The 57671-nt window shown below is 69.3% G+C and carries 50 protein-coding genes (2 of these 50 cut by a window edge); 25 read left to right on the forward strand and 25 right to left on the reverse strand.

What is annotated here, in order from left to right:
- The 8 genes from wecB to CAP_RS07110 form a co-directional block, all read left to right on the forward strand.
- Window positions 1-150: the 3' end of a non-hydrolyzing UDP-N-acetylglucosamine 2-epimerase gene (gene wecB / locus CAP_RS07075; protein WP_044237920.1), read on the forward strand. Its footprint begins 969 nt before the window's first position; the window shows 150 of its 1119 coding nt (coding positions 970-1119); its start codon lies beyond the left edge, outside the window; it ends in the stop codon at window positions 148-150.
- 235 nt (window positions 151-385) lie between these two features.
- Window positions 386-1993 (forward strand): AAA family ATPase, encoded by a 1608-nt coding sequence (locus tag CAP_RS43910; RefSeq protein WP_052374385.1) that lies wholly within the window; start codon window positions 386-388, stop codon window positions 1991-1993.
- A 282-nt stretch (window positions 1994-2275) separates the two neighbouring features.
- Entirely contained in the window at window positions 2276-3088 is an 813-nt protein-coding gene (locus CAP_RS07085; RefSeq protein WP_044237654.1) for an OmpA family protein, read from the forward strand.
- 111 nt (window positions 3089-3199) lie between these two features.
- Window positions 3200-4216, forward strand: a complete 1017-nt coding sequence (locus CAP_RS07090; RefSeq protein WP_231511188.1) for a LysR family transcriptional regulator — start codon at window positions 3200-3202, stop codon at window positions 4214-4216.
- Between the two features lie 199 nt (window positions 4217-4415).
- Window positions 4416-5072, forward strand: coding sequence for a hydrolase (locus CAP_RS07095; RefSeq protein ID WP_044237928.1), 657 nt, complete (start codon window positions 4416-4418; stop codon window positions 5070-5072).
- Window positions 5073-5265: 193 nt separating this feature from the next.
- Window positions 5266-7059: an amidohydrolase gene (locus tag CAP_RS07100; protein WP_044237657.1), complete on the forward strand. Its 1794-nt coding sequence runs from the start codon at window positions 5266-5268 to the stop codon at window positions 7057-7059.
- A 150-nt stretch (window positions 7060-7209) separates the two neighbouring features.
- Entirely contained in the window at window positions 7210-8901 is a 1692-nt protein-coding gene (locus CAP_RS07105; protein ID WP_044237930.1) for an MFS transporter, read from the forward strand.
- Window positions 8902-9060: 159 nt separating this feature from the next.
- The gene (locus tag CAP_RS07110) at window positions 9061-9885 is read left to right on the forward strand and encodes a hypothetical protein (RefSeq protein ID WP_156040564.1); all 825 of its coding nucleotides are present in this window, start codon (window positions 9061-9063) and stop codon (window positions 9883-9885) included.
- On the opposite strand, the gene CAP_RS07115 is transcribed toward CAP_RS07110, so the two are convergent.
- From CAP_RS07115 to CAP_RS07150, 8 genes are all read right to left on the reverse strand, one after another.
- Window positions 9866-10438, reverse strand: coding sequence for a hypothetical protein (locus CAP_RS07115; RefSeq protein ID WP_156040565.1), 573 nt, complete (start codon window positions 10436-10438; stop codon window positions 9866-9868). The two genes, CAP_RS07110 and CAP_RS07115, sit on opposite strands and share 20 nt — an antisense overlap.
- Window positions 10435-11277 carry an MbnB/TglH/ChrH family RiPP precursor modification enzyme gene (locus tag CAP_RS07120; protein ID WP_044237668.1) on the reverse strand — a complete coding sequence of 281 codons (843 nt, stop codon included), beginning with the start codon at window positions 11275-11277 and terminating at the stop codon, window positions 10435-10437. The genes CAP_RS07115 and CAP_RS07120 overlap by 4 nt, the downstream gene beginning before the upstream one ends.
- A complete protein-coding gene (locus tag CAP_RS43915) occupies window positions 11274-12095 on the reverse strand; it encodes a class I SAM-dependent methyltransferase (RefSeq protein ID WP_052374389.1) in 822 nt (273 codons plus the stop codon). The genes CAP_RS07120 and CAP_RS43915 overlap by 4 nt, the downstream gene beginning before the upstream one ends.
- A gap of 56 nt (window positions 12096-12151) precedes the next feature.
- Entirely contained in the window at window positions 12152-14257 is a 2106-nt protein-coding gene (locus CAP_RS07130; protein WP_044237672.1) for a carbohydrate binding family 9 domain-containing protein, read from the reverse strand.
- Complete coding sequence (locus tag CAP_RS07135; RefSeq protein ID WP_044237675.1) at window positions 14254-15603, reverse strand: MFS transporter; 1350 nt, start codon at window positions 15601-15603, stop codon at window positions 14254-14256. The genes CAP_RS07130 and CAP_RS07135 overlap by 4 nt, the downstream gene beginning before the upstream one ends.
- Complete coding sequence (locus tag CAP_RS07140) at window positions 15600-16208, reverse strand: hypothetical protein (RefSeq protein ID WP_044237678.1); 609 nt, start codon at window positions 16206-16208, stop codon at window positions 15600-15602. Before CAP_RS07140 ends, CAP_RS07135 begins: the two co-directional genes overlap by 4 nt.
- A 320-nt stretch (window positions 16209-16528) precedes the next feature.
- Complete coding sequence (locus tag CAP_RS07145) at window positions 16529-16807, reverse strand: PqqD family protein (RefSeq protein WP_044237681.1); 279 nt, start codon at window positions 16805-16807, stop codon at window positions 16529-16531.
- Between the two features lie 125 nt (window positions 16808-16932).
- Complete coding sequence (locus CAP_RS07150) at window positions 16933-18003, reverse strand: sigma 54-interacting transcriptional regulator (RefSeq protein ID WP_081864642.1); 1071 nt, start codon at window positions 18001-18003, stop codon at window positions 16933-16935.
- Window positions 18004-18168: 165 nt separating this feature from the next.
- Between CAP_RS07150 and CAP_RS56075 the strand changes: the two genes are divergently transcribed.
- Both CAP_RS56075 and CAP_RS07155 read left to right on the forward strand, forming a co-directional pair.
- Window positions 18169-18363, forward strand: a complete 195-nt coding sequence (locus CAP_RS56075) for an MGMT family protein (protein WP_231511203.1) — start codon at window positions 18169-18171, stop codon at window positions 18361-18363.
- The gene (locus tag CAP_RS07155; RefSeq protein ID WP_044237683.1) at window positions 18360-19085 is read left to right on the forward strand and encodes a 2OG-Fe(II) oxygenase; all 726 of its coding nucleotides are present in this window, start codon (window positions 18360-18362) and stop codon (window positions 19083-19085) included. The genes CAP_RS56075 and CAP_RS07155 overlap by 4 nt, the downstream gene beginning before the upstream one ends.
- A gap of 31 nt (window positions 19086-19116) precedes the next feature.
- Here CAP_RS07155 and CAP_RS07160 read toward each other — a convergent pair whose 3' ends face one another.
- Complete coding sequence (locus tag CAP_RS07160; protein ID WP_197041052.1) at window positions 19117-19704, reverse strand: hypothetical protein; 588 nt, start codon at window positions 19702-19704, stop codon at window positions 19117-19119.
- A 47-nt stretch (window positions 19705-19751) separates the two neighbouring features.
- The gene (locus CAP_RS07165) at window positions 19752-20054 is read right to left on the reverse strand and encodes a hypothetical protein (protein ID WP_044237688.1); all 303 of its coding nucleotides are present in this window, start codon (window positions 20052-20054) and stop codon (window positions 19752-19754) included.
- 718 nt (window positions 20055-20772) lie between these two features.
- Here CAP_RS07165 and CAP_RS07170 point away from each other — a divergent pair.
- On the forward strand, window positions 20773-21210 hold the full coding sequence (locus CAP_RS07170) for a hypothetical protein (protein WP_044237690.1): 438 nt from the start codon (window positions 20773-20775) through the stop codon (window positions 21208-21210).
- A gap of 105 nt (window positions 21211-21315) precedes the next feature.
- Window positions 21316-21906 carry a hypothetical protein gene (locus CAP_RS07175; RefSeq protein ID WP_044237692.1) on the forward strand — a complete coding sequence of 197 codons (591 nt, stop codon included), beginning with the start codon at window positions 21316-21318 and terminating at the stop codon, window positions 21904-21906.
- 9 nt (window positions 21907-21915) lie between these two features.
- Here the strand turns inward: CAP_RS07175 and CAP_RS07180 are convergent, their stop codons facing one another.
- Complete coding sequence (locus tag CAP_RS07180; RefSeq protein WP_044237695.1) at window positions 21916-22458, reverse strand: inorganic diphosphatase; 543 nt, start codon at window positions 22456-22458, stop codon at window positions 21916-21918.
- A 166-nt stretch (window positions 22459-22624) separates the two neighbouring features.
- On the opposite strand from CAP_RS07180, the gene kamD reads away from it, so the two are divergent.
- Window positions 22625-24184 (forward strand): lysine 5,6-aminomutase subunit alpha, encoded by a 1560-nt coding sequence (kamD, locus tag CAP_RS07185; RefSeq protein WP_044237697.1) that lies wholly within the window; start codon window positions 22625-22627, stop codon window positions 24182-24184.
- Window positions 24181-24978, forward strand: a complete 798-nt coding sequence (gene kamE / locus CAP_RS07190) for a lysine 5,6-aminomutase subunit beta (RefSeq protein WP_081864643.1) — start codon at window positions 24181-24183, stop codon at window positions 24976-24978. Before kamD ends, kamE begins: the two co-directional genes overlap by 4 nt.
- Before the next feature lie 15 nt (window positions 24979-24993).
- Here the strand turns inward: kamE and CAP_RS52025 are convergent, their stop codons facing one another.
- Complete coding sequence (locus CAP_RS52025) at window positions 24994-25230, reverse strand: RCC1 domain-containing protein (protein ID WP_044237699.1); 237 nt, start codon at window positions 25228-25230, stop codon at window positions 24994-24996.
- Window positions 25231-25312: 82 nt separating this feature from the next.
- Window positions 25313-26296 (reverse strand): DnaJ domain-containing protein, encoded by a 984-nt coding sequence (locus CAP_RS53375; protein WP_052374393.1) that lies wholly within the window; start codon window positions 26294-26296, stop codon window positions 25313-25315.
- Between the two features lie 131 nt (window positions 26297-26427).
- Between CAP_RS53375 and CAP_RS07205 the strand changes: the two genes are divergently transcribed.
- The 6 genes from CAP_RS07205 to CAP_RS07230 all read left to right on the forward strand — a co-directional run bounded on the left by CAP_RS07205 (window position 26428) and on the right by CAP_RS07230 (window position 34237).
- Window positions 26428-27993, forward strand: a complete 1566-nt coding sequence (locus CAP_RS07205; protein WP_044237702.1) for a hypothetical protein — start codon at window positions 26428-26430, stop codon at window positions 27991-27993.
- 79 nt (window positions 27994-28072) lie between these two features.
- The gene (locus CAP_RS07210) at window positions 28073-28918 is read left to right on the forward strand and encodes an SDR family NAD(P)-dependent oxidoreductase (RefSeq protein ID WP_044237706.1); all 846 of its coding nucleotides are present in this window, start codon (window positions 28073-28075) and stop codon (window positions 28916-28918) included.
- 205 nt (window positions 28919-29123) lie between these two features.
- Window positions 29124-30989, forward strand: a complete 1866-nt coding sequence (locus CAP_RS49980) for a hypothetical protein (protein WP_044237708.1) — start codon at window positions 29124-29126, stop codon at window positions 30987-30989.
- A 10-nt stretch (window positions 30990-30999) separates the two neighbouring features.
- Window positions 31000-32232, forward strand: coding sequence for a hypothetical protein (locus tag CAP_RS07220; RefSeq protein ID WP_156040567.1), 1233 nt, complete (start codon window positions 31000-31002; stop codon window positions 32230-32232).
- A 341-nt stretch (window positions 32233-32573) separates the two neighbouring features.
- Window positions 32574-33500, forward strand: a complete 927-nt coding sequence (gene cyoE, locus CAP_RS07225; RefSeq protein WP_081864647.1) for a heme o synthase — start codon at window positions 32574-32576, stop codon at window positions 33498-33500.
- Window positions 33501-33520: 20 nt separating this feature from the next.
- A complete protein-coding gene (locus CAP_RS07230) occupies window positions 33521-34237 on the forward strand; it encodes an SCO family protein (protein WP_044237710.1) in 717 nt (238 codons plus the stop codon).
- A 16-nt stretch (window positions 34238-34253) separates the two neighbouring features.
- Here CAP_RS07230 and CAP_RS07235 read toward each other — a convergent pair whose 3' ends face one another.
- The gene (locus tag CAP_RS07235; RefSeq protein ID WP_044237712.1) at window positions 34254-38552 is read right to left on the reverse strand and encodes a sigma-54-dependent Fis family transcriptional regulator; all 4299 of its coding nucleotides are present in this window, start codon (window positions 38550-38552) and stop codon (window positions 34254-34256) included.
- Window positions 38553-38679: 127 nt separating this feature from the next.
- On the opposite strand from CAP_RS07235, the gene CAP_RS07240 reads away from it, so the two are divergent.
- A complete protein-coding gene (locus CAP_RS07240; protein WP_052374461.1) occupies window positions 38680-39621 on the forward strand; it encodes a GGDEF domain-containing protein in 942 nt (313 codons plus the stop codon).
- A gap of 16 nt (window positions 39622-39637) precedes the next feature.
- On the opposite strand, the gene CAP_RS07245 is transcribed toward CAP_RS07240, so the two are convergent.
- The 9 genes from CAP_RS07245 to CAP_RS07285 form a co-directional block, all read right to left on the reverse strand.
- Window positions 39638-40690: a hypothetical protein gene (locus CAP_RS07245; protein ID WP_044237713.1), complete on the reverse strand. Its 1053-nt coding sequence runs from the start codon at window positions 40688-40690 to the stop codon at window positions 39638-39640.
- Window positions 40691-40845: 155 nt separating this feature from the next.
- A complete protein-coding gene (locus tag CAP_RS07250; RefSeq protein WP_044237949.1) occupies window positions 40846-41100 on the reverse strand; it encodes a hypothetical protein in 255 nt (84 codons plus the stop codon).
- A 108-nt stretch (window positions 41101-41208) separates the two neighbouring features.
- On the reverse strand, window positions 41209-42618 hold the full coding sequence (locus CAP_RS07255) for a cytochrome c3 family protein (RefSeq protein ID WP_044237715.1): 1410 nt from the start codon (window positions 42616-42618) through the stop codon (window positions 41209-41211).
- Window positions 42619-42632: 14 nt separating this feature from the next.
- Entirely contained in the window at window positions 42633-44255 is a 1623-nt protein-coding gene (locus CAP_RS07260) for a hypothetical protein (RefSeq protein ID WP_231511191.1), read from the reverse strand.
- A gap of 145 nt (window positions 44256-44400) precedes the next feature.
- On the reverse strand, window positions 44401-45162 hold the full coding sequence (locus CAP_RS07265; RefSeq protein WP_044237717.1) for a HEAT repeat domain-containing protein: 762 nt from the start codon (window positions 45160-45162) through the stop codon (window positions 44401-44403).
- 161 nt (window positions 45163-45323) lie between these two features.
- Complete coding sequence (locus CAP_RS07270; RefSeq protein ID WP_231511192.1) at window positions 45324-46205, reverse strand: porin family protein; 882 nt, start codon at window positions 46203-46205, stop codon at window positions 45324-45326.
- A 52-nt stretch (window positions 46206-46257) separates the two neighbouring features.
- Window positions 46258-47190, reverse strand: coding sequence for an outer membrane beta-barrel domain-containing protein (locus CAP_RS07275; RefSeq protein WP_081864672.1), 933 nt, complete (start codon window positions 47188-47190; stop codon window positions 46258-46260).
- A gap of 242 nt (window positions 47191-47432) precedes the next feature.
- Window positions 47433-48845 (reverse strand): signal recognition particle-docking protein FtsY, encoded by a 1413-nt coding sequence (ftsY, locus tag CAP_RS07280; RefSeq protein WP_052374397.1) that lies wholly within the window; start codon window positions 48843-48845, stop codon window positions 47433-47435.
- A gap of 620 nt (window positions 48846-49465) precedes the next feature.
- The gene (locus tag CAP_RS07285; RefSeq protein ID WP_156040568.1) at window positions 49466-51145 is read right to left on the reverse strand and encodes a carboxypeptidase-like regulatory domain-containing protein; all 1680 of its coding nucleotides are present in this window, start codon (window positions 51143-51145) and stop codon (window positions 49466-49468) included.
- A 562-nt stretch (window positions 51146-51707) separates the two neighbouring features.
- Between CAP_RS07285 and CAP_RS07290 the strand changes: the two genes are divergently transcribed.
- Together CAP_RS07290 and CAP_RS07295 are read left to right on the forward strand one after the other, a co-directional pair.
- Window positions 51708-52526 carry a HEAT repeat domain-containing protein gene (locus tag CAP_RS07290; RefSeq protein WP_044237723.1) on the forward strand — a complete coding sequence of 273 codons (819 nt, stop codon included), beginning with the start codon at window positions 51708-51710 and terminating at the stop codon, window positions 52524-52526.
- 101 nt (window positions 52527-52627) lie between these two features.
- On the forward strand, window positions 52628-53458 hold the full coding sequence (locus tag CAP_RS07295) for a methyl-accepting chemotaxis protein (RefSeq protein WP_044237725.1): 831 nt from the start codon (window positions 52628-52630) through the stop codon (window positions 53456-53458).
- Window positions 53459-53595: 137 nt separating this feature from the next.
- On the opposite strand, the gene CAP_RS07300 is transcribed toward CAP_RS07295, so the two are convergent.
- Window positions 53596-54000, reverse strand: coding sequence for a YraN family protein (locus tag CAP_RS07300; protein ID WP_081864651.1), 405 nt, complete (start codon window positions 53998-54000; stop codon window positions 53596-53598).
- A 22-nt stretch (window positions 54001-54022) separates the two neighbouring features.
- Window positions 54023-54910 carry a hypothetical protein gene (locus CAP_RS07305; RefSeq protein WP_044237727.1) on the reverse strand — a complete coding sequence of 296 codons (888 nt, stop codon included), beginning with the start codon at window positions 54908-54910 and terminating at the stop codon, window positions 54023-54025.
- A gap of 569 nt (window positions 54911-55479) precedes the next feature.
- Between CAP_RS07305 and CAP_RS07310 the strand changes: the two genes are divergently transcribed.
- Complete coding sequence (locus tag CAP_RS07310) at window positions 55480-57213, forward strand: hypothetical protein (RefSeq protein WP_044237728.1); 1734 nt, start codon at window positions 55480-55482, stop codon at window positions 57211-57213.
- Between the two features lie 92 nt (window positions 57214-57305).
- On the forward strand, window positions 57306-57671 hold the 5' portion of the coding sequence (locus CAP_RS07315; protein WP_044237730.1) for a tetratricopeptide repeat protein. Its footprint extends 3444 nt past the window's final position; only the first 366 of its 3810 coding nucleotides appear in the window; its start codon is at window positions 57306-57308; the stop codon falls past the right edge of the window.

The raw sequence follows: 57671 nt of genomic DNA on the forward strand, positions 1-57671 counted from the left end.
CGCGAGGTCGACCAGATCCTCGCCGGCCGCGCCAAGGAGGGCCGCATCCCCGAGGGCTGGGACGGCAAGACCGCCGACCGCATCGCCGACGCCCTCCAGGCCTTCCTCGCCGGCAGCCCGCCTCCCCGCACATCTGGACCCCGCGCCTGAGACGCCAGCCCTTCGCGCCACCCCTCTCGGCGCACCTCCAACCATCTCCGGACCCCTCCAGCACCCCGCTGCCCCCCGCTCGGACGCCTCCGGACCCAGGAAATCGACCCTCCTGACGTGGGGCAGCCCCCATTCGCGGATCAATCTGCCTACGGAATCTCCCCTCAGGGATTGACGGCGGGCCACGACGACAGGCAAGTGTGCTCACTTATCTCCGGACACCGGGGGAGGAAACATGCAGCCCGACGTTCTCCAGCGTGTCGCGTGTGGCGCTCACCTCGCGTCGCCTCGCGCCCTGTTCATTCTCGCCAAGCTCACCCTCGCCACGGTGCTCCTCGCGCTCAACGCAGGGTGTGGCGCCATCTCCGCGCTCACCAACCCTTCGGCCGCGTGGGCCATCAGCGAATCGACCCCGATGAGCGTCGTCGTCCGACGCGCCGAGGTCGCGAACAGCACTGCCGAAGCCGTCAAGCGTCTCCTCGGCGAGACCGGCATCGACGAGAAGTCGGCCTGGGCTCCGAAGACCGCCATCAAGCAAGCCGACGCCGAGGCCTTCCTCAAGCAGATCGGCGCCTCCCCCGTGTACGCCTCCGCCGGCGGCGTCCCCCTCCGCGTCGTCCCTGCCGAGATCTGGGCCGATGTCCTGCCCTCCCTCTGTTCCGAGGAGGGCGAGTACAACAGCGTCATCGAGGCCATCAGCGCCGACGCGGGCGCCGACTACGAGAAGCTCATCGAGCAGCAGGAGCAGCTCGCCGACCTCAAGGCGCAGATCGAGGCCAACGACAAGGAAGCCGACGCCGAGGGCAAGAGCGACAGCGACAAGGCCGCGCTCGAAAAGAAGAACGAGGAGCTCGAAGCGCAGATCACCAAGATCGAGGAGGGCTACGAGACGGCGCGCGAGGCCTTCCTCGCCAAGATCTCCGGTGAAGCCGCCAAGGCCTCCCCCAAGACCAAGGCCCGCATCGGCGGCCTCCTCGTCAACCTCAAGCGCGCCGTCGCCGACGCCAAGCTCGCCAACGCGGTCGCCCTGATGCGCTACCCCCTGGCCTTGCCGGGCATGAAGGACGACATCCAGACCGCCACGAAGCGCATCGTCGCCGACATCCTCGAAGAGCAGACCGGCAGCCGCCCCGACCTCTCCAGCTTCAAGCCCGACGTCACCCTCGAAGGCTTCACCCCCAAGATCACCCTGAGCGGCATCCCCGCCGAGAAGCTCGGCGACATCAGCATCGAGGACCTGCTCAAGCAGACCGTCAGCCGCGTGACCGACTACGCCGGCCGCGTCCTCGACCTGACCGTCTACGTGAGCCGCAGCCAGTCCCTGCTCATCTTCGAGGAGGATCTGCTCGACAAGATCCTCGAAGGCATGAGCATCACGCCTGCCTCCGGCGAGGGCGTCGGCGACGACCTGGCCAAGGTCAACATCACCAGCGGCCCCGCCCCGAAGGACGCAAAAGCCGCGAGCGCCACCGCCCGCAAGGGGACCCGCAGCCCTGGTGGCCTCATCGCCACCCAGTGCGAGACGCACAAGCCCGAGAAGGAAGTCGTCGCCAGCGCCCCCGTCGAGGAGGAAGAGGCGCCCGCCAAGGACGCGAAGGCGAGCAAGCCCGCGAAGGAGACCAAGCCTGCCGTCGCCGCCAGCAAGCCCGCGAAGGAGACCAAGCCTGCCGTCGCTGCCGGCAAGCCTGCGAAGGAGACCAAGCCTGCCGTCGCCGCCGGCAAGCCCGCAGCTTCCGGCGGAGGCGAGACCAAGCCCGCCACCTTCCAGGCCAGCCCTCCCGCCGCCGACAAGCCCCCCTGCGAGCTGTGGGTCACGAGCGGCGATCAGAAGATCTGCCTCTAGGTCTCCAGATCTGCCTCTAGGTCTCCACGAGGGGACGCGCGTCCCCTCGCCCCGCCGGGAGTGAATCCCGTCGGGGCCCCCGCTCCCTCCCTCCTTCACGCCATCCAGTTCTCCCCGCGAGTCACGTAGGCGATCCCCGCATCGTCACGTGGAGCGATCCCCGCACGGATTCCGTCCGTCCTCGGACCGCTACAGTCTCCGTTCAACCGCTGGAAGTCCGTCCCGCGTTCGCTAACCTCTGTCCGCGCGAGGCCTGGAAGCCTCGTACAAAGGAAATAACCCATGCTTCAGCGATCCACTTTTGCCGCCGTGCTGCTGATGGCTGCTGCCGCTCCCCTGGCGACCGGTTGTGGCTACTCCGAGGACGAATGGAAGGCCCAGCTCGCGAAGTACGACCAGCTCCAGAACGACAGCGCGAAGAAGCAAGCCGATCTCGAGAAGGAACTGCAGGCTGCCCGTGACCGCGTCGCGGCCCTGGAGAAGGAGCTCTCCGACAAGGGCGTCCAGCTCAACAAGGTCAGCGGCGAGCTCGAAGACAAGGACAAGGCCCTCGCCGAGTACCAGGCCCGCGCCAAGCAGCTCGAAGCCATCAAGGCCCGCTTCGACCTGCTCCGGCAGAAGCTCCAGACCCTGGTGAACCTCGGCCTCGAGGTGAGCATCCGCAGGAACCGGATGATCATCTCCCTCCCCGGCGACGTCCTCTTCGACTCCGGCAAGGACAAGCTCCGCAAGGAGGGCGAGGACATCCTCAAGCAGGTCGCCGCCGCCATCAAGAGCGACAAGGCCCTGATGAACCGCGACTACCAGGTCGCCGGCCACACCGACAGCTCCCCGCTGAACAGCCCCCCCTTCAACGACAACTGGGGCCTCTCCCTCGCCCGCTCCCGCTCCGTGCTCCTTCACCTCATCGGCAAGGACGGCGGCCTCCCCCGCCAGCACTGGAGCGCCGCCGGCTTCGCCGACACCGACCCGCTCGGCGCCAACACCACCCCCCAGGGCAAGCAGAAGAACCGCCGCTGCGAGCTGATCGTCGTCCCCGACGTCGACGAGATGCTCGACCTCACCAAGATCGCCGGCGCCAAGCCCGGCTCCTGAGGCGAGCGCAGGGGAGAGCAGGGAAGAGCAGCGGAGGGCAGGGCAGGGCGCGCGCCTCTGTGGGGCCGCCTTCCCACCTCGCTGCCCCGCCTTGCTGCCACGCATCGCCCCGTGGGATCGTGCGCTGTGCTCGATCCCATCACCCTCGACCAGCTCCGCGCCTTCATCACCGTCGTCGAGGAGGGCAGCTTCTCCGCTGCGGCCCGCAAGCTCCAGCGCGTCCAGTCCGCCGTGAGCACCGCCATGGCGAACCTCGAATCCCAGCTCGGCGTCTCTCTGTGGGACCGCTCCACCAAGGTCGCCACCCTCACCGAGCAGGGGCACGCCGTCCTCGCCGCGGCCCGGCGCGTCTGCGGCGAGGTCGACTCCCTCCGCAAGCTCACGGGCGACATGTCCCGCGGCCTCGAAGCCACCGTCTCCCTCTGCGTCGAGGTCCTCTACCCCCTCACTGCCCTCGTCGACCTCTGCGAGGCGTTCTCGAAGACCTTCCCCTCCGTCGACCTCCGCATCGACACCCAGACCCTCTCCGCCGTCTCCGCGCGCGTCCTCGATGGCTCCGCCACCCTCGGCGTCGCCAGCCCCGTCGGCGTCGTCGCTGGCCTGGAGAGCCACGTCCTCGCCCCCATCCGCATGATCCCCGTCGTCGCGCCCACCCACCCCCTCGCCGCGCACGACGCTCCCATCCCCACCTCGGTCCTCGCCGGCCACATCCAGATCGTCCTCTCCGAGCGCCACGACAGCGGCGTCCCCGACCAGGGCGTCCTCTCGCCCCGCACCTGGCGCATCGCCGATCTCCACGCCAAGCACGCCATGCTCCGTGCGGGCCTCGGCTGGGGCAACCTCCCCGAGCACATCGCCCGCGACGACCTCCGCGAGGGCCGCCTCGTCCCCCTCCGCCTGCGCGCCTGGGGCGAAGACGAGCACCTCCTCTCCCTCTCCGCGATCTACCGCACCGACCGCGCCATCGGCCCTGCGCACCGCTGGGTCATCGAGAACCTCGAAGTGCTCTGCAAGCGTGACGTCGTCTCCCCCGAAGCGCAGCCCGCGGGCCAGCCCGAGAGCCCTCCGGAGTTTCCGCCCGAGCCCGCGTCGAAACGTCCCCGCGCCCGCGCCGCGCGTCGGGCCTGAGCCATCTCCTCCGGCGATACCGTTCATCGCGTGCGCGCATGGAGCCTTCGCGTGTCCATCGCTCTGCACGATGGACGTCATCTCCTCAATGCCCGTTCCGGAAACGCGCATCACCGACCATACTCCTTCGTACGTCGTGACCACGAGGCCGCGGTGGCCTCCCAGGCACGACGCATTCAGCTACGAGGAGTCCATCCCCATGAGCAAGTCGTCCTCCGTCCACTCGCTTCTCACCCCCGATGCCTTCACGCTGGTGCTCGTCGATTTCCAGCCCCAGATGGCCTTCGCGGTGAAGAACATCGATGGGCAGACCCTCATCAACAACGCCGTCGGCGTGGCGAAGGCCGCCAAGATCTTCAACATCCCCACCATCCTCACCACCGTGGCCGAGAAGTCCTTCTCCGGCCCCACCTTCCGCCAGCTCAAGGCCGTCCTCCCCGACGCCAAGGACTTCGACCGGACCAGCATGAACTGCTGGGAAGACAAGGCCGTGCGCGCGGAGATCGAGCGCATCGGCCGCAAGAAGATCGTGCTCGCCGGGCTGTGGACGACGGCGTGCATCAACTTCCCGACCATCCAGCTCCTGGAGGAGGGCTACGAGGTGTACGTCATCGCCGACGCCTGCGGCGACGTCTCCCAGGTGGCGCACGACATGTCGATCGCCCGCATGGTGCAGGCGGGCGCGGTGCCGATGACCTGGCTGCAGTTCGTGCTGGAGCTGCAGCGCGACTGGGCGCGCCAGGAGACCTACGAGGCCGTCAACCAGCTGGCCATGGAGCACGCGGGTGCATACGGCGTCGGCATCCAGTATGCCAGGGCGGTCCTCGGCGCCCATGCCAGCGAGGGCGGCCACTGAAGAGCTGGCCGGTAAAGCTGCTGCGCGCCCCGCGTCGTCGGTCGGCCTCCCTCGAAATCCGAGAGGATTCCTCGGTCGGCCTCCCTCGCCGCGGGTCGCTCGCGACGCTTTACCGGCCAGCTCTTGAGCCCCCGGCGCATCCCGTACCCTTCACCCCACACCCACCACGGAACCCCCCGGAAAGAGCACCCTCATGTCAGCGACACTCGAGGCAGACCTCATCCTCACGAACGGCCGCATCACCACCCTCAGCGAGGCGACCCCGGCCGCGTCGGGCGCCGCCATGCGCGAGGGCAAGTTCCTCGCCGTCGGCACCGACGCCGACGTCCTCCAGCACAAAGGCGTGCACACCACCGTCATCGACCTCGGCGGCCGCCGCGTCATTCCTGGCCTCACCGACTCGCACCTCCACGTCATCCGGGGGGGCCTCAACTACAACATGGAGCTGCGCTGGGACGGCGTCCCCTCGCTCGCCGACGCCCTCCGCATGCTCACCGAGCAGGCCCGCCGCACCCCCGCTCCCCAGTGGGTCCGCGTCGTCGGCGGCTGGACCGAGTTCCAGTTCGTCGAGCGCCGCATGCCCACCCTCGACGAGATCAACGCCGCCGCCCCCGAGACGCCGGTCTTCATCCTCCACCTCTACGACCGCGCCCTCCTCAACGGCGCCGCCCTCCGCGCCGTCGGCTACACCAAGGACACCCCCGATCCGCCCGGCGGCCGCATCGAGCGCGACCGCGCCGGCAACCCCACCGGCATGCTCATCGCCAAGCCCAACGCGATGATCCTCTACGCCACCCTCGCCAAGGGCCCCAAGCTCCCCTTCGAGGACCAGGTGAACTCCTCGCGCCACTTCATGCGCGAGCTGAACCGCCTCGGCGTGACCAGCGTCGTCGACGCCGGCGGCGGCTTCCAGAACTACCCCGACGACTACGCCGTCATCGAGCACCTCGCCCGCGAAGGCCAGATGACCCTCCGCATCGCCTACAACCTCTTCACCCAGCGCCCTGGCAACGAGCTCGACGACTTCAAGGCCTGGTCCAAGCTGGTCAGCCCCGGCGACGGCAACGACATGTACCGCTGCAACGGCGCCGGCGAGATGCTCGTCTTCTCCGCGGCCGACTTCGAGGACTTCCTCGAACCCCGCCCCGATCTCTCCCCCTCCCTCGAAGGCGATCTGGAGCCCGTCATCGCGTTTCTCTCCGCGAACCGATGGCCCTTCCGCCTCCACGCCACCTACGAGGAGTCCATCTCCCGCTTCCTCGACGTCTTCGAGAAGGTCGACCGCGACGTCCCCTTCAACGGCCTCCGCTGGTTCTTCGACCACGCCGAGACCGTCTCCCGCCGGAACCTCGACCGCATCGCGGCCCTCGGCGGCGGCATCGCCATCCAGCACCGCATGGCCTACCAGGGCGAGTACTTCATCGACCGCTACGGCGCCGAAGCCGCCCGCCACGCCCCCCCCATCCGCCAGATGCTCGCCACCGGCATCCCGGTCGGCGGAGGCACCGACGCCACCCGCGTCGCCAGCTACAACCCCTGGATGGGCCTCTACTGGCTCGTCGCCGGCAAGACCGTGGGCGGCACCCCCCTCTACGGCCCGGGCGAGACTCTCTCCCGCGAGGAGGCCCTGCGCCTCTACACCACCGGGAACGCCTGGTTCTCCGGCGAGACCGGCAAGAAGGGAAGCATCACCCCCGGCCAGCTCGCCGACCTCGTCGTCCTCTCCGACGACTTCTTCACCGTCCCCGAGGAGCGCATCAAGTCCCTCGAATCCGTGCTCACGGTGCTCGGCGGCAAGGTCGTCCACGCCTCCGGCTCCTTCTCGGGCCACAACCCCCCGCCGCTCCCCTTCAGCCCCTCCTGGTCCCCGCCCGCAAGCTTCGGCGGCTACCACAACGCCGCCGCGAGGAGCGCCCTCGCGCGCCCCGCCACCGCCAGGTCACGAAACCGCGGCTTCGACGCCGGCTGCGACTGCTTCGTGATCTAAGTCTCCACGAGGGGACTCGCGTCCCCTCGCCCCGCCGGGAGTGAATCCCGTCGGGGCCCCACTCCCCGCGAACCGCTCTCGCCAGCCACCACGCTGTGCCCCTGGGCAGAACGTCTCGCCACACCGCACGCTGCACACCCTGTGATCCCCATGGCCGAGCGAACTGCCCCTCCCGCCCCCGAGACCCCCTCCACCCCCGGCGCCGAGGCCAGCGCACCTGCTGCGCCCTCGGCCTGGTCCCCCCTGCGCCAGCCCGTCTTCCGCGCTCTCTGGCTCGGCGCCCTCGCCTCGAACCTCGGCCTCTGGATCCAGAACGCTGCCGGGAGCTGGGACATGACCTCCCTCTCCTCGGCCCCGCTCCACGTCGCCCTCCTCCAGACCGCGTCGAGCTTTCCCGTCTTCCTCGTCGGCCTCCCTGCCGCGGCCTTCGGCGACATCTTCGACCGCCGCCGGCTCCTCATCGGCTTCGCCACCTGGATGGCCTTCATCTCCGCCATCCTCGCCGCGCTCTCCTTCACGAACAGCCTCACCCCCGAGAGCCTCCTCGCCCTCACCTTCGCCCTCGGCCTCGGCGCAGCCCTCTCCGCGCCCCTCTGGCAGGCCCTCCTGCCCACCCTCGTCGACCGCGCCGAGGTGGCCCCGGCCATCACCCTCGGCGGCGTCGCCATCAACATCGCCCGCGGCCTCGGCCCGGCCATCGGCGGCATCGGCATCGCCCTCGCCGGCAGCGCCCCCGTCTACGCCTTCAACGCCCTTGCCTTCGGCGCCGTCATCTTCCAGGTCGTGCGCTGGAAGCAGGAGCGCCCCCGCCCGAGCCTGCCCCCCGAGCGCGTCGTCGGCGCCATCATCGCTGGCCTCCGCTTTGCCCGCCGCGCTCCCGCCCTGCAGTCCGTCCTCCTCCGCGCCGCCGCCTTCATCCTCGCCGGCAGCGCCCTCTGGGCCCTCCTGCCCGTCGTCGCCCGCCGCGAACTCCAGCTCTCCCCGCTGCGCTTCGGCCTCCTCCTCGGCTGCATCGGCGTCGGGGCCCTCGCGGGCGCCGCCTTCCTCCCGCGCTTCCGCGCCCGCCTCGGCGTCGACCGCCTCGTCCTCACCGCCAGCATCCTCTACGCCGGCACCATGCTCGTCCTCGCCCACGTGCGCAGCGAGCCCCCTCTCTACCTCGCCATGTTCGCCACCGGCGTCGCCTGGATCGCCGTCCTGTCGAGCCTCAACGTCGCCGCCGCTTCCGCCGCTCCTGGCTGGGTGCAATCCCGCGCCCTCGGCCTCTACCTCCTCGTCTTCCAGGGCGGCCAGGCCGCGGGCAGCCTCGCCTGGGGCACCCTCGCCGGCCGCGCTGGCACCGACGTCACCCTCACCCTCGCCGCCGCCATCCTCCTCGTCGGCCTCCTCGTCGGCGTCCGTCACCGCCTCGCTGCCGTGAACAAGGAACACGTGCAGCCCGTCGCCGCGTGGACCGAACCCGTGCTCGCCCACCCCGTCGCCATCGAGGCCGGCCCGGTCCTCGTCCAGCGCCGCTACCTGGTCCGTGACGAGAACCGCGCCGCCTTCCTGCGCCTCGCCCGCGACCTCGAATCGCACCGCCGCCGCGACGGCGCCATCACCTGGGGCCTCTTCGAGGACCTCGCCCTGCCCGGCACCTTCCTGGAGACCTTCCTCGTCGCCACCTGGGCCGAGCACCTCCGCCAGCACCAGCGCGTCACCGCCGCCGACGGCAAGATCATCGACGCCATCGCCGAGATCTCCCGCCCCGAGGAGGTCAGCCACCTCCTCGACGCCTACGCCCCGGCCGACGCGGAGATGGGTGAGGAGCACGCCCACGCCGACGAGAGCCACCCGCACTGACGGATCCCCTCCCGCCGCCTGCAGAATCCCGTCCCGCGTCTTCACCGGCGCTTCCCCCATCGTCACCCAGGGCCGCACCACGCCCGCCCAGCTCGTGCAGATGGGCCTCCTCGACAACCTCGACCTTCCCCGCCCGGAGGTGGAGCGATGAGCACCGCCATGAGCACCAGGATCCGCAGCATCGCCACCATGGCCATCGTCACGGCTGGCACGCTGCTCAGCGGCGTCGCGCAGGCCGGCTTCACCGTCTGCGCCACCGGCAGGGCCACCACCATCGACTCGGGCCACGACATCCCGAACGGCCCCAACGCCGGCTTCACGGTGGTCGTCAGGTCCATCGCCTCCGACGGCGGCGCGGGCGCCAACGTCGTTCGCCTCCACGACGATCCCTACACCTTCACCTCGTCACCAGGTGGCTTCTGGGCCTACGTCTTCAACAACCAGACCCTGTCCCAGAACACGACGAGCACCTACACCAACATCGGCAGCGGCGTCGCCAAGTGGACAGCCTTCTTCGCCGCCAACCAGGCCATGCGCACGTACGACGACCATCTCGACAACGTCGAGCTCAACGTGGGCATCGATGAGTCGTGCACCGCCGGTGGATCGGAGAATCTCGCCAGCGCCCATTACGGCTCCTCGGGCTCCAGCCGATCGAATGGCCAGATCACCTCCGGCATCCACCACCTCGGCATCGCGAACTGCGCCTCCACCAACTTCACCGATTACGACAACGACAACGACAACGACCCGACGCGCGCGCCGACTCACCAGCGGGAACTACGACACCAAGGCCCGCCAGGCGATGGAGGAGCTCTACACGGACACCTGCCTCCGCAACTACTTCACCGACTACGCCGCCTGGAACGGCATCGATCACGGCACCTGAGCCCGACCTCGCCCTGCCCTCCTTCACGGGCACCCTCCTTCCCGAGCGCCTCCTCACCCACCCCGCCGCCATCGCTCAGCGAGGCTCGCGGGTGATCACCGCGGGTATGCTGGGTACCTTCTTGATCTCGATCCGGGTCTCGCGCGGTGCCGCCTCGGGCCAGCCAGGGAGGTGCATCTGTGCCAGCAGATCGAGCACCGGGTAAGCGAACGCCTCCACCCGCGACGCCGTTCCCCCGAGCCCCCAGGCGATCTCGATGCGCAGCCGCTCGTAGCGCGCGAGATCGCGCAGGTAGGGCGGGTCCGTCGCGGTGGCCTCCACGTGGAGGCAGAACTGGATGGCCTCGTCCCGGTTGAGCCACTGCGGGGGGACGTCGGCCAGGTAGCGCGCGAGCACGCGCCCGAGGTCGGGTCGCCGCGCCAGATCGAACCAGCCGAGGTGCTCGCTCACCCGCGCGCGCCGGTGATGATCGACGATCCGGAACACGTACGACAGGCTCGTGCGATCGACGCGCGCGAGCGCCCTCGCCGTCTCCTCGGGCAACCCGAGGGCGCGCAGCGTCCCCTCCGCGTCGGCCAGGAACGCCTCCCGGAACCGCACGTCCGCGTGGAGGCGCGCCAGCGCGTCGAGGATCCGCGGGTAGCTCATGCGCACCTCACCCCGCGCGCCCCACACCGCTCGAGCGCCGCCCGCGCCCGCCCCAGCTCCTCGATCAGCCGCGGCGCCGGCAGGAAATGCGCGTCCATCTCGAGATTGACCCCGCGCACCGGGCAGCGCGGCGCCACGTGATCGAGCAGGGACCAGACCTCCTCGGGCGAGCCCGCCGCGTGGGTGTCCAGGCGCACGCCCTCGAAGGTTTCCCCACCGGCGAGGTGGATCTGGAGCACCCGTTCGAGCGGCAGCCGATCGAGGAACCTGTATGGATCGAAGCGCTGGTTGACGGCGTTGGTGAAGACGTTGTGCAGATCGAGGAGCAGCCCGCAGTCGGCCTCCAGCACCACGCGCCGCAGGAACGAGGCCTCGTCCATCTCGCTCAGCGGATTGTCCAGGTAGTAGACGATGTTCTCCACCACGAGCGGCACGCCCAGCGCCCCGCGCACCTCGCGGATGCCCCGCACCGTCGCCTCCACCGCCGCCTCGCAGAAGGGCAGCGGCGTCAGCGCATGGATCGCGCGCTCGCCGGCCTCGGTGAAGCACACGTGGTCGCCGTGCCAGAGGGCGGAGGCGCCGCCGAGGATCGCTCCGAGCTGCTCCCGGTATCTCGCGCTGGTCGTCCCCCCGGAGCCCAGCGACAGCTCCAGGCTGTGGCCCGCGACCGGGAACCTCCGCGCCAGCCCCTCCAGGCGGCGCAGACCATCCGGGCCGAGCGGCATGAAGTGCTCGGGCGTGATCTCGATCCAGTCGACGTGCCCTGCGGCCTGCAAGAGGCTCGCGTGCAGCTCCCAGCGGTAGCTCAGGCCCACGCCGAGGAAGGGGAGTGAGGTCATGGCGTGCCCCGCTTCTTGCGCGCGACCACCTGGAGGTGACCGCCGCAGACCGCGAACCCCTCGTGAGAGAGCCGCTCCTGCAGCGCCAGGATCTCGTCCCGCGCCGCCCACGGCTCGAAGCTCGTCCCGTGCGCGGCCATCATCGCCTGGAGCATCTCCAGGAACAGCACAGGCTTGCCGGAGATCTCCACGAGATCTGCGCCTGCCGCGCTGACCGCTGCGTGGAGCTCCGGCAGCGTGAAGGCGTGCACCGGCAGCCCGTAGGGACAGAGGCTCCGCCCGTCCTGGAGGATCACGAGCGCCTTCGCCTTGTCCCCGAAGCGCAGCGCCCCGATGAAGTGCTCGTACCTGCTGTCGACGCCGAGCAGGACTGGCGCACCCCCCGCTGCCACGCGCACCAGCTCCCGGATCGCCTGCGGGTATCGCTCCAGACAGTACGAGACCGGATCGCCTTCGCACAGCACCAAGTCGAAGGTGCCGTCGGCGAAGGGCAGGGCCAGGATGTCACCCTCGACGAAGGTCCCCCCGATCCCTTGCGCCTCGAAGCGTCGCCGCGCCTCGTCGAGCATGCCCGGAGACAGATCGAGCACCGTGACCTCGTGGCCCTGCTCCGCGATGCGCGCGCCGTACTTCCCGCCGCCGCCCCCCGCATCGAGCACCCGGGCGCGCCTCCCAGCGGGCAGGTTCTCCTCGATGGCGCGCCAGGTCAGGTGCTCGTAGGCGAGCCAGTACAGGCGCCGGGTGACGTCGTCGGGCGAGCGCCCGTACCCGGAGGACACCTGATCGTAACGGCTGCTGATCTCTTGCGACTGAGACATGACCGATCCTCCTCGGCGCCGCCCCTCCGCGGCGCCAGACGATTGCGTAGCGCAGGTCAGTAGTAGGTGTAGGAGACCTTCGCGAGCGCCCGGTGCTCCTGCGCGTTGCCCACCGGCTGCTGCGTGTAGACCACGAATACATCGCTCCCGAGCCGGTAATGCCAGCCGAACACCCCGTCGATCACCTGCCCGCGCACGGCATTGAGATCGGCAATGCCCAACGCGTCGCCGCGCTGGAGCGTGAGGCGGGCGTAGAGGTTCGGCGTGAACTGGTAGCGGAGCTGCCCGTAGAGCACCCACTGGTATCCCTCGCTCGCCGTGCCCCACAGCGGGCTGCCCTCCGGCACCTCCCAGTTCCGGGTGTACGAGCCGCTCATCTTGATCGCGAACCGCGGCCCGAGCTTCAGGTTAAGCGCGCCGTTCAGGCCGAGCAGGTTGCCGCCCAGGAACGAGCCGGAGAGCGTGTTGAGCGTCAGGCTCTGCCAGTCGTTCGGGAAGACCACGAAGCCGAACGTGCCGATGTTGTTCTGGTAGATCCCGTTCCTGTCGATCTGCGCGTCGAGAAGGAAGGCAAGATCGTCGCTCACGTACGGCTGGAGCCGCAGCTTGCGCAGGTGTCGGGTCTGCTCCCCCGCGTGGTTCAGGCGCCATAGATCGTCGTATGTCATGTCGATCCGGGGCAGCGCCTTCTGCCTGGTGAACCAGTTGTAATAGGCATGGGCGTAGACGCTCTGCTTGTCCCGGATCGGGATGTACCCGAGCGGCGAGCTGAAGCTCTCGCCGATGTCCTCGTACTGAAGCCAGAACTCCGAGGTGGTGTTGAACCGGTGCACGCCCACGTGGAAGGCCTCCGCCCCTTTGTCGGGCGTCGGGCCGAAGCTCTTCGCCGCCTGCGCCTGGATGAAGATCTCCTCGTAGATGTGGAGGTTACTGTCGGCGCCGGCCACGCCCGCGGTCACGTCCCCCACGCGGCTGATCCCGAGCGCGCTTACGTTGGATCGCTTCCCGAGATCCTGCTGCACCCGGGTGACCGCGGCGTTCACGTTCTCCACGGTGCCGTCGGGCCGCTCCTCCCGGCTCTGCACGTCGAGCACGCTGAACGCGGTCCGGTCGAGCTTGCCCACCGCGAGCACCCCGCCCACCACCCGGTCGTGCGGCTTGGGCGCGATGCGCCGCGAGAAAAAGATCTGCATGGGCGCGATGAACAGATCGTTTCCCTCGCGGAAGAACGGCCTGCGCTCGGGGATGGTGTGCTCCTCCGTGTCGAGCCAGAGCACGTCCTGATCGATGTCGACCTGCGCGAAGTCAGGGTTCACCGTGAGCTTCAGCGACATCCACGGCGTCGGCGAGAGGACCGCGTCGAGCCCCGCGTTTGGCACGAGTTCTGGCCCGCTCCCCGCCGAGCCCCAGATCTGCGTCGACGCATACGCCGTGAGGATGGCCGGAGACCGCCCGCGGATCTCGCGCAGCCCGGTCAGGTTGGGATACCGCGACACCTTCGCCGAGTTCACCCCGTCCGGCGTCCAGTTGCTCCACTCCTGCGTCCGCGCCTGCTCCCGATCGAGCAGCAACCCGAAGGTGTGCTCCTCGGCGTCGGGGAACTGGAAGTTGCTGAAGGGGATGCGCATCTCGACCACCCACCCGTCGCTGACGATGCTCCCCTGCGCCTCCCACTCTCCTTGCCAGTCCGTGGAGAATGCCTCGCCATCGTCGACGATGCGCCCATCCGTCCTCACCCCGAGGGGGTTCGTCCAGAAGTAGTATGCGTTCCGGTGGTCGTGGAAGGTGTCGATGATGACGGTGACGTTGTCTTCTTGGTGGAGGAACCCCTCGTTCTGCACCGTGTACGCGGTGATCTTCTCAGGGTGCGCGTCGAGGCAGTGGAACCCGAAGTAGAGGTTGTCGCGGTCGTAGAGGATCCTGACCTCGGTCTGATCGGTCGCGATCTTCCCCACCTCGATGCGGTTCCGGTGCCACCCGGTCAGCACTGGGGCCGCGCGCCAGGCCGGATCGTCGAGCTTGCCGTCGATGGTGATCGGCTCGTCCGTGCGGGTGGCCCGCGCGGAGTAACTGGAGTCGGCCCGCGCCTCACGCCCGCCTCCGCCGAGCACCGAAAGGATGACGAGCGTCGAGACGAGCCCTGCGAACCATTGCGGCGTCATGAGTCCCTCGTCAGGCTGGTGAGTGACGGATCGGCCGTGCGGGCTCTCGCGCGCACCCTGTCCATCGCCAGGAGCGCCGCGCACAGCGCGACGGCGGACAGCAAGAACGTGGCGTGAGGCCCCGCGCGTCGGGCCAGTGCCCCGTAGCTCACGGGCGCCAGCACGTTGGCCAGCGCCGCGGCGGCGCCGAGCACCCCGAGGAAGCGCCCCCGCTCCGCCGGAGGCGCCTGGTCGACGACGCGCGCCTCGACCGCCGGTCGTGAAAGCCCATCGGGGATGGCCATCGCGATCCAGGCGACGGCGAGGAGCGGCAGCGCGTACGGCGCGGCGATCCAGCCAGCGACCCCGAGCAGCGCCGCGCAGACCGCCATGCCCGTGAGCCCGCCCAGGATCCACGGTGTGCGGTCCCGCCCCCGATCCGCGAGCCTCCCGCCCACCGGCTGCACGAGCGCGAAGACCAGCCAGGACGAGGCGATCAGCGGCCCCACCCACGCCTGCGGGACCCCGAGATGCACCGCGAAGAGGGGCAGGTAGATGGGGAACGCATCGAGCGCGAAGACGAAGCAGAACTGGTAGACCACGAGCGCTGCCAGCACCGGATCACGGCGCGCGTCCCGGAGCGGCGCCGCGAGCGACGCGGCGATCTGCGCGAGCCCCCGCTTTCCACGCCGCTCACGTTGCTCCCGCCCCTCGCGCTCTCCGCGTGCCGCTCCCGGCGCCACGGCTCCCGGCTCCCGCGCCAGCGCTGCCGGTCCTCCACCCCGCAGCCCGAGCCATGCCAGGCTGCTCGCGAAGAAGAAGGCCCCTGCCACCGCGAGCGTCCCCCTGGTGCCCACCCAGGCCACGGTCAGCGACGACCCGACCATGGCCCCCACGAGCACCAGGTTGGTGAAGCTCGCGAGCCACCCGAACACCATCGCTCGCCGCGCGGGAGGCGCCGAGTCGGCCACCGCGGCAGCGCGCAGCGGCGCCACGCTGCGGTCGAGCATGAGCCGGGCGCACAGCGCGGCCGCGAGCGGCAGCGGGTCGGTGAGGAGCGCGAGCGCCGGGACCAAAAGCGAGGTCGAGAGGTAGACCCCGAGCAGGATCCCCCGGCGGCCCATCCGGTCCGAGAGCGCTCCGAGCGCTGGCTGGAGCACCACGGGCAGGAGCGACCCCAGCGTGAACATTAGCCCGATCCGCCCCACGTCCAGCCCGCGCGAGGCGAGGTGGAGAGACAGCACCGGGTTGAGCAGCCCCGCGCCGACCGCGCCGAGCATCCCCGCGCCCGCGATTACCCGCAGATCGGGCAGCTCCCGCGTGAGGCCCCCCAGCTCGCGCGCCGCCTGGATCCCGGCGCGGATCACGAGCGCATCTCTCCCGTGGCCGCGATCCCGAGGATCTCCGCGACCCCCTCCACGAGGGTCGCCACCTCGCGCACCTCGATCGCCGTGAGCCTGGACCGATCGACATCCGACCCCGCGGGTACCCACATCCGCGGCCGCCCGGCGTCCCCGCGCTTCCGCGCCAGCGCGTCCGCGACCTCCACCTTCCCCTGCGCGTACCCGCGGGGTGCCGCGGCGAGCGCCGTCGACCCCGCGAGCGCCACGCCTGCCGCGAAGAACGGCTCCGGCAGCGCGCGGTCCCCGAGCAGCGCGACCCAGGCGACGAACAGCGGCAGCGACGCGCTGGCCCCGGAGAGGGTCACGCCCTCACCGCGGACCGAGATCCTCAGATCGGTCTCCGCCCACGGCAGCGCGTAATGGGCACGCCCCACGGCCTCCAGGTGGTGGAGCTGCCTCTGCCACGACGCCTCCGCGACGGAGCGCCGCGACGCATCGAACCACACCCGCCCCTCGCCGCCCGTGAGCGCGAGATCGAGGCGCACCGTGCGGAAGATGTGCCGCCCCGTCACCTCGGCGCGGGTGAACAGGAGGACCGACGTCGCTCGGAGCGGGCCATTCGACGGCATGGGGTGACCCTGGGCGCGCGGGAGCGCAGGTGAATGGAACCTTCAATGGTCGATGCTGCAGAAGTGAGGGGCGGGGCAGCGCGAGCCACCCCGCCCCCCGGACGGCATCAGACGAGGATCGTCGTCTGCTGACCCATCCCGCTGCTGCACGTGCAGGTGTCGCTGACCGGCTTGATGCTCTTGAGGTGCGCCTTGATGTACATGGCAATCTCCACACGTTCGGATCGAAGCTCACGGCGCCCGGCACCATGCCGTGCGTCGCGCGTCGTGCAGGCGAACCTGCACCAACGTCCTGTTCTCGCGGCGAGGCCTGCGTTCCCTCAGCCCCCGGCCTCGCACAGCCCGAGCTGCTGGAAGAGCCGCACCGTGTCCTCCACGTCGGCGAGGATCTCCACCCCTTGTCCGGCCTCGCTCAGGCCCTCCGACAGCGCGCTCACCGCGTCGCCGTACGACTGCGCCTGCTCGCAGCACGCGAAGATCGCGGCTGCCGTGGCGTTGACCTCGAACACCTCGCCCCCGTCGGTGTCGACGAGGAAGAGATCGGCCTGGTCCTGCTGGAGGATGACGCCTGGACGCGCCCGGGGAAGTCGTCTGGACATGGCGATGGTCGGCTCGCGCCGCGGGGAAAACCGCAGCGTCGACGGTCCTCTTCGCACTGCCCGTGCCAGTGCCGATCGCCGCGAAAATCCACGGACGGCGTGTCCGGACCGCGTCAAGTTTCCAGTCAACCCTTCAAGATGCTTTGAAGCCACGCCGTGGCCGGGGCGAGCGCCTGCCGCGTCTCCTGGAACGCGCGCTGCAGCGGCTCGCTCCCCCCGAGCTCCCTAGGCTTGATGCCGAGGCGCTGCAGCCGGTGGTAGATGGCCTGCTGCGACAGGCGCAGGCGCTGTGACAGCTCCCGCACGTCCCCCGCATCCCGTGCCAGGGCGAGGAAGACCAGCGCATCCAGCCGTTCGAGCAGCGGCCCCACATCCCCTGGCGACGCCGTCCTCGTGCCCTGCCGGTGCTGCTGCTGCAGCGCCACCCGGCAGTTCTCCGCTGCCCCCCGTTCCCCGTCTCGCAGCAGCAGGTAACGCTCAATGGTCCCCCGCAGCTCCCGGGCACCTCCCCGCCACGCACACGCTGCCAGCCGCTCCGACAGCTCCTCGATCTCCGTCGCGTGTAACTGGTAACCCTCCCGCGTCACGATCTCCGTGGCCTGCGTCCGCGCGATCATCCGCACGTCCTCCGGCTCCAGCGGCGGGATGAAGATGGTGATCACACTCAGCCGGAAGAACAGATCCTCGCGAAACCCCCCATCCAGCATCCGCGATAGATCCCGGTTCGTCGCCGCCAGGATCCGCACGTTCGCGGACTTCTCTGCCGTCGCGCCCACCGGCCAGAACGTCCCCCGCGAGAGAAACCGCAAGAGCTTCGCCTGCGCCTCCAGCGGCAGCTCCCCGATCTCGTCGAGGAACAGCGTCCCCCCGTCCGCCAGCTCCACCAGCCCCGCCTTGGTGCTGACCGCGCTGGTGTAGGCCCCCTTCTGGTGCCCGAACAGCTCACTCTCCAGCAGCGAGGGCGACAGCGCCGCGCAGTTGACGGCCACGAACGCCCGATCCGCGCGCTTGCTATGATCGTGGAGGTCCTCCGCGAGCACGTCCTTGCCCACACCTGTCGAACCGATGATCAACACCGGGCATGACGCCGCCGCCACGCGCTGCGCCAGCCATAGCGCCTGCCGCCTCCCTTCCGATTGAACTTGAAATGCCCACGGGCGTTCTAGAACGCGCTCCCGAGATGTCCCACCGGCCATTGCATCTCCATTGATCCCGGGTGAGTCAGGATCCTAACGTTGTTCCATTCATGGAGCATCGCCACGGTCTCCCCTCCTGACAGGGAATGTCCATCGGCACGGCCGCGCGTCGACCTTCGACATTCAAGAGCAAGAAGCGGAGTGCAGCCTCCTCCGCGCGGCGGCATGGTGTGCTCAGGAACGCGGCATGATTCACCGCCAGAGCGTTCCCGGGAGATCCCCCTGCGAACCCGACCGCAGCAAGCCCTCGCCGTCGCCAGCCCCTGCCATCGCGTCGTGCGTACGGGCGGCGCCCTCTCCGGCTACCGCTGGGGCGTCGCCCGCAAGCGCACCCTCCTCGACCGCGAGGCTTCCCGGTGAGCACCGCCCTGCTGCCTGATCTCCGCGCCCGCATCGCCGCCCTGGACTGGGAAGCCCTCGGCGCCTCCCTCGACGCCCACGGCTGCGCCGTGGTGAGCGGCCTGCTCCCGGCGGACGCCTGCGCTGCGCTCGCCGCCACCTACCCCGACAACGCCCTCTTCCGCAGCCACATCCACATGCAGCGCCACGGCTTCGGCCGCGGCGAGTACAAGTACTTCGCCCACCCCTTGCCTCCGCTCGTCGCCACCCTCCGCGACGCCCTCTACCCGCCCCTCGCCGCCGTGGCCAACCGCTGGAGCGCCGCGCTGCGCCTTGACGTGCAGTACCCGCCCGACCACGCCGCCTTCCTGGCCCGCTGTCACGAAGCCGGCCAGGTGAGGCCCACCCCGCTCCTGCTCACCTACGGCCCTGACGATTACAACTGCCTCCACCAGGACCTCTACGGCGAGCACGTCTTCCCCCTGCAGGTCGCCATTCTCCTCTCCGACCCGGGCCGCGACTTCACCGGCGGAGAATTCGTGCTGACCGAGCAGCGCCCCCGCATGCAATCGCGCGTCGAGGTGGTGCCGCTGGGCCAAGGCGACGGCGTGATCTTCCCGGTGCACCACCGCCCGATGCAGGGAACCCGCGGCATTTACCGGGTGACCATGCGCCACGGCGTGAGCCGCCTCCGCTCCGGCAAGCGCCACACGCTCGGGGTGATCTTCCACGACGCCACGTGAGGCTCACGGAGACCTCCAGCCACCCCTGACCCTAGCGATCGACAGGCGCGCCCGGACCTTCCTCGTCGAAGACCGGCTCGGCCTCGCGTGACAGCTCGGCCCCCGTCCTGGCGTCGAGCACTATCCCCACCCAGCCCCCCGGCGGATCCATCTCTGCCAGCATGTGCAACTCCTGGTCACGCGCCTCGCGCAGGAGGATCCCGTCCACCGCCACGTCACGCGCGACCCAGCAGGGGGCGAGCTGGCCATCGATCGCGTGCACGTCGGTCCAGCCGAGCACCAGCAGGACCTCCGCATTCCCTCCGCCCACGGCAGGCACGGAGACGAGCGCCAGGTGCCCGAAGAGCGACGGCACGGCGATCCTCGCGCGCGCAGCTCCCGTCCCCAGGTCGAGCACGTACACCGCGTCTCCACCCCCGAGCGCGACCACGCCAGCGCTCTCCCACACCAGCTCCTCCCGGAACGGGACGTGCGAGGCCTCGCCGAAGTCGATGCCCACGCGCCACAGCACCTCGTCTCCGCGTCTGAGCACGTAGATCGCGCCTTGCTCGCCTCCAGCGCCCAGCCAGGGCACGGGGTGCGGCCACTCGGAGAATTCCAGACGCTCGACAGAGTGCACTGCGCTCCCTCTTTCGAGGCGATGGGACCGCGCGTCCAACCGCGCGTCTAGCGGAGTGCCTCGGAGGTGCTGTTGGCCACGATGGATTGCTTGAGCCACCGCTGCAGGGTGCGCAGGTCGGTGCAGGTGTCGATCTGCGCGCTTTCGTCGGCGCTCGGCGGCAACTGGCGGCCGGCGAGCACGTTGTGGAGCGCCGAGCGAGCCTCTTCGAGCCGAGCCCCTTGGATAAGCTCCTGCTTCACCTTCTCCAGCCGGATCTCGGGAGGATCGACCCAGACCACAGCGCCATGGGTGACGCGCTCGGTCTCCTCGGCGAACGTCTGCTTGGCGAAGCGGTCGGCCTGTCCCATTGCGGTGGGGAGGGATTCGCAATGCGTCGTTGAATGCGCCAGACGCGAATGTCGACTGTAAAAGAACGTTGTTGAATTCGTCATTCGTAATGAGCGCATGACCTCGCGCGCATTGCGCGCTGGCCGCCTCCCATCACGAGCCACCCTTTGCCCACATGGCCGCACGTAGAGCGACCAGGTCGGAGAGTGCTCCTCCTCCAGCGCACCTACGCTCCCCAGCCTACATGAGTCTACGCTCATCTACATGAGTCTGAGCCCATGGCCAGCGCTCCGGCCCTCGGTGTGGCGTCTTCTGGGACTCGACCTCGTGTCGTGTGGGACTCGACCTCGTGTCCTGCGGGACTCGACCTCGTGTCGTGTGGGACTCGACCTCGTGTCGTGTGGGACTCGACCTCGTGTCGTGTGGGACTCGACCTCGTGTCCTGTGGGACTCGACCTTTACGTTTGCTGCCTTGCCCTTGGACGGAGCCGCTTCGCCTCGGGGCCCCACCACTCCGCGCGCTACCCGAGCTTTTCAGGGGCCATGCCGCTTCTGGCCCGACGCACGTCGCCTCCGGAAGTGGGCAAAGGTGGCGGCGATGACGATGGCCTGATCGCCTGAACCAGGCCCGGGTTCCGGTGAGGGCGTCGCCAGTGCGTGACGCTCCTCCCGGGCCGGGTGGCCCGAGGAACGGGACGGGTGCGGTAGCATGGCCGTCTTGGCGGAGACGGCGCATCCATGAAGCAGGGGGGGGCCCACGTTACGGTCGTGCTCGTCGCGGCGATGGCGCTGGGGTGCCGCGGTCGCCCTCCCGCAGCGGCCAATGTCCTTCTCGATCGGCCCGCGGAGGCAGCGGCGCCTGCGCAGGTGCTTCCTCCGGCGGAGGCGGCGCCAGCGTCGGCGCTTCCTGCTGTCGCGGCGCGCTGTGACGGAGCCCTGGGCCGCCCGGAGCTGACGGGGCCCGCGCTCTCGCAGGCGGAGCGTGGGGTCTCCCTCGACAACGTGCGCGCGTGGATTGCCTGGCTGACGCAGCCGGCGCTGCGCGGGCGTGGGGCGGGCACGGTGGAGGGCGGCCAGGTCGCTCAGGTGCTGGCCGGGTACTTCGCGTCAATGCCTCGGGCGTGGCGGCGCTCCTGGAGATTGCGCGCATCGCACGGCCTTCCGGGGTGCGGGTGATGTTCGTCGCGTTCGGCGCGGGCCGATCTCGCGATGGCGCCGCGTCCCCGTGCGGGGGCCTCGGTGTGGTTGCCGTGAAGGGGCTGCCGTGGGAGAACCCGGCCCATGATGCGCTTTTTCTCGGCGGGATTCGGTGGGCTGGGTGGCGTGGGGCGGTGCGGGCTCTCGCTCGCGTGCGCGATCGGCGCGGCGTGCGCGATCGGCGGGCTCGGGGCCTGCGCCCAGTCGTCGGGGGGACCGGCGGACGGGCAGTCCACGGTGGAGCTGCCGGTGCAGACGCCGCCGCCGGGGAACGGATCGGGGGCGCAGAACCCGACGGGAGGGGCGACTCCGCCGGGGCAGGTGACGCCGAACACCCAGCCGCCGGGGCAGCAGGGGGATCCGGCGCTGGTCGGGACGTGGAAGTCGGCGTCGTGCGGGGATCGCACCTACGAGCGGACCCTCACCTTCGGGGCGGACGGGACGTTTCAGGCCTCGGATCGGATCTCGCCTTGCCCGCCGCGAGCGCAGTGCGTGTGGTCGGGGATCGTGGACCGGAACGGGAGCTACGTGCGCTCGGGGAACACCATCACCCTGCGCGTGGAGGGGACGCCGGGGAAGCAGGGCAAGCCGCTGCCGGAGACGCTGACCGTCGATCCGACCACCTCGGCGCCCACGGAGCAGGGGAGCAGCGGGCCCTGCGTGTACACGCGCTGAGGCCCCGAATCAGCCCTTGGACCAGCCGCTCATGGAGCGGTAGGTGGCGATGGACTCTTCGATGACTTCGAGGGCGCGGGTGCGGTCGTAGATGCGGTCGACCTCGGAGAGCTTGTTTTCGAGCATCTTGTAGTCGGCGAAGAAGCGCATCAGCTCCTTGGCGATGTGGGGGGGGAGCTCGGTGTGGTCGCGGTAGTGGGACACGGCGGGGTCGTCGATGGCGACGGCGATGATCTTGTCGTCGACGCCCTTGTCGTCGACCATCGAGAAGCCGCCGATGGCGCGGGCGCGCACGATGGTCAGCGGGATGACGGGCTCCTGCATCAGCACCAGCACGTCGAGCGGGTCGCCGTCGCCGGCGTGGGTCTGGGGGATGAAGCCGTAGTTCGCGGGGTAGTGGACCGAGCTGTAGAGGACCCGGTCGAGCATCAGCAGGCCGGTCTTCTTGTCGAGCTCGTACTTGCTCTTCGAGCCCTTCGAGATCTCGATGACGGCGGGGAAGAACTCGTCGCGGCGGGGGGGGAGCTGGATGTCATGCAAAGGGTGCGTCATTGCACCCCTCACCATAGGGGACGCAGGCGCGAGCGGCTAGAGCGGCCAGAGCGGCTTCGACACAGTGCGGCAAATGACGGACGGACGTAGCGGAGGTGCTTGCGGGTCAAGGGGTTCCGTGGCGGGGGAGGGTGGAGTAGAACCCTGGTTTCTTCGGAGAAACACGATGGCCAGGGTTCCGGTCGATCAAGCCAAGGTGGATGCCTGCCGCGCGTATGCGGCGGATGTCGCCAACGACGTGCAGCACTTCATCGATCGCCACACCACGGTGGGGGTGGAGCGGACGGTGGCGCGCGCGTACGGGGTGGATGGCGCGGACGGCGAGGGGACGCCGCTCGCGAACGTGCTGGTGGACCGGATCCACCGGGCAGGGCATGCGGGGTGGGGGGTCTCGTACTTCCTCGGCAGGGCGCTCGCGGAGGGGGCGGGGTCGATCCAGGAGGCGGCGGAGTCGCTCGCGTACAGCGAGGCGGCGGACGTGGAGCCGGGCCGGGTGAGCGGCGCGGAGGCGCGGGCGGCGCTCAAGGAGGCGACGGCGGCGGCGATCGCGCGGATCGACGAGGCGCGGGACCAGCGGGAGGCGTTCAAGGCGCGGTTCACGCCGGCGCCGCTGCCGCTCAAGTACGTCATCGTGGCGACGGGGAACATCTACGACGATGCCCTCCAGGCGAAGGCGGCGCGGTATGCGGGGGCGGACATCGTGGCGGTGATCCGGGCGACGGCGCAGTCGCTGCTGGATTACGTGCCGGAGGGGCCGACCACGGAGGGGTTCGGGGGGACGTACGCGACGCAGGAGAACTTCCGGATCATCCGGCGGGCGGCGGACGAGATCTCGGCGGAGACGGGGAATTACCTGGCGCAGACCAACTACTCGTCGGGGCTGTGCATGAGCGAGATCGCGTGGATGGCGGCGGTCGAGCGGCTCGACATGCTCCTCAACGACGCGATGTACGGGATCCTGTTCCGCGACATCAACATGCAGCGGACGTTCGTGGATCAGTACTTCTCGCGGCGGATCGTGGCGCGGAGCGGGATCGTCATCAACACCGGGGAGGACAATTACCTGACCACGGCGGACGCGGTGGAGAAGGCGCACACGGTGCTGGCCTCGCAGTTCATCAACGAGGCGTTCGCGAAGCGGGCGGGGCTCCGGGAGGAGCAGATGGGGCTCGGGCACGCCTTCGAGATCAACCCCTGGCTGGAGGACAGCTTCCTCTTCGAGGTGTCGCAGGCGCAGCTCGTGCGGCAGATCTTCGACAGGCACCCGGTGAAGTGGATGCCGCCGACGAAGTTCAAGACGGGGGACATCTTCCACAGCCACGTGCACGACGCGATGTTCAACCTGGCGGGGATCATGACGGGGCAGTCCATCGAGCTCTTGGGGATGTTCAGCGAGGCGGTGCACACGCCGCTGCTCATGGACCGGTATCTGTCGCTGAAGAGCGCGAAGTACATCTTCGGGGCGGCGCGGCACCTCGGGGACGAGATCGGCCAGTGGAAGCCGGGGGGGATCGTGGAGTCGCGGGCGGTGGAGGTGCTCGACCGCGCGCACGAGCTGCTCGAAGAGGTGCAGCGGGAGACGATCTGGGACGCGATCGGACGGGGGGCGTTCGGCGACGTGAAGCGGACGCGGACCGGGGGGAAGGGCTACCGCGGGGTGGTGGCGCGGCACGAGGCGTACGTGAACCCGATCCTCGACGCGCTGGAGGGCACGGAGGCGCCATGACGGAGCAGAGATACCTGAGGGCGTACGGGGACCGTGACGGCGACGGCATGGTGCAGATGTCGTTCACGCTGGGGATCCTCCCGGGAGACCGGGCGCGGGAGGCGGCGAAGCGGTTCGCGGAGGCGCACGGGCTGCGGGATCCGCTGGTGACGGCGATGGAGCAGGTGAGCCGGGAGTACACCTACTTCGTGGTGTACGGGCACTCGCCGCACATCGTCGACATGTCGGACATCCACGTGGAGGAGCTGGCGGCGCAGCCGCTGACGCGCGAGGACGTGGAGGCGCAGGGCAAGAAGCTCGGGCGGAAGATCGTGGTGGTGGGGGCGTGCACCGGGAGCGACGCGCACACGGTCGGGATCGACGCGATCCTGAACTACAAGGGGTTCGCGGGGGAGAAGGGGCTGGAGAGCTACAAGTGCTTCGACACCCACAACCTCGGGGCGCAGGTGGAGAACGAGGAGCTGTGCGAGAAGGCGAAGGCGCTCGGGGCTGACGCGATCCTGGTGTCGCAGGTGATCACCCAGAGGAACTGCCACAAGGAGAACTCGGCGGCGCTCGTGGAGATGGTGAAGGCGCAGGGCTTCCGGGAGCGGGTGATGCTGCTGCTCGGGGGCCCGCGGATCACCCACGGCCTCGCGGTGGAGCTGGGGTTCGACGCGGGGTTCGGGCCAGGGACGAAGCCGAACACGGTGGCGTCGTACCTGATGGAGCACTACGTGGGGCGGAGCTATCCGGCCGGTAGCGCGGGCGGCGCGGGCGGCGCGGGCGGCGCGGTGGCGAAGGGCGAGCCGTAGAAGCGCGCGGCGGGATCACCAGGAAGCTGAGTAGAGCTTCACGGTGGGGAGGGCGTCGCCCATCTCTCCGTCGTCGTCGCCCTGGTCCGGGGTGTTCCCGAGGCCGAGCTGGCCGTCGTGGTTGTAGCCCCAGCACTTGACGGTGCCGTCGTGGAGGAGGGCACAGGTGTGAAGCTCGCCGGCGAGGGCGTCGACAGGGCGCCGTCCGCGCGGCTGGTCGCGAACATCGCTCCAGGGATCCGAGCAGGTCAAGCAGGGCGCAGGAGGGCGATGCGGCGCGGGGGCCGTGGTGAGGGCGTCTCCGGGGGCGCGCGCTCGTCGAACGCTGGACCGATCAGGCGACGAGCAGGTGGTAGGCGGCGGAGAGTTCGGCGAAGCGGGCGGTGGTGTCGGGGGCGGTGGCGCGATCGGGATGGAGACGCGCGGCCATGCGGCGAAAGGCGCGGCGGACGTCGGTCTCGGAGGCGCCTTCGGGGAGGCCGAGGAGGTGCAAGGCGTGACGCTTGCGATCGTCGGCGAGGGAGGTGAGGGAGCTGGGGGAGGTGCGGCCGCCGCGGGGCGGGGCGCTGGAGCCGGAGGAGGAAGAGGCGCGGGCGCCGTGAGGGGCTTGCGAGGAGGGGCCACGCGAGGAGGGGCCGTGGGAAGAGAAGCCTGGCGAGGAAGGGCCACGCGACGACGCGTTCTGCGAGGCGAAGCCTGGCGAGGAAGGGCTCTGCGCGGAGGGGCCGCGCGACGAGGTACCGGTGGAGGAGGGGTTCGGAGGGGGCGCCGAGGCGCCGGAAGGGCGCACGGACCAGGTGGGGCCGGGGCGGCGGCGGTCGCGGGCGCGGGCGCGGCCGTGGAGGAAGTCGGTGGGTTCGAGGGGGCCGACGCGGCGGAGGGATTCGGCGAGCGGGCGCGCGGTGTGGAAGCAGATGGAGGCTTCGTCGATGGCGAAGAGGGCTTCGAGGCGGGCGCGGAGCTGGGCGCGGAGGGTGCGCTCGAGATCGTCTTCGGTGATGAGGCCGGAGGCGAGGAGCTGCTCGCCGGTGAGGCGGCCGACGCGCGCGGCGGTGGCGGCGGCGAGGCGGGCGACGCCGGAGGAGAGCAGGACGCCGCGGCGTTCGAGCAACTCGCCGAGGCGGAGCGAGGGGATGGGCGTCTCGACGGCCGTGACGAGGCCTCCGTGGAGCTGGATGCGGTGCTGGCGGCCAGGGACGGTGGTGCCGGCAGGGGTCCACAGCTCGCAGAGGTCGAGCAGGCCGGTGGTCCGCTCACGGTGCAGTGCGCCGAGCAGGTCGCCCAGAGTGGACGTGGACAGGCGGCTGGGCAGTTGCATCGATCTCGCGGGTACCATCGGGGTGGCGCGAGGGACAAAGAACCGGCGGCTGGCAGGGCTCTGGCGCGGCTCCGGCGTGAGTGGACGAGGCTGCGCGCCGGGAGAGGGGAGGAGTCGCGTATAGTCTTGCCATGGGTGATCGCGTCAGGGGGCTGCGTGGGGTGGTGCTCGGGGCCTTGGTGGTGGCCTCGGCGGCGCTGTTCGGGGCCTGCGCGAACGGGGGGCAGGCGCTGCCCGGCGGGGGCGAGAACACCAACCCGATCTGCCTGCTGAACAACTGCGCGACGGACCTGGAGTGCGGGGCGTGCGGTCAGAGGAAGCGGAGCTGCCTCGTGGAAGAGGGGCGGTGCGTGGCGTGCGATCCGGACCTGGGGGTGGGGTGCGCGGAGGGGGAGGTGTGCTCGCGGTTCGGGGCGTGCGTGGCGTCCGGCGCGGAGTGTCCCGCGGATGAGCGGGGGCAGCCGCTGATCACGTGCCTGAACGACATGGACTGCGCGGCGTGCGATCCGCTGCACCAGGTCTGCGATCCGGAGACCTCGATGTGCGTGGCCTGCTTGCCCGGAAACACGCAGGCGTGCCAGACGACGGAGAGCTGCGTGAGCGGGATGTGTCGCGCGGCGTGCCCGGCGGCGTGCACGGAGGACTCGGAGTGCGGGGGGTGCCTGTCCGGGGAGCACGCGGCGACGGTGTGCAACGCGGGGCGCTGCGCGGAGTGCTCGGAGACGGTGCCCTGCGCGACGGGGCAGGGGTGCACGCCGCAGGGGATCTGCGTGAGCCTGTGCGGGACCGACGGGAGCGGGGCGTGCTCGGACGGGGTGGAGTGCGCGGGCTGCTTCGAGGGGGAGACGGGGTTCGTGTGCCACGGCGGGGCAGGGGTGTGCGGGCCCGACGCGATGGGCTGCGGGGAGCTGGGGACGACGGCGGCGGCGCTGCCCGAGCCGTGGGACGCGGTGGTGAAGGCGTGCACGACGGGGGCCGACTGCGCGGGGCTCAACGTGAAGCTCGAGCTCGGGCAGATGCTGCGGGAGCTGTCGGGGGTGCAGGAGGTGGGGGACGCGGACTACGGGTACGCGATGAAGTCCTGCGCGTCGGTGACGGTGAGCGAGGCGTCGTGCGGGGTGTGCGTGCCGTGTCAGGTGGACGCGGACTGCGCGCCGATCGACGCGGATGTGGTGGGGGCGCAGCTCTTCGGGGAGCCGGAGAGCGTGGAGGCGTCGCTCCTGGCGGACCGGGTGTTCGGGGCGAGCCCGCACCTGGTCTACATGTTCTGCGAGACGAGCGGCCCGGGTTACGGGGTCTGCAGCGTGTGCCCGGGGTTCATGAACGACTGCCGGGGCAGCGGGGGCGCGGGGTGCGCGCACGACGTGTGCGAGGAGGGGGAGGCGCTCACGGTGGGCTGCGATCCGTGCGCGGAGGCGGTGTGCGCGGCGGACAGCTACTGCTGCACGACGGAGTGGGACGCGCTCTGCATGGACCTGGTGGCGGAGGAGTGCCCGGAGGTGGGGGCGTGCGAGGGGGGGGCGATGGACTGCGCGCACGACGAGTGCGAGGAGGGGCCGGAGGAGATGCCGCTCGCATCCGGGTGCTCGCCGTGCGTCGACGCGGTCTGCGCGCAGGATGCGTTCTGCTGCCAGTCCGACTGGGATGACCTGTGCGTGGAGAAGGTCGACCTGTACTGCGACGAGCCCTGCCCCTGACGGGGCTTGTGGGGCGGGGGGGGCGGTGCCAAAGGAAGGCGTCGGAGCAGGGGCGCCGGGTGCCTCGGTGGAGGTCAGGATGGGTTTGCTGGACGGGAAGGTCGCGATCATCACGGGAGCCGGGGGCGGGATCGGGCGGGCGGAGGCGCTGCTGTTCGCGCGGGAGGGGGCGCGGGTCGTGGTGAACGACGTGGGGGGAGCCCGCGATGGGGTGGGCTCGGACGACGCGCCAGCCCGCAAGGTGGTGGAGGAGATCCGGGCGGCCGGTGGGGAGGCTGTGGCGAGCTTCGATTCGGTGGCGAGCCCGGAGGGGGCGGTGCGGATCGTGGGGGCCGCGGTGGAGGCGTTCGGTCGGGTCGATGTGCTGGTGAACAACGCCGGCATCCTGCGCGACAAGACGCTGCTGAAGACGGACGTGGCGCTGTGGGACGCGGTGGTGGACGTGCACCTGAAGGGGACGTTCCTGTGCACGCAGGCGGCCGCGCGGCAGATGGTGTCGCAGGGGGGCGGGGGGCGGATCGTGAACACCACGAGCGTGTCGGGGATGCTCGGCAACTTCGGTCAGTCGAACTACGCGGCGGCGAAGGCCGGGATCTACGGGCTGACGCGGACCGCGGCGATCGAGCTGCAGAAGCAGCGGATCACGGTGAACGCGATCGCGCCGATCGCGAAGACGCGGATGACGGAGGACCTGCCCATGTTCCAGTCGGCAGGAGACACGATGACGCCCGAGCACGTGGCGCCGGCGGCGCTGTTCCTGGGATCGGACCTGTGCGCCGACCGGACGGGGCACGTGCTCGCGGTGGCCGGGTCGCAGATGTACGCTTACAAAGTCGTGCAGACACACGGGAAGTTCAAGGACGAGGGGGCGGTGTGGACCGCCCAGGAGATCGCCGAGAACTGGGACGCCATCATCAAGGTGTGACCGGGGCAGGGGAGCGCCGCCCGCGTGGGAGTGGGGGGGCCGGGCTCTTCCTTGATGGACGCGGTGGATCGGGGTTGTGTCCGGTGTGGTCGCGGCGCGGTGGGCGTGCGCTTGGGGCGTTGCTGCACGGATCCCCCGATGCTAGGTTCCTGACAGCCTGGGACTTCCTGCGACGGTCCAGGGTGCGAGAGAGCTCCAACACGGCATGGCACGCGACGCCCATATCCCGCTCGCTCTCTGGGTCTCCGTGGCGATCCTGGCGCACATGGCGGGTGGCGGGGGCGCGGTGCAGGTGGCGCAGACCATCGAGGATCGGAACGAGTGGCGCCGGATGGTGTTCTCGCTCCGCGATGGGTTGAGGCACCCGGACACGACGTTCGAGGTGCTCACGGAGCTGTCGCCCACGCCGGAGCTGCCGCCGCCGCCCAGCGAGATGAACGAGAAGGCGGAGGCCGATGCCGAGGATCCGGACGCACCGCCGGATCCCGATGCGCTGCCCGATCCGAAGGCGAAGCCCGATCCGAAGGCGAAGCCGCCCGAGAAGAAGGAGCCGCCGAAGCCGGAGCCTCCCAAGAAGGAGGAGCCGAAGAAGGAAGAGCCCAAGAAGGAGCCGCCGAAGCCGCCGCCGCCCGCGCTGCCGCCGCTCGCGCCGCCGCCTCCGCCCCCGATGGCTGCGCAGCCACCTCCGCCTCCGCCTCCCGAGCAGAAGCAGGAAGCGGCGCCGCAGAAGCCGCCCGAGCCGATCGAGATCGACAAGCGGATCGCGGTGAGCCAGCACGTCGAGAAGGAGCAGGAGGACAACCCGAGCGCGAGCCGGATCGCGGATCAGGCGAACAAGGTCGCCGAGGAGACGATGGCGCAGATCCGGTCGAAGGATCAGGACGATCCGACGCCCACGCCAGGGCAGTCCGCGCCAGGCCCGAAGGACAAGGAAGGCGACGGCGACGAGGAGAAGAGCGCTCAGAGCGAGGACAAGGCCGGCGACGAGAAGAAGGCGCCGGGCGAGGCGGCAACGGATAGCCGCAGCGCCGAGCACCACAACCCGGTGAAGGAGTCGCCCTCGGCGTCGCCGGTCCCCGCGCAGAAGGAAGGTCCGCCGCCGAGCGCACCGGCGTCCGTCGCGGGTGGGCCGAAAGGGGCGGCCGGTCCGAAGGCTCCCCAGGCCGGGCAGGAGGCCGAGAAGGGATCGCTCGGCGGCGCGGGGCCCGCGTCTCCCGAGGCGATGACCGCAGACAAGGGCGGCTACGCGCTCGACCCCGCGAACCCGGGCGGTGACGGGAAGAGCCGCAAGGCCGGGAGGCGGCGGAAGCCGAAGCCGTACCAGCCGCCGGTGAAGGTGGGGTCGATCGGGCTCGGGTCTCCCGGGGCGCCTGGTGGGCCGAACCTGAACCTGAGCATGGCGGGCGTGGAAGCGGCGGTGGGGCACGAGCAGCTCAAGAAGGAGCGCGCGGGCGAGGGGGCGGCGCGCCGCAGCAAGCACCGCGGTTCGTGGGAGACGAACAAGTGGGATCGCTGGAAGGCGGCCATCGAGAACTACGATCCGACCGTGAAGCTCGGGAACCAGACGTCGCTGAACGCGGCGCGGGTGCCCTTCGCGACGTACATCAACCGGATCCACAACCGCCTCCACCCGATCTTCGCCGAGGAGTTCCTGGCGTCACTCGACGACCTGTCGAAGTCGCACGCCTTCAACAACCCGAACCTGGCGACGCACATCGAGATCGTGCTGTCGAAGGACACCGGCCGGATCGTGCGGCTCGGCGTCACGACGACGAGCGGGATGACGGCGTTCGACATCGTGGCGTTGAACTCCGTGCACCGCGCGTCACCGTTCGGCGAGGCGCCAGACGCGATCGTGAGCCCCGACGGCAACGTGTACTTGCACTGGGAGTTCCACCGCGATCCCTACGATGCCTGCTCCACGCGCAACGCGCGGCCGTACCTCCTGAAGGGCGGCGCGACGCAGCCGGCCACGCCCGACGCAGTACCGACCAAGAAACCGTCTGGAAGCGCGTCCGGGGACGAGCGTGGCGGCCCTGTCCCGGGGCCGCTGGTGCCGCTCCAGCGCTGAGAGCCCGTTGATGATGATGGCGGCGACGCCCGATCCCCCTCCGCCCGGCGAGACCAGCGACGACACGACAGGTGAGCGGCGGGAGGTGCTCGCCGCGCTGCCCGTCCTCCGGTTCCTGTGGCTGCTCGCGGTGCTGGGCGCGCTGGCGACGCTGGTCGGCCGGATGATCGCGCCCTCGGTCGCGGGCGTGACCGTGGGCATCGAGGGGCTGGTGCTCGCCCTCGATCGGGCGGGTGGGACGCTGAGCCAGCTCTTCGCGCTGTTCTCGGTGGTGAGCGCGGTGTCGCTGGTGTTCATGGTGGTGCAGACGCCCGCCCCCGTGGCGCTGCGGGTCTTCGCGGTGGTGGCGACGTCGCTCGCGGTGGTGGAGGTGATCGTCGCCTCGGGGCGGGAGCGGGTGCCGGATCTGATGGCGCTCACGAGCGGCGGGGTGACGGCGTCGCTGTCGCTGCTGGCGGCGTGGGACGCGCGGCGGTCGGTGTTCTCGCGGCAAGCGGGGCTGGTGCTGGGCCTCGCGGGGACCGGGGCGCTGCTCCGGGTGGTGGCGGCGCTCGTCGCAGACAGCGCGGTGAGCGGGGCGTCGCTGGCCATCGGGAGCATCGCGCGGGGGATCGCGACCGGGGCATTCGCGTTCGATGGGCTGGCGGCGCTGACGGCCGTGGCTGGGCTCCGGAAGCGCAGCGAGGCGGGCGGCAGCGGGGGCGGCGGCGGGGCGGGCAGCGGGGAGCCACCCCAGCAGCTCTTCAGCCCGCTCATCCTGCTCGCGCTGGCCCTTGCGTTCGTGGTGACGCGGTACGCCGCAGGGGCAGGAAGCAGCGAGGCGCATCCCGTGGAGCTGCTCCTGTTCCGGGCGCTGGAGCGGCTGAGCGTGCGTCCGGTGCCGGCGGCGCCGGTGGGGGCGCAGCACTTCGTGGCGGCGCTGTCGATCGTGGTGGCGCTCCTCGCGCTCGCCGCGCGGAGGCCGACGCCAGCGCTCTCGGCCGTGGTGGCGCTGGCGATGCTGGGGCGGGGGATGGTGGGGGCGCCCCTCGGGTCGATGTCGCTGGCGCTGGCATCGCTCGGGGTCGTGCTGGCGGCGCGCGACGAGCGAGGGCTGTGGGCCGCGCTGCTCGGGAGCCAGGCGCGTCGGGCGCCCGCAGGAGGAGCAGGGCAAGGCATTCGGGGGCAAGGCGCTCCGGAGCAAGGCGTTCGGGGGCAAGGCGCTCCGGGGCGCGCAGAGGTGCGCGAGGAGCCTCCGCAGTAGCCCTTGCAACGCGGTGAGGCGTGCTGCGGCTGCCCGCCGGCGCGAGCACTGCGCGAGCACTGCGCGAGCACTCCGCGAGCACTCCGCGAGCACTCGGGCAGCTCGAAGCGCGGCGTGGCGAGTCGCCGCAGGTCTGTCGTGAGCGCCGTGGCGGCTCGCCGCAGCCGCGGCAATTCGCCGCGCGCCAGGGTGTGGGCTGGTGGACGGACCGGGGTGGGTCGCCCGTCCTGAATGCGGTTTTCAAGCGGGATCCTTGTGTAAAGTTGCTCCCCTGCGCATGCGCGCCGCGCTAGGCTCCGCCCGCGATGTCGACAGCGCCTGTTGTCACTTCTTCCTCTGCGATGAACGACGCGGTCCCCGGTGACGAGGACCCGCGCGCGCCCCTGGGATTCTCGCCCGCCGCGTTGCCGGAGATGGTGAGCCTGACCAAGCCTCGCGTCACCGTGATGGTGGTGGCGACGATGCTCGGCGGCATGTGGGTCGCGAGCCGGTTCTTGCGCGAGGCTTCCGGTGAGGTGCCGGGGGCAGGACAGCTCGCGCTCGCGCTGCTCGGGACCGTGCTGGTGGTGAGCGCCGCGAACGCGCTGAACATGTACATCGAGCGCGACACGGATCGGTTGATGGCGCGGACGCGGAACCGGCCGCTGGCAGCGCGAAGGCTCGCGCCCGAGGTGGCGCTGTGGTTCGGGATCGCGCTGTCGGTGGTGTCGGTGCCGCTGCTCTTCGTGGCCGTGAACGCGGCGACGGGGGCGCTCGCCGCGCTGGCGCTGGTGAGCTACGTGCTCGTGTACACGCCCCTCAAGCGCCGGACGTCGCTGGCGCTCCCGATCGGCGCGGTGCCGGGCGCGATCCCCGCGCTCCTCGGCTGGACGGCGGTGACGGGTCGGCTCGACGTCCCCGGGATGCTGATCTTCGGGGTGATGTTCCTCTGGCAGATCCCGCACTTCCTCGCGATCGCCACCTTCCGCTGCGAGGATTACCGCCACGCGGGGATGCGGGTCTTGCCCGTCGAGAAGGGCGACCGGACGACGCGGATCCACATCGTGGTGTACACGGCGCTGCTGGTGATGGTGTCGGCGCTGCTGTCGCAGTTCGGGGTGGCGGGGCCGGTGTACCTCGGCGCGGCGCTGGCGCTCGGGGCCGGCTTCTTCGCGCTCGGGGCCGCAGGGCTGCGCGCGAGCGCGGGGCTCGGCTGGGCGCGGCGGCTGTTCTTCGGATCGATGGTGTACCTGGTGCTCCTGTTCGCGGCGCTGATGGCAGGGTTCTAGGACCAGACCAAGGAGGAGCGATGTCCGACAGCAGCGAGCCCGCGGGCGTGACCGAGGACGCGTCGAAGCGCGAGGCTTCAGCGAGCGCCGAGGCGCCGCGCGCGCCTCGGGGAGAGCGCAGGAATTGGCTGGTGCTGATGCGCCGGATCCTCTGGGTGGGGGTGCTGATCGCGCTGGCGGCCGTCGCGTTCGGGTACCTGAGGCCGCGCCCGGCGACGGTGACCGAGAACGAGGTCCGCTTCCCGCTCCCGCCGTTCACGCTGACGGACTCGCGGGGGATGCCCTTCGGCCTCGAACAGCTCCGCGGCAAGGTGTGGGTCGCGGATTTCGTGTTCACGACCTGCCCCACGGTGTGCCCCAAGCTGACGCAGCGGATGGTGGAGCTGCAGCAGAAGACGCAGAGCCGGGGAGATGCGTTCCACCTGGTGACCTTCACGGTGGACCCCGAGAACGACACCCCCGAGGTGCTGGCGCGTTACGCGGCGGCGAACGGGGCCGTGCCGGATCGGTGGACGTTCCTCACCGGGCCGCTGAAGGAGATCGAGACGACGGTGGTGAACGGGTTCAAGGTCGCCATGGGGCGCACGGATCCGGGCGGGGGGCTGATGAGCATCTTCCACGGGGAGCGGCTGGTGCTCGTGGATAGGGAGGGGACGATCCGCGGGTACTACCACGCGGACGACGAGGGGATGGCGAAGCTCCTGCGCGATCTCGACGCGATGTTCGCCACGTCCTGAGCGCGCGCCGCATGGTTCAGAAGGTGATGGCGAGGCGCTTCATCATCTTCTGGAGGCCGAAGCGGGAGAGGCCGAGGAGCTTCGCCGCCTGGGTCTGGTTGTTGCGGGTGCGGGTGAGCGCGTCGCGGACCAGCTCGGCTTCGAGGGCGTCGACGCGCTCGCGGACGTTGAGGCCGAGGTTGCGTGCCTCGGGGCTGCTCCGCTGGGTGAGATCGGGCGAGAGGTGCTCGAGATCGATGGCACCGTCCGAGAGGACGAGGGCGCGGCGGATCTCGTTCTCGAGCTGGCGGATGTTGCCGGGCCACGGGTAGGCGGCGAGCCGATCCATGGCGGCGCGGCTGACGCGCTCACGGCCGGCGCCGTGCTTGCGGAGGAAGTACTGGACGAGGAGGGGGACGTCACCCGTGCGCTCGCGCAGGGGAGGGATGCGCACGGCGATGATGTTGAGGCGGTAGAAGAGGTCCTCGCGGAACGTGCGGGCGCGGACCATCGCTTCGAGGTCGCGGTGGGTGGCGGCGATGACCCGGACGTCAACCTTGCGGGCGCGCTCGGAGCCGAGGGGTCGCACCAGGCCGTCCTCGAGGACGCGGAGGAGCTTGGTCTGCATGGGCAGGCCCATCTCGCCGATCTCGTCGAGGAAGAGCGTGCCGCGATCGGCGGCCTCGAAGAGCCCGGGGCGGGGCCTGTCGGCGCCGGTGAAGGCGCCGCGGACGTGGCCGAAGAGGGCCGATTCGAGGAGGGTGTCGGGGATGGCGCCGCAGTTCTCGCTGACGAAGGGGTGCGCCTTGCGGGGGCCGTTGTCGTGGATGGCGCGGGCGACGAGCTCCTTGCCGCTGCCGGACTCGCCTGCGAGGAGGACAGGGACGGCTGCGGCGGCGACGCGATCGACGATGCGGAGCATGGCGACGACGGGCTCGCTCTCGCCGATGATGGCGCCGTAAGGGTGGCGGGTGCCGCGGGAGCCGCGGGTCTCGGCGAGCTGGCGCACGGCGATGTCGAGCGCAACCTCCTGGCGCGCGAGGGCTTCGGCGAGGCGGGCAGAGGCGCGCTCGGCGCGGCGGGCGGCGCGGCGGAGGAGGACCTGGTCGCGCGCGTCGGCGATGGCGAGGGCCGCGAGCGAGGCGATGGTGCGGGCCCAGCGGAGTTCGTCGGGGCCGAAGGCGCCGCGGCGCACGCGGTCGTCGAGGTAGACCACGCCAAGGGCCTCGCCCCGGGCGACGAGGGGGACGGCGAGGACGCTGCGGAGCTTCAGGGCGTGGACGCTGTGATGGACGCTGGACAGCTCGCCAGCAGCGTCGACGGCGACGACCGGCTCGCCAGCGTCGAGGGCGCGGTGAGCGAGGGTCTGGGAGAGCGAGAGCTGCTCGGGACCAAGGTCGTGGCGGGCGAGGTTCCTCGCAGCGCGGGGGCGGAGCTTGCCGTTCGGGGCCTTGAGGAGGAGGAGGCCGCGCTCGACGCCGGTCCAGAGGACGAGGGCGTCGACGACGCGGTTGAGGAGAGGACCGAGGCGATCGCGATCGCCGAGGGCCCCGACGAGCGCCGCGAGATCCCGGGCCTGCTCGGGCCTCAGGCCTTCCTCGGGGGCTGCACGGGCGCGGGCGACCCAGGCAAGGGCGCGCGCGGCTTCCGCAAGGGCAGGGGAGGGGACGGCGAAGAGCGCGTCACGGCCCGCGGCAGAGGCGCGCGTGGTGCGGTGGAGCAGATCGCGGGCGACCTCGGAGAGGGCCGTGAGGAGGCGGCGGGCTTGCTCGGAGGCGCCGAGGTGGGCGGCGAGATCGAGGCCAGCGGCGAGGGCAGGTCCGCGCGCCGCGATGGGGGCGCGGGCGCCGGAGAGGGCGAGGAGGGAGCCGAGGATGGCGTCGCTGCGCTCGGCGGAGGGGTGGTGAGGCGCGTGGTGGGCGTGGAACGCGCGCGCTCCCCACCACTCGAGCCGCGCGGCGGGGCTCGTGGCAGCCTCACCGGTGGCGAGGAGATCGAGGGCCTCGATCCGCCTGGGATCCAGGGCGTCAGGGTGGTGGCGGAGCAGGCGCGCGGAGGCCTGCAGGGCGTCGTCGCCTCCAGCATCCCGGAGCAGCGCCGCGGCCTGCTCGGCGGCGTGCGCGCTGGCCTGGGCGTCGGCGGCCGTGGCGGTCTCGGGTCCGGATCCGCCGCGCGGGGAGACGTCCGCGATGGCCCAGAAGGCGTAGGCCTCGGCGTGCACGTCGCCGGCGTCGCGGGCGCGGGCGATGGCCTCGCGTGCAAACCGGGTGGTCTCGTGGGCCATGCCCGCGGTGGCGTACGCCGCGGCGCACGCGAGCAAGGCGCGCGCTGCCTGCGCGGGTCTGCCGAGGTGCTCCCAGAGGAGCGCGGCGCGGGTGGAGGTGGCGATGGCCTCGCCGAGCTCGCCGAGATCCACGGCCGATGCCGCCTCGCCCGTACGGTAGGTGGCCTCCTCGACGACGGCGCCCGCGCGCACCGCGAAGTCGGCGGCCTCGGCGAAGGCCCGGCACGCGCCCTCGGGGTCGCGGCCATGCAGCACGTACCCGCGGAGCCCCGCGGCGCGCGCCCGCTCCTCGGCCGTGACGGCGAGGGCCTGCGCACGCGAGACCTCGTCGAGCGCGCGGGGAGCATCGGCGCGCCGGGCCGCACAGAGGGCGCGGATCTCGCAGCAGGGCGCCGTGAGGATGCCGCTGACCAGGGCCTCCGCGTCGTCGAGGCGGCCCTCGTCGATGCGGAGCCTGGCGAGGGTGGCCCTGGCGTATCCCCCGGGATCGGCGCCCCCTTCGAGCGCCGCTTCCGCGCGCGTGGCAGCGAGAGGGCGATCGCCGGAGCGGCGCAGGATCTCCGCGGTCAGCGCGGCCGTGGCGGGGCTCGCGGTCGCTTCGTCCCGGAGCACGAGACTGCGGGCGCGGCCGACCTCCCCGAGGCGGCGGAGGGCGTCGGCGGCCGCGAGGAGGAGGGCCGGGGGCGCAGCCGGAGACCGTTCGATGTGCTCCAGCGCGAGCGGCTCGGGGGGAATGCGCGCGACGGCGAGGGCGAGCGTCGCAGCCGTGGCGGCGTCGAGGGGACCTGGAGAGCCGGACCAGGGGCGGGGGACAGGACGCGCGCTGTCACCATCGAGCGCGGCCGTCTCCACGTCGGCGAGGGTCCATGCGCGCGGCGGGAGACGCCGCGCGAGCGTATCGAGAGCCGCCGCGAGGGAACGCTCCGGGAGCTGGGCGAGCGCGCCGAGGGGCCAGCCGGCAGCGCTCGGTCCCACGAGCATGGTCAGCCAGCGCGCGATCCCGTGGACGTCGAGGGGAGGCAGGATCGGCGTGCTCGCCGCCTCGCCGCTCACGAGCTGGTGAGCACGTTGCATCATCCGGAGGACCTCGCCGAGCCAGGGAGCGGCGTCGTCGTGGGCGCCGGACGCCTGCGCGAGATCATTGCTCCGCAGCCTCAGGTAGGTCGCGCGCACGCGGCGGGCGTCACGCTGCTGCCGTTCTTGCTCGGTGGCGACGAGGAGATCGCCCTGCGAGGCCCCTCCCTCTGGCGTGCCGCTCACGCCGCTCACGCCGCTCACGCCGCTCACGCTAGGCGTCCCGCGGGCCACCTCCGTCACCCAGGCTGCCGAGGGGCGCGCCGCCGGATCGGGCGAGAGCAGTGCGCGGCAGATGGCCTGCAAGCGAGCCCCTTCGATGGGGGCCTCGAGCGCTCCGAGGCCACCAGGGAACAGCGCCTCTCTGCGCGCGGCCTGGACGGGATCTTCGGACGCTGCGACGTCGGGAGAGACGGTCTCCGCGAGCAGCACGCCGAGCGCCAGCAGGTCGCGGGCGCGCGCGTCACCGAGGTGAGGATCTGCGCGTGCGAGGTAACGCAGCGTCGCCCCCTCCACGGTGGTCTGATGAAGGGGGCATGCGAGCCCGAGATCGATGACGTGGACGCGATCCTGGGGGGTGACGATCACGTTCTCGGGCTTGAGGTCCCCATGCGCGAGGCCCACGGCATGCAGATCTCCGAGGGCCTCTCCCACGTCGCGGGCGACGAGCAGGGCCAGCGAGACCCGGGTTGCTGCCGGCTCCTGGGCGCGCTCCCTGAGCGACGTCCCCTCCACCCAGCGCAGCGCCAGGTAGGCGCGCCCGTCCTCGGGCATCCGGCCCACATCGAGGAGCTCCGGCAGCCTGGGAGACAGGGCCAGCGCCGCGTGCATCGCCTCCCGGGCAAGCACCTCGCCCACCCCTGCTTCGCGGGCGATCTTGAGTGCACACCGCTCGCCAGAGGGCTCGTGGGTGGCTTGCCACACATCTGCCGATCCGCCCGCGCCAGCCCTGGCGTGCAGGACGAAGGGGTATGTCAACCCTGGTGACAGATGCTGAGGAGACTGCACCCCTACCATGGTCGACAGGACACGGAGTTCTGTCAACTTGGTTGACCCATGCCGGGTGCGTTGCCGAGCGGGTCTCGCTCTGGTGTACTCCTCCTGCGTGTCCGATCCCGATTCCGAGCTCGATTCAGACACCGACTTCCGGCGGACGATCGTGACGGTCGGTGCCCCTGCGGCCGTGTCATCGGAGTCTGCAGGCCCCGGGACGGCGTGTCTGGTGATCATCCGGACCCTGTCTGGCGCCGGAAACGGCCCCGATCTGGGCCGCCGCCTCCAGCTCGGCACGGGGACCATCGAGTGTGGCCGCTCGATGCAGTGCGACGTGCCCCTCGACGATGACGCGGTGAGCCGGCGTCACGCCTCCGTTAGCTGGAGCGGCTCTGGCTACGTGCTGAGGGACCTCGGCTCGACCAACGGCACCTACGTGAACGACACCGCCGTGAAGGAGCGGGTGCTCCGCGACGGTGACCAGCTCAAGGTCGGGCGAACGATCTTCAAGTTCATCCAGGGTGGCAACATCGAGCTCTCCTACCACGAGGAGATCTACCGGCTCATGACCTGCGACGGGCTGACGCAGGTGCACAACAAGCGCTCGTTCGACGCGGCGCTCGAACGTGAGGTCTCGCGCGCCTCGCGCTACCAGAGGCACCTGTCGCTGGTGGTGTTCGACATCGATCACTTCAAGCGCATCAACGACACCCGCGGGCACCTCGCGGGTGACGCGGTGCTGCGGCAGTTCGCAGCCCTCGTCTCTGCGCACGTGCGCCGCGACGACGTGGTGGCGCGGGTCGGAGGAGAGGAGTTCGCCCTGCTCCTCCCCGAGAGCCCGCGAGAGAGCGCCTGCGGGGTGGCCGAGAAGCTGCGGGGATTGATCGCGCGGAGCCCTTTCCGGTTCGAGGACTCCGAGATCCCTGTCACCTCGAGCTTCGGCGTGGCGAGCATCAGCCCGGAGACGCCGCTGTCGGCCCTGGAGCTGTACCGCCAGGCGGATGAGCGCCTGTACCAGGCCAAGCGCGAGGGGCGCAACCGGGTGGTCGGCTGAGCCGAGGCGGGCGAGATCAGTCGTAAGGCGGGAGGGCGCAGTCGCGGGTCGGTGCGCCGTGCAGGATCCAGGCGGTGATCAGGTCGATGTCGCCGCCATCGATGCGGGGGACGACGCTGCCAGGAGCGGCCTCGGGATCGCCAGGATCGTGCAACCAGAAGCTGGGCGTGCTCTGCGGAGGCATCGGCATGCCCACCACGACCGAGGCATGAAGGCGCTCGCGTTCACCCGCGAGATCGCTGCCTTCTGCCGTGCTCAGGGTCGGCTCCAGCGCGTTGGGACCGATGAGCATCTTGTAGAGCAGGTAGCTGTTGCCAGGGTTCTGCGGGTCGATGATCGGCATGGCGCGGCCGAAGCGGCGAGGGCTCAGGTCGGGATCCGCGGCGTGCTCTCCCGTCTGGGTCTGGTGCGCCACCTTGCCGATGGCCGTGAGCCGGATGAGATCGCTGCTCGCGAGGCTGAGGCCCGCGCCAGCGAACTCAGGGTTCGCGTGGCATCCACCGCCGGCTGCACAGGCCTGGAGGTAGGGCTGGACGCCGAATCCCCAGAGCGCGCATGCCTGCCGGCAGGCGTCGTCATCGCACTGGCCGAGGCACGCGGGATCTCGGCGGCAGTAGAGATCGGCGCCTGGCAGCAGCTCGTCGCGGACGCCGGGAGGATCCTGGTCGAGGACCGAGACATCGATCTGCACCGTGCGCTCCAGAGGGGCCTGATCGAAGGCGCGGAAGCCGCCGAGATCCTCGTCGCTCGAGGGAGCCAGCACGGCGATCCGGTACTTCTGGCCAGGGCTGAGGCGAGGGCTGTCCGCGCGGCGACGGTAGATCGCCTCGCGTTCGACAGGGTTGTAGGTGGGTTCGAGTTCCAGGCGCGCAGCGCCCGGGATGCGCTGGCAGTCGTCGAGGGTGCGGACGTCCCTGGTCAGATCCGAGGTGATGCACACCGACTGACGCGTCACGGTGGCGGGGTGCAGGAACCGATCGAACTTCAGGATGAAGCTCGCGGTCGACAGCACGCGGGACGAGCCATCCGCCTTGAGCGGGGTGCGCTGCGGCTGGGCATCAGGGCTCAATCCCGTGGTGCCTCGCACCTCGATGAGTTGCGGAGGAGGGTGATCGGCAGGCTGGGGAACTGTTCTCTCGTCGCACCCGACGGATGAGAGGGACGAAAGGCTCGCAGCGAGGCTGGAGAGGAGGGCGAGGGCGGAATAGCGCTGGACGGAGACCTTCAGCTGTCCGAGTACAGGCTGAGCTGTTCGCGCACCACCTGCTCGTTGATGCCCGACTGGATGTGCCCCTTCAAGCAATCCGCGAGGGTGATCAACATGTCTTCGACGCCCTTCTCCTCGATGAGCTTCGAGAGCAACTGACGCGCTTCGCGGCCATCGTCTTCCCGCAGGAAGCTTCGAACCGTCTCCAGGGTGATCTCCCCCTGAAAATCGATCTGGAGATTGCCGAGTAGGTACTTGATCAGCTCCTTCACGCCCATTCTCCTTGGCGGTCCCGGCATCTATCGCGGGGGTCGCGCGCCATTGGCTATACCCGCCGCCTGAAGGGTGACGCAAGGAATATCCGGTCGTCTGCAGACTTCTCATCGACAGGTCCGCAGGAAAGAGTCATTCGACTGGTGACACACCAGACATGGTCGCGAGTTCTTGGAGAAGGCTGCCCTGCATTTGTGCTCGAAGCCCAGCGGGTGCGGGTTCACGCCCTGTCCGCCTGAAAGCCCCTTCGTTGCGTGGCACGTGGCGCAGTCGCGTTCGGTGTGACACGAGACGCATGCGTTGAGGTTGCGCTCAGCTTCCCATGCGTGATGCCTCGCACTGCGCGGCGCGAGGGTCCACTCCGCAGGCGGAGGATGGAACCTGCTCCCGGTGGGCCGGTTCCCGCTCGCGACGTCGCGCGCCACCCCGGTGCGCCGATGGCAGTCTGCGCAGAACGTCTGTTGCTGGTGGCAGCTCACACAGCGCGGGTTGTCCTGCCGCGCCGCCTGAGCGTGCATGGAGAGCCAGTCGTTCGGGTGCACCTTGCGCGGGCGGATGCGTCCGTCGTGACAGTCGGCGCAGTACTGCGCGCTGTGACACGAAGCGCAGAGCGCGCTGTTCGCGCCGGCCACGGTCTTGTGCCGCTCGAGCCAATCCGGCGTGTGACCGGCATCGTGGAGCCAGCGTGGCGGGAGGAGATCGCCGGTGGGGAACGCCTGAACGAGCCGCCCGTCGGGGTGCGTCAGGTGACAGACGGTGCACTCGCCTCTGGCTTCACCTTGCGCGGCTCCGCTCATGTTGTGACAGCCGAAACACCCTGCCATGCGCGGGAGCTGGTCGCGGGTTGCCAGCTCGAGCTGACCCACCTGGCCGTGACACTGGCCGCACTGGATGTTGCGGGCGAGGTGCTTGTCGTGCGGGAACCGCAGGTTGGCGTCAGGGAGCACGACCGCGGCGACCCTGCCACCTGCCCCAGGGTTCTCGCCGAGGTGACAGAAGGCGCACTGGCCGTTCTCGTCCGTGCCGGCCTTGACGCTGGCGATGTCGGAGTGGTCGACGTCGTGACAGCTGTCGCACTGGCTGCCTGGGGGGAGTAGCTGATCCTTCGTGGTGCGGCTGGTGTACGCCCCTGCGTGGCACGACCTGCACGAGAGCTTCAGCTCCTGGACGTGCTTCTTGTGGTTGAAGCGGAGCGGGATGGTCTGGGGCGGGAAGATCTCGTCACTCGGAACGGGGCTCACGGCCGTGCCTGGCGGCATGAGCGCGAGAGGAACCTCGATGTCCCCGGGCATCGGAGCCAGGCCTGTGGTGTAGGCGCGGGCCGCCGGGGGAGGGGCCGCCGGGGGAGGGGCCGCCGGGGGAGGGGTGGCACTGGAAGGGGGGGGGGCGGGGCCCGACTGGGCTGCTGCATCGGGCGTCAGCGCAGCGAACGCGAGCGAAACCGTGCAGGCCAGCACGGCGAACCACCCTGGCAGGAGGGCGTCGGAAGAGGACTTCCTCCGGGGAGAGGGGGTCATGCTGCGCTGGCTGCTCACGGCGTCACCCGCAGGGTCAACACGCCGAGCACGCGGAAGCGGTGACCGACGAGACGGTTCATGTCGTGCTCCCACTCCAGCCTCATGTCGGCCACCTGGATCGGTCGATACCCCGCGCCGAGCACGTAGCCGAACGAGGTGGCGCCGCGCTCGGGCCTCAGGGGATCTTCCCAGTCGTGGAGCGAGAGCCGGGTCCCCAGCGCGTACCGGCCACCATCGAGCCGCTTCTCGCCGCTCACATCGGCTCCCACACGTCGCCCACGCTCTCCAGCTTGCATCATCCCCCGCAGCTCCACCTCGGCGCTCCTCAGCCGGTAGCGAGCCGACACGTTGGCGAGTGCATCCGGGGTCAGCGAGGTGCCCCGGTTTGCCTCATCCTGCGTGTAACCCGCGAGGACGTCCGGGTTCCCGAAGGCTCCATCGCAGTCCGCGACCGAGAGGCCCAGCTCCGCGCACTGGCCCATCCGGAAGGCGTCGGGATCCCCATCCGTGGCCCAGAGTCGTACGCCACCCGAGGCGGCGACGTGCACGGTGCTGGTGACCTCCACGGCGACGCGACCCACCGCCGTCGTGACCGGGCTGTGGGTGAACCAGTTCCAGATGGAGTCCGCGTCGAACGTGGGGACGAAGTAGTCGACGTTTGCGCCCACCGTGACGTGCTCGCCCAGGTACGCCTCGACGTTGCCCTGGGCCATCCCGACGAGCTGGTTGTACAGGTCGTATGAAAACCCGCCGTTGATCCCGCCACGCGAGGGCAGGGTGACGCCCGCCTCGTACCCGATGCGCTCCTGCGAGATGCGCGCGCCATCGATGGTGGGGTAATTGCCCGAGGCGTCGGGGAATTGCTGGGTGAACGAGGTCGCGGTGTTGTAGACGCGTCGGTAGGTGAGCCTCCCATGCAGGAAGCTCACCCCCGAGGTCTCCAGAGCGGCACCGAATGCGGGAGCCGGTGCCGTGAACTGGTACGACGGGTAGTCTGCGGCGCTCGGCCGCCCCTGGCCTGTCCCGAACTGGGCATGGCTGCCGCGCCAGACACCCTGCTGCTCGTAGCGAGAGGTCGACAGGGGTAGGCCCCCCCGCTGCTCGAGACCCCCGTAGACCTCGGCCTGCACGAAGTACGGCGTGGTCAGGCGCACGAGCGCCCCATCGAAGGACCACCACCCCAGCGCGTCGGTGATGTACTGCCGGCCGAGCCGGAATCCGAGCCATCCGCCCGCCAGGTTTCGCCCCTCGATGTAGCCGTACATCAGGTCCAGGGGGGCCACCTGGTAACCAGGAATGAAGCGGGATCCACTGCTGCGGGCGTAGTCGGTCTCCGCGCCTGCATCGCCCCCGACGAGATGCGCGTTGACGCCGAAGTCCGCATCGAGCCGGAGCATCATGGCCAGCGAGTAGTCCGCGCCATCCGCCGCGCGCTCACCCTGGAGGTGATAGAGCCCGAGAGACAGGGTCTGGAGCAGCCGCCGTCGGTCCAGCAACGCGCCGCCCCAGGGACTCGCCACCTCGTACGCCTGCGCGGCGGTGGTCGAGTGGAGCTCCATCTCCACGGCCTGCGCGGGCGCGGCCATGGCTCCGCTGGATGCAGCGGTCGCGAGCGCAGCGAGCCGCGCTCGCGACATGCGGAGCAGGCTCACTTCAACCGCCGTCGTATTCCGGTCGGATCAACCTGCGCGTTCATGATGAGGGGCGTGAGAGAGAAGCGCCTCACGCTAGAGGAGGAGATCGTCGTCTAGCCCCACGGAGGCTGTCAACGGGCCAACCTCGTCAGCCGTAGCTTCGGGTACGGCTGATCTGGCCGCCGTCGTTCACTGCGTAGCCACCCGAATCCTGCAGCGCATCCCTGGCGGTGCCTCGCAGCTCTGCGGGGATGGTCCAGTTTCGAGCCATCATACCCTCGGCGACCTTGTTCTTGATGCGGACCGACTCCTCGGAGGCGATGGCCTTGACCAGCGCCGGCACGCTCTCTTCGGTGCCCTGAGCGAAGGTGGTCTGGACCGCGTGGAACCTGACCGTCTCGTTGACGTCTTCCAGGAAACGCTCGACGGCTTCGCGAATCTCGTCGCCCGTCAGGGTGCCGAGCGCGATGATCACCTGCTGCTTGGGCTCGACGTTGCGCGCGTACTCCGTATCGAAGCCCTCGAGCAGATCGATGAGCTCATCCCGGTACTCATCGTCTTCCAGGAGCGCGCGCAGGATCTTGATGGGCCAGGACAGCGTCTCCGCCCTGGCGCAGAACTCGCGGACCGCAGGGATCACCTCCTTGCCCGCGTCGACCACGCCCTGAAACGCCACTTCCTTCTCGTCCTGGTCCGTGATGGAAGGGTCGATCGAGAAGGTGAAGCGTTTCAGCAGTGCCGTCGCCGCCTCGACGCTCTTCATCGCGGCGAGCGCCTGAAGGGCTTCGATACGGTCGTAGGTCTGGGCCCGCTTGTCCGAGGCGACCTTGGCGTAGCCAGCGACCTTCTTGTCGACCGCCGGACCGCTCGCAGGGGGAGAACTCTTGCGCAGGAAGTCGAAGATACCCAACACAACCTCCGGCGGCGGGCTGCCATACCGGTGCCGAACCGCGCTGGCAATGAGGTGGACTTTGAGGATGTCGCGGGGGAGGACGCCGCGGTCTCCGCGCGAGAAGGTCAGGATAGCACCACCTGTGGCAGCATTTGCCGCCACAGGGGCCTTCCTTGATTCTAATCCTGAATCTTTACCTTGGTCGGCAGGAAGAAGGTGAGATTCAGGGTCAGCAGGCTGTTGAAGAAGAACTGGCGATCGTCGCCGTTCACCGCCGTGTCGGGGAAGTCCTGGTTCGGCCCTCCGCCGTAGTTGTCGAACCCGGACGTGTTCCACGCGAAGGGCAGCCCGCGGTACTCCACGCCGAACCCGAAGAAGCTGGTCGGGTAGAAGTTCAACCCGAGACCAAAGGTGGGGGCGACTGCGAGCCGACTCTCGAGCTGGAAGCTTTCGGGATCGGAGCATGCGGTGCCCGAAGGACCGCACTCCCTGCGCTCCTGCAGGCCGACGAATGCCGGTCCCACGAAGATGTTCACGTCGGTGTCGACGAAGAGTTCCGCGAACAGCGCGAGCTTTCCGCGGAACGGAATGAACGTGAGCTGCGGCGCCGCGACCCACTGCATCCTGCCCAGCTGATCTTCCGCGAGATTGCCTCGGGTCAGGTTGCCCGCAGTCAGCCTGCAGGCCTTGTCGAACCCGCGGTTGCTGCAGTCACGGTTATCAATCGCCTTCTCCTGGAGTTCGTCGGTGAGGTTGGTCGTGTACTGGATGCCGTAGCCTCCCCACACGCCAACGCCGAGCCAGTCCGTGAAGTGATAGGTCGCGCGCAAACCCGGCATGATCGTGCGCTGGTACTCATCCAGGAGCGTGAATGAAACGCTCGGGCTGAGTTCCAGACGCCCTTCACGATACAGCCGCAACTTGCGCACTGCCGGTGCGCCGGCGAGAGGACCCGTCAGCTGGATTTCCTGCGCCTCCGCCGGCGAGGTCGCCATCAGTAGTGCACAGCCAGACAGCGCCGCGAGCGCGCTGCAAAGGCCTTGGACGAATCGACGCATCATGCCTTCCCCGTCGTTGGCTGAACCATCCCTAACTTTCCCTGCGCCCGCAGCCCTACTTCGGCAGCCGGTACTCCCACGTGAACGGCAGGAAGATGGAGATACCGACCTGCGCTTGGACGTTGTTCGTGAAGTTCGTGCCCTCGGCCAACCATGTGTCGGGGTTCTGGGCTTGTTCCCTCACCTGGGGGATGCTCGGATTTTCGAGCTTGTCGAAGAAGATGTAGTCGCTCACCTCGAGCATCGCGGCGAACCAGCGATTGAAGAAGATGCGCAACCCACCGCCGAGGCGGAAAGAGATCTTCGGCTCGAAGTTGAACGTTCGGTTGTCGGGATCGACGACCGCGATGGGGCGCGTCGAGATCGCACCCACACCACCCACGACGTAGAAGTCGTAGTGGAAGATGAAATCGCCGAAGCCAGCGAACTTGCCGTACGCAGGGACGTACGTGAAGTTGGCGTTGGCGTTCCACGCATACTCGGTGATCGGCTGCCCGACGCGCGCAGCACGGCTGGTCTGAAAATTGAAGTCAGAGACTGAATTCAATCCAGCATAGAAGTTGCCGTTGACCCCGACGGCGAGGACGTTGGTGATGTACCAGTTGACGGCAAGACCCGGCCCCGGGTGACCCGCAAACTGGTCATTCATGGTGACTGCCCAGTAGGGATTCACTTCGAAGCGGTGACGGCGCAGCGCATAAATCTGCTGCACTGCGTACACCTCTTCCTTGAGATCGCGGGCGGCCGCCTTGTCCATGTCAATCGAGGGACAGGCTGCCGGATCGATCTTACAGATATCACCCAGACCCGAATCCCCCTCCTCGGTCGGCACATCCACCGGCGCACCTGCCGGCGTCTCCGTCTCCTCTGGGGCCTCGGGCTCGTCGAGGTTGATCTCTTTTGGTTGTTGCGGTTGCTGAGCCGACGCTGTGAGCGGCACTGCCAGCAGCGCAGCCGCCACGAAAAGCCCCACGCGAGCCTGGTTCATCGCCATCCCTTTCGCAGTCCGTGCGATGTTTGGGCGTTCATCGCCTAGGTGAACAGCTCCCTAACTATGCGAATTCATTAAACAAATCGGCGTGGCGCCGAGCCGGACGGACTATATCACGTGAAAAATCGCGCGATCAACAACCAAATCTTCCGTTGGTCCAGCCCATCCTGCCGAAGCAACACACGCATGCCAGAGTAGGCCATTTCTCGTGCCGAGTGAGAATTGATGACCTTCCGTGCTCAAGCTGCAGCTTCCTCTGCCTTGGAAGGGCGGCCCAGCATCGCCTCCACGAACTCGTCCACCTCGAACTCGCGCAGATCTTCCGCGCGCTCGCCGATGCCGATGTAGCGCACTGGCACCCCGTGCTCGGCCGCGATTCCCAGGATGACCCCTCCCTTGGCCGTCCCATCGAGCTTGGTGAGGACGATGCCGGTGAGGGGCAGGACTTCCTTGAACATCGCGGCTTGCTGCAACGCGTTCTGACCGTTGGTTGCGTCGAGGACCAGGAGCGTCTCGTGGGGAGCCCCATCGAGCGCCTTCGTCATCGTACGCGCGACCTTCGTCAGTTCGTCCATCAAGTTGGTCTTCGTGTGGAGTCTACCCGCCGTGTCAGCGAGTACGACATCAGCGCCTATTTCCTTGGCGCGCTGGATGGCATCGAAGATCACGGCGCCAGGGTTCGCCCCGTCCTTGCCGCGCACCACCTCACAGCCCACCCGCTTGCCCCACACCGCGAGTTGCTGCACCGCAGCAGCGCGGAAGGTGTCACCCGCAGCGAGAACGACCGTCTTGCCGTCGTTCTTGAGCTGCGTCGCGAGCTTCCCGATGGTCGTCGTCTTGCCGACGCCGTTCACCCCCACCACCATGACCACCGTCGGGCTGTTCGTGAAGCGGAGCCCTCCACCGCCCTGGATGCGCAGGATACGTGCCGCCTGAGCGCGCAGCGCGTCCCACACCTTGCCTTCGTCGTCGAGCTCCTTCCGGCCGAGCGACTCACGGATGTCACGGAGCAGCTCCTCCGTCGTCTTCACCCCGACGTCCGACGTGAGGAGCACCTCCTCGATCTGCTCGACGATGGAGGGATCGATCTCCTTCTTCCCGGCCAGCAGAGACCGCAGGCGCCCGAAGAAGCCCTCCTTCTCGCGAACCTTGCCCAGCCCTTTTCGCAGCCCCTCGACGTCCTGCTTCCGGGGGGTCGGCGCCTTGGCGGGCGCAGGCTTGACGGCCGGCTTCTCGGCGACCTTCTCCGCCGGCTTCTCGGCCGGTTTCTCGGCCGCAGCCTTCTCGGGAGCCGGCTTGTCGACAGCGGGTTTGTCGGCAGCAGGTGGCTCTGCCGGCTTCTCGGCAGGAGCCTTCACCTCCTCGGCGGGCTTGGTCGCCGGGGCCTCGGCAGCCTTGGGCTCTGCCTTCGCAGGCTTCTTGTCCTCGGTCCGCGCCTCGGCGGGCTTCGCCGCGCTGGGCTTCTCGGCCTGGCGCTCCGCCCGCGTCTTCTTCTCGGCAGGCGCAGGAGCCTTGGACTCCTCGCGGGGAGTGAGCTTCGGCGGTTGCTCCTGCCGCGCCTCAGGTAGCTCGGGCTTCTTCCGCGTGAAGAGGAAGACAGCGACGGCTACGATCACCACCACGACGATCGCGACGATATAGGCAGGTTCCACGTTGAGCGTTCTCCGGCGTCGGCCCGACTATATGGGACGCGCCACGTACGTCAACGGCGCCGGGACGAAGAACCTCCTCGCGGAGGCGATCAGGGCTTCCTGCAGACCACCGGAGATTTCGCTGGCTCCCCTGGGCAAAGGCGCTGGCCCGCAGCGGCATCGCGTCTTCAAGCTCCAGCATCCATCGCTGCCTGGTGACGCCTTGACGGGCTTGACCCGGCGAGGTGGCCGGGGCGCGCCCCCCCGTTCCGACCCCCGCGCGCTCCCCTCCTACCCAGAAATCGGCTGCCCCGAGTAGAAAGGCGCAACTCCCGACCACGTCGCCGGAACTCCCGACCACGTCCCGCCAGCCCCCGACCACGTCGCCGGAACTCCCGACCACGTCCCGCCAGCCCCCGACCACGTCGCCGGAACTCCCGACCACGTCCCGCCAGCTCCCGACCACGTCGCCAGAACTCCCGACCACGTCCCGCCGACTCCCGACCACGTCGCCGGAACTCCCGACCACGTCGCCGGAACTCCCGACCACGTCGACAAAACTCCCGACCACCAAGGCGAAGTGCCCGACCCCGCGCCACCTTCCTCCGCCATGGCGGACGGCCTCCCCGACTCCCCGGCGCTCAGACTCCAGCGCCCCGCGGAGGCCGTCGCGGCTCGGCGCCTTTGATCTCCTTCTCCAGCTCCTCGTCGACAGCTTCTGGACCGAACGCAGCTTTCTCGATGGAACCCGCCCAGCGCTCCGTATCTGTCTCTTCCACCCGGCGCGCCACGCGACGGACGTGCCCCGGTGTGGGCTCGGGTGGCCCCTCGAAGGGCGCCCCCTGTCGTTTCACCCACTGGAGAAGGTGCTCGATCAGCGCGCGCCGCCGCGTGACCAGGGTGATGCTCAACCTGCTGGGTGGAGGGAGCGCCTGCGCGTGGGCGCTGTGGAAAGGTGCCTCGACGACCAGCCGCGCATCGCGCTCGACCGCCGCATCCATCGTGAACTCACCACCTCGATCCGTGACCACACGTGCCACCTCACCCGTCCCCTCGAAGGTGGGAACGGTGATGGTGATCGTGGCTCCAGCGATGGGCGTGCCTTCGTGAGCGTCGGTGACCAGCCCCTTCCAGCCCCGGGCCTGATCGCTGGTCTCGACCACGCTGACACCCGCTCTCCCTGTCGGGAGGGCAGGCTTGTTCTTCTCATCGGCGCGCTCTGCGGGCTTCGGAGCACGGCGCCAGCCGCCGAGGATCCACCCGGCGACGGCGAGCACCAGCGCACCGATCGCCACCTGACGCCAGACACCTGGCCCTCGCACGGGAACCTGGAGACTCAAGGACTGCCCCGCGCGCCACCACGGAGTCCCCGACACGTAGCGCACGCTGAGCGGCAAGCTCGTCTCGCGATCCGACGTGAACACGGCGAGCAGCCGCGCACGCCCCTCGCGGACCATCGCCGTCCCGACCGGCTCGCCATCGCGCGAGGCCTCGACGACGCCGCCCTCCACAGGGCCTCGGGACGACTGAACCTCCAGATCGATGGGGATCCCCGCCTCCGGATCTCCCGCCTCGATGGGGTGGCTGAGCGCGAGGCTCACCTGCGCGTGCCGCACGATGGACTGCGTCGCGGTCGCCTTGCTGAGCGCCTCGTTCCCCTCGAAGCGCGCGCGCAGCTCTCCCTGCCCGGGGGCCGCGAGGTCTGCCGTCTTCACGTCGAAGCGCGCCCGGCCATCACCACCCGTGACTGTGCTCCCCAGACGGCGACCAGCTTCGTCTTCGAGGAGGATCGTGAGCCCCTCGCGCAGCTCTGGCGTCCCGACACCGACATGGGCTGGCTCGCGCCGATCGAGCTGGAACGTCGTGACGACCGGCACCACCTCGCGGTCGAGATCCACCTCGGCGACTTCAGGGCTGAACTGGAGCGCGGACACCACGAGGGGCGTCCTCGTGGTCTCGACCCGAAAGACCTGCTCCGTCCCGTCGTACAGCTTGCTCCCGGCGAACTCGATGCGCAGCGTCGCACCCCCCAGATCCGCGCGACCGCGCACGCAGAAGCTCCCCCGCTCATTGGTCTCGACCAGATACCCACCGGCCGAGATGCGCGGCCCTTGCGTGTGCCCGCGCGAGGGAGGCGTGCAGCTCGTCGGGACCGGCAGCACCTCGCGCCCGCGGCTGCCGCTGGCGACCTGGATCGTGAGCGGCGCCCAGGCGATGGGAAGCCCCGCGTCATCGAGCAGCGTGCCCCTCGTGGTGAAGCTGCTCGCCTCCGACCACGCCACCGCCTCGAGCTGCGACGTGCCCCTGACGTGCACGCGCATCTGGCTCTGCCCGAACGCAGGGCCGGCGCACGCGCTCGCGGCGAGGAGGACGGCCGCTGCCGACCATCCACCACGCGGTCGCGTGCTTGAGCTTCTCGGCGGCATGGGCGTCAGTATTGGTCATCCACCCGGCCGAGAGGAAGCCTTGCCACGCGCATCGTTCCGTCTGGGAGCATACTTTTCCCCACGGTGCAGGGCAGGGGACGGCGCCCTCCTCCCGAGGTCACGGACGTCAAGGCCGAAGCGCCAGAACGCTCAGGAAACTGCGGGCGGAACGCGCGGTGGGGGAAGCTCCGATCGGCGCTCGGAGGGGGCGGGGCGCGAGTCCGGGCCGTGAGCATCGCGGCTCATGTCATGCGTTGAAGCAACGTCGAGGTGATGCGTCCAATGAGCATGTCGTCTGCTGCACCCCCGGCCCATAGTCGCCTGGGGACGTGCGAGGAGCAGGTGAGTATGTGCCATTCCAGCCAGGAGTGTGAGCATGTGTGCATGGAGGGCGAGACCTGTTCTGCATGATCGGGGTGCTGGTCGCGGACAGCGCTTGTGTATGCTGGAGAGCCCAATGTCACGTTCGGTGCTCGTGTTCGTGTGGTCACTCGCCGCCCTGATGCCGATGCTCATCCCCGGGAGTGCATTCGCTCAGAAAGCCGCGAACGTCAGTCAGCTCGCGCAGCAGCTCCGAGGGACTGACGATCGTGTCCGGACCCAGGCAGCGCTGGCGCTCGGTGCGTCTGGCGACGAGGCGGCGGTGAAGCCGCTGTGCGATTCGCTGGGTGACAGCAACACCACGGTGAAGGTCGCCGTCGCCGCTGCCCTCGGCAAGCTCGGCAAGCCCTCTGGCTTGCCCTGCCTGCAGAAGGCGGAGAGCAAAGAGTCCGTCGCTTCCGTGAAGGCGCAGATCCAGAAGTCGATCGCCTCCATCAAAGCCGGTGGTGGCTCGGCCCCCGCGCCGCCTGGACCGGACACGAAGTTCTACGTCGCGATCGAGATCTCGAACAAGAGCGGCCGCCCCGAGGCCGAGGTCGAGCCGATGGTGCGCGCCGCCATGCAGTCGAAGGTCCTCGCCAAGGCGGGCTACGCCGTCGCTCCCAAGGGAGAGACGCTCGCGCAGGGCGGCAAAGTCGTGAACGGAAGCAAGAAGCTCAAGGGCTTCTACCTGATCGCCACCGTCGAGCCCCCCATCTACGCCGGCGGCAACCTCACCCAGGTTGTCCGCGTCAGCATGTGGACGTACCCGGGCAAGGCGCTGCAGGGAGAGTTCGCTCCGAAGCTCACGCAGAGCGACACGCCGAAGACCGACAAGGAGAGCGAGAACGTGCTCATGAAAATGTGCGTGGAGAACGCCATCGAGACGTTCCAGAAGGTGGTTGCTTCGTTGTGAGCTGCTATCTCGATAGATCTCTCACAACCCATCTCGTACGTTGTTCGTGACCAGCTCGACCTGTGATGCCGGGCGATGAGCATTGAACTGCAGAGGATCTCATGAGTGACCCTTCGCGCACGGGCGCGCAACCGCAGTACCATCGTAGCGCCAGGAACTATCTCCTCGATCGCCGTTTCCAGCTCAAGTACGCCGGAATGCTCGCTGGCATCGCGGCCGCACTCTCACTCGCGCTGGGAGTCCTCCTGTGGCGTACGAGCTCGGAGATCATCCGGCACAGCGAGGCCACCGTCACTCAGGGCAAGCTGACCGTGGCGCAGGGGCAGGAGACGGTGCGTCGTCACCAGCAGGCCATCGAGCAAAGCCGCATCGCGAGCGACATCGTCAAGATGAACATCGCGAAGGAGTACAAGGACTACCCCGAGCTGGCGAAGCTCTTCGAGGAGGACACGAAGGGCAAGGAAGACAAGCTCAACGACGACCAGGAGCGGCTGAAGGGGGAAGCGGCTCGGCTCACCCAGCAATCCATCGATCTTGAGCGCCACGCACAGGAGGTCGCCCAGCAACAGCGCACGCTCCTGGGCCTCCTGGTCGTGATCCTCACCCTGCTGGTCGTGGGCATCGGGCTGGCCGGCATCGTCTTCACGCACAAGGTCGCGGGACCCATCTTCAAGATGAAGAGGCTCCTGCGCCAGGTGGGTGAAGGACAGCTCATCGTCCGGGAGAGGCTCCGCAAAGGCGACGAGCTGCAGCACTTCTTCGACACGTTCGAGAAGATGGTGGACGACCTCCGTGCCCGTCAGGAAGCAGAGATCGCCAAGGTCGACTCCATCCTTGAGAAGATCGAGAGCGGAGCGGCCCGCACTCCCGAAGAGGGCGTCGCCATGCTCAGGGAGCTGCGCAGCGACATGCGCCAGCAGCTCGAAGCGTAGACACCAGCGCCGCGCGCGCCACACACGCCCCGCCACCTCCGAGAGCCTCTGCGTCTCCGCGACCTCCGGACGGCTCTCCTCCTCACGCCACCTCTGAAGAAACCTCCCGCGAGGCGCCTCGCTCAGGGGCTTCGATCTCAGAAAGCCGCGCGGACGTGCTCGATCTCGACACGACCATCCGGCCCGAAGCTGACCGCGGCAATGTCGAAGCGCATGCGCTCGACCCCGGGCATCCGGGAGAATCGCTGACGCCAGAGGCATGTCCCAGCACGCCTCACGCGCATGCGCTTCTGCGGCGTGACGCTGTCCAGCGCGCGCACGTACGAGCCAGCGCCGCGGGTCCGAACTTCGACGACAACGATCACCTCGCCCTCGCGGGCGACGATGTCGATCTCGAAGCGACCGACACGCACGTTGACGCCCAGGATCTCGAGCCCGAGCACGGTCAGGTGCCGAACCACCAGCAGTTCGGCACGGGTCCCGATGTCTTGTTGGGGGGTCCTCGAAGGACGTCGATCAGACGGGGGAGGAGGTTCGCTCACGCGAGCGACCGAGAGGGAGGAGCTACTCGGAGACCCCGCTCACGCAACCCTGGGTGTTGTCGCTGTTGCCGGTGACCGCACCGCACGAGCCCTGGGCATCCGAGCTGTTGTACAGGGTGTCGAGCTTGACGCAGTACTTGCCGCTGATCAGCGGATCGCCGAGGCCCACGTCGGCGCGGATCTCTTCGCACGAGAACCCATCGGGGCACTCGCAGAAGTTGAAGTTCTCATCCTCGGGATTGTTCGTGCCCTCGGCAGCCCCGCAGCGGCAGGAGCAGTAGACAGCGTTCTCGGCATTCCGCTTTTCGCACTGACCGCAGACCGGAGAGGCCACCGGGGTGTTCGTGCCGGGAACGCAGCAAGCCTTCCCTTCGTTGTCCGTGCCTTCAGCGCTCTGGCAACCCGTGGTGGGGTTGAAGCAGACGAAGGACTTGCACACCCTCGGCTCACCCTCGGCCGGCGTGGGACAGAACCAGGTCGGGTCCGCTCCCGCTCCAGGGCAGTGCGCCGCCTCGCTGCAGGTGCAGACACCCAGGGCCGTGTCGCAGTTGCCGCTCGCGCAGTCCCCGTTGACGTTACACACAGGCGCTGACGTGGCTGCTTCCGTGCACGTCTCTCCTTCAGCGCAGGTCGAGGCCCCTTCGGGGTTGCAAGCAATCCGCGCCGTCTGGCCCAGGGGGCAGCTCGAACGCCCCTGGAAGTGATTCACGAGGCAGATACGCGTCTGGCACTGGAACGAGCGGGACTCGATGTTCTCTTCGGTGACCTTGAAGCCCGCGAACCCAGGATCGTACTCGTCTTCTGGGGTGCAGGGGTCTCCGACACCACCGCTCTGGCATGCTAGGGGAAGGCTTCCCACAATGGCGACGCTGAGGAGGCCGAGCAAGCCGGACAAAATCGAACGAGTCATCAGAACGTGCTCCTTCGGCGGCGAAACGCCCCTCCACACGCAATCTAGACTGCTCACGCGGCAAGCAGGTGCCCCACAGTGGGGAGCTACTGGCACAACGTCAGCGGTCGGACGCTATCGAACCAGCGCCGGACCGTCAACAACCGGATGCGTCCAAGCTACGGGATTCACAGCTTCCCTGCTGCCTCCGAGGTGAGGCGGCGCGGCTCGATCCGCGTCAAAACCTCTCTTCGCCGCGAGCGCCCCCCGGATCCCTCGGAGGATCTCCCCCCCGGGATCTCCTCCAAGGATCTGCGGCGAGAAGTGTTCCACGAGCACTGCAGGGGAACCCGCCCCGGCACCGGCACAGCTTGACAAGGCGAGCTGGGCGTCACTACCATCCCCAGCCACGCGTAAGTATCCGTTGATTCTCGTTGGCATTTTCGCTCTGAGCGAGGTCGGCTCTCGGTGATTCAGGCGTGCACGTGCTGGAGACGCGCCGGGGGAGCAACAGGGGGCGCACAGGGCGGCACCACCCTGGTCGAGCGAGGGGCCCGGATCTTTACGCCTCCGAAAGCGAGGAACTGACGATGCGGAACCGGCTGGCGAGTATCTGCCTTGTGGCCTCTGCCCTCTTCTTCTCACCCATGCAGGCGCAAGCGCAGGGTCAGAAGAAGGCTGCCCCTGCTGCTGCTGCGGACAAAGCAGGCAAAGGCGACAAGAAGGCGGCCGAAGAGAAGCCGCAAGAGATCGACCTTGACGAAGGGGCTCCCGCGGAAGAGGGCCCCGTGACGGCCGGCCAGATGACGGAGGAAGCCGCGCAGGCGAAGCGTCTGTTCGACGCCGAGCGCTGGAGCGAGGCTGCGCTCATCCTGAAGCGCGTCGTCGACGGTGACACCGGAGACGACGAGGGCAACAAGCAGATCGCCCAGTACCACCTGGCGATCGCTCTCTATAGGTTGCAGTTCTACCAGGCGAGCTACGCAATCTTTTCGCAGGTCGCCGACAAGACGAATCACCTCAAGTTCAACGAGACCCTCCTCTGGCTCTCGAAGCTCGCCACTCAGCTCCCCGAGCCGGCTGACATCATCGAGCGCGTCGGCAAGTACAAGACCGAGCAGGTTGCCCGATTCAACAATCCCCAGCAGAGGGATCTCTACTGGCAGCTCAACTACATGCTCGGTCGGTACAAGTACCGAAACCGCAACTACGAAGAGGCCATCAGCCTGTTCGACAAGGTCGACAGCAAGAGCCCCTACTACGTCCAGAGCCAGTTCTTCAGCGGCATCTCGTACGTGCAGCTCCGCAAGTCGGTGCCCGCGGTCAAGGCATTCCAGCGGATCATCCAGGCGCTCGACGAGGGCGTGGAAGGCGTCGAGGAAGAGGGTCGTATGCGCGACCTGGCCTTCCTCTCGATGGCCCGTACCTACTACTCGGCGTCGGTCCGGTTGGACGACAACAACATCCCCACCATCGACTCCACCAAGCTCTCCGCTGCGGTGAAGTACTGGAACCGGGTGGACGTCGCCAGCGAGTACTGGCTCGACGCGCTGTTCGAGCAGTCCTGGGCCTACTTCATGGCCGGCATGTACCCGCAGGCCCTCGGCAACATCCACACCATCGAGTCGCCCTACTTCCCGAACTCCTTCTATCCGGAAGCCGACATCCTCAAGGCGGTCATTCGCTTCACCATCTGCAACTACGAGGATGCGACCACCGTCGTCGCTCGGATGAAGAAGAAGTACGAGCCGATCAAGAAGGAGCTGGAGACTATCCTCAATCGCTTCAAGGGCGAGGAGAGCGAGGAGAAGTTCTATCAGTTCCTCAAGGACGTGCGCGCCGGCAAGGCGAACCTGGCCCCGACGGTTCGTCCCATCGTCACCAATGCGCTGTCCGATCGGCAGCTCCTCCGCAACATCGAGTACGTGCGCGTCCTCGACGAGGAGGAAGGGCGCTTCAAGAAGGCACCCGCCAGCTTCAGGAATTCGCCTGTCGGCGCCGACGTCACGGACGCGCTGGACTTCGCGCGCAACCTGGCCGTTCGAAACGCCGGTACCCTCGCGAAGGACAGGTATCAGCGCTACCTCGACGAACTCAATGAGCACCTCCGCGACTCGTCGAAGATCCTCATCGACATCACCGCCGCCGAGAGAAACAAACTCGATCAGCAGGTGGTGAGCGGCCAGCTCTCGAAAGAGGAGTCGCAGGTCTACGGCGTCGTGAAGCCGGACGAGGAGCACGTTCTCTGGCCATTCAATGGCGAGTACTGGCGCGACGAGCTCGGCTTCTATCGCCAGGTCATCGTATCCCGTTGCAGCAAGTAATGGGTTCACCCGGCAAAGTGCCGACCAATGAATGAGTCTAAACTACTGGTCTGCGCAGTTTCCTATGGTTGGGCCGTAGCAGAGGGACGGAGATGAAGAAGCAGTTGAACAAAGGCATGCTGATGAAGCTGCGCGCCGTGGCAGGCGTGGCAGCCATCGCCGCATGCGCAATCACGTCGAGCCCTGCAAAGGCAGCGGACACATGCGTCTCGCAGGGGGCCAAGGATACGCTCGCAGCCTGTCCTGGTGGCAAGCTCCAGGTCACGATGGGCAAGAAGCCTCAGGTCAGCTTCAAATCCGCTCCCCAGGGAGTGAATTTGAAGAAGCGCGACGACCTGACGAAGCCGACGAATCCGTCGGCTTCGCAGAGCTCTGCTCAGCGCGACGAGCGAAGGAGCCGCCTCGCACCGAAGGTGCGCAGCCTCCTGGTGACCGAGATCCAGGGCCTCGAAGGTCTG

Source organism: Chondromyces apiculatus DSM 436, from assembly GCF_000601485.1.
GTDB classification, from domain to species: Bacteria; Myxococcota_A; Polyangia; order Polyangiales; family Polyangiaceae; genus Chondromyces; species Chondromyces apiculatus.

What these genes read in the sequence shown, in the direction of transcription:
- cyoE (WP_081864647.1), top strand. Translation starts at nt 32,574, where the DNA reads ATGAACGACGCGGTCCCCGGTGACGAGGACCCGCGCGCGCCCCTGGGA.
- CAP_RS07270 (WP_231511192.1), bottom strand. Translation starts at nt 46,205, where the DNA reads ATGATGCGTCGATTCGTCCAAGGCCTTTGCAGCGCGCTCGCGGCGCTG.
- CAP_RS07140 (WP_044237678.1), bottom strand. Translation starts at nt 16,208, where the DNA reads ATGCCGTCGAATGGCCCGCTCCGAGCGACGTCGGTCCTCCTGTTCACC.
- CAP_RS07295 (WP_044237725.1), top strand. Translation starts at nt 52,628, where the DNA reads ATGAGTGACCCTTCGCGCACGGGCGCGCAACCGCAGTACCATCGTAGC.
- CAP_RS07110 (WP_156040564.1), top strand. Translation starts at nt 9,061, where the DNA reads ATGAGCACCAGGATCCGCAGCATCGCCACCATGGCCATCGTCACGGCT.
- CAP_RS43910 (WP_052374385.1), top strand. Translation starts at nt 386, where the DNA reads ATGCAGCCCGACGTTCTCCAGCGTGTCGCGTGTGGCGCTCACCTCGCG.
- CAP_RS07165 (WP_044237688.1), bottom strand. Translation starts at nt 20,054, where the DNA reads ATGGGACAGGCCGACCGCTTCGCCAAGCAGACGTTCGCCGAGGAGACC.
- CAP_RS07285 (WP_156040568.1), bottom strand. Translation starts at nt 51,145, where the DNA reads ATGCGCGTGCACGTCAGGGGCACGTCGCAGCTCGAGGCGGTGGCGTGG.
- CAP_RS07260 (WP_231511191.1), bottom strand. Translation starts at nt 44,255, where the DNA reads ATGTCGCGAGCGCGGCTCGCTGCGCTCGCGACCGCTGCATCCAGCGGA.
- CAP_RS07105 (WP_044237930.1), top strand. Translation starts at nt 7,210, where the DNA reads ATGGCCGAGCGAACTGCCCCTCCCGCCCCCGAGACCCCCTCCACCCCC.
- CAP_RS43915 (WP_052374389.1), bottom strand. Translation starts at nt 12,095, where the DNA reads ATGTCTCAGTCGCAAGAGATCAGCAGCCGTTACGATCAGGTGTCCTCC.
- CAP_RS07230 (WP_044237710.1), top strand. Translation starts at nt 33,521, where the DNA reads ATGTCCGACAGCAGCGAGCCCGCGGGCGTGACCGAGGACGCGTCGAAG.
- CAP_RS07115 (WP_156040565.1), bottom strand. Translation starts at nt 10,438, where the DNA reads ATGAGCTACCCGCGGATCCTCGACGCGCTGGCGCGCCTCCACGCGGAC.
- kamE (WP_081864643.1), top strand. Translation starts at nt 24,181, where the DNA reads ATGACGGAGCAGAGATACCTGAGGGCGTACGGGGACCGTGACGGCGAC.
- CAP_RS07220 (WP_156040567.1), top strand. Translation starts at nt 31,000, where the DNA reads ATGATGATGGCGGCGACGCCCGATCCCCCTCCGCCCGGCGAGACCAGC.
- CAP_RS07170 (WP_044237690.1), top strand. Translation starts at nt 20,773, where the DNA reads ATGAAGCAGGGGGGGGCCCACGTTACGGTCGTGCTCGTCGCGGCGATG.
- CAP_RS56075 (WP_231511203.1), top strand. Translation starts at nt 18,169, where the DNA reads ATGGTGTGCTCAGGAACGCGGCATGATTCACCGCCAGAGCGTTCCCGG.
- CAP_RS07145 (WP_044237681.1), bottom strand. Translation starts at nt 16,807, where the DNA reads ATGTCCAGACGACTTCCCCGGGCGCGTCCAGGCGTCATCCTCCAGCAG.
- CAP_RS07130 (WP_044237672.1), bottom strand. Translation starts at nt 14,257, where the DNA reads ATGACGCCGCAATGGTTCGCAGGGCTCGTCTCGACGCTCGTCATCCTT.
- kamD (WP_044237697.1), top strand. Translation starts at nt 22,625, where the DNA reads ATGGCCAGGGTTCCGGTCGATCAAGCCAAGGTGGATGCCTGCCGCGCG.
- CAP_RS07290 (WP_044237723.1), top strand. Translation starts at nt 51,708, where the DNA reads ATGTCACGTTCGGTGCTCGTGTTCGTGTGGTCACTCGCCGCCCTGATG.
- CAP_RS07085 (WP_044237654.1), top strand. Translation starts at nt 2,276, where the DNA reads ATGCTTCAGCGATCCACTTTTGCCGCCGTGCTGCTGATGGCTGCTGCC.
- CAP_RS07120 (WP_044237668.1), bottom strand. Translation starts at nt 11,277, where the DNA reads ATGACCTCACTCCCCTTCCTCGGCGTGGGCCTGAGCTACCGCTGGGAG.
- CAP_RS53375 (WP_052374393.1), bottom strand. Translation starts at nt 26,296, where the DNA reads ATGCAACTGCCCAGCCGCCTGTCCACGTCCACTCTGGGCGACCTGCTC.
- CAP_RS07210 (WP_044237706.1), top strand. Translation starts at nt 28,073, where the DNA reads ATGGGTTTGCTGGACGGGAAGGTCGCGATCATCACGGGAGCCGGGGGC.
- CAP_RS07205 (WP_044237702.1), top strand. Translation starts at nt 26,428, where the DNA reads ATGGGTGATCGCGTCAGGGGGCTGCGTGGGGTGGTGCTCGGGGCCTTG.
- CAP_RS49980 (WP_044237708.1), top strand. Translation starts at nt 29,124, where the DNA reads ATGGCACGCGACGCCCATATCCCGCTCGCTCTCTGGGTCTCCGTGGCG.
- CAP_RS07180 (WP_044237695.1), bottom strand. Translation starts at nt 22,458, where the DNA reads ATGACGCACCCTTTGCATGACATCCAGCTCCCCCCCCGCCGCGACGAG.
- CAP_RS07175 (WP_044237692.1), top strand. Translation starts at nt 21,316, where the DNA reads ATGATGCGCTTTTTCTCGGCGGGATTCGGTGGGCTGGGTGGCGTGGGG.
- CAP_RS07150 (WP_081864642.1), bottom strand. Translation starts at nt 18,003, where the DNA reads ATGGCCGGTGGGACATCTCGGGAGCGCGTTCTAGAACGCCCGTGGGCA.
- CAP_RS07310 (WP_044237728.1), top strand. Translation starts at nt 55,480, where the DNA reads ATGCGGAACCGGCTGGCGAGTATCTGCCTTGTGGCCTCTGCCCTCTTC.
- CAP_RS07305 (WP_044237727.1), bottom strand. Translation starts at nt 54,910, where the DNA reads ATGACTCGTTCGATTTTGTCCGGCTTGCTCGGCCTCCTCAGCGTCGCC.
- CAP_RS07100 (WP_044237657.1), top strand. Translation starts at nt 5,266, where the DNA reads ATGTCAGCGACACTCGAGGCAGACCTCATCCTCACGAACGGCCGCATC.
- CAP_RS07255 (WP_044237715.1), bottom strand. Translation starts at nt 42,618, where the DNA reads ATGACCCCCTCTCCCCGGAGGAAGTCCTCTTCCGACGCCCTCCTGCCA.
- CAP_RS07095 (WP_044237928.1), top strand. Translation starts at nt 4,416, where the DNA reads ATGAGCAAGTCGTCCTCCGTCCACTCGCTTCTCACCCCCGATGCCTTC.
- CAP_RS07275 (WP_081864672.1), bottom strand. Translation starts at nt 47,190, where the DNA reads ATGAACCAGGCTCGCGTGGGGCTTTTCGTGGCGGCTGCGCTGCTGGCA.